Annotated in this window: 56 protein-coding genes (2 of these 56 only partly in view); 20 read left to right on the top strand and 36 right to left on the bottom strand. The window is 65.8% G+C overall.

Annotated elements, in window-relative coordinates; translation table 11 throughout:
* Positions 1-493: the final stretch of a helix-turn-helix domain-containing protein gene (locus AC3WS4_RS11995; protein WP_492738463.1), read on the top strand. It extends 917 nt beyond the left edge of the window; only the last 493 of its 1410 coding nucleotides appear in the window; the start codon falls outside the window, past its left edge; the stop codon is at positions 491-493.
* Here the strand turns inward: AC3WS4_RS11995 and AC3WS4_RS11990 are convergent.
* Complete coding sequence (locus tag AC3WS4_RS11990) at positions 490-1383, bottom strand: LysR family transcriptional regulator (RefSeq protein WP_492738465.1); 894 nt, start codon at positions 1381-1383, stop codon at positions 490-492. The two genes, AC3WS4_RS11995 and AC3WS4_RS11990, sit on opposite strands and share 4 nt — an antisense overlap.
* A 113-nt stretch (positions 1384-1496) precedes the next feature.
* On the opposite strand from AC3WS4_RS11990, the gene AC3WS4_RS11985 reads away from it, so the two are divergent.
* Positions 1497-2282, top strand: coding sequence for an SDR family NAD(P)-dependent oxidoreductase (locus AC3WS4_RS11985; protein ID WP_492738466.1), 786 nt, complete (start codon positions 1497-1499; stop codon positions 2280-2282).
* Between the two features lie 116 nt (positions 2283-2398).
* Here the strand turns inward: AC3WS4_RS11985 and AC3WS4_RS11980 are convergent, their stop codons facing one another.
* The 3 genes from AC3WS4_RS11980 to pgi all read right to left on the bottom strand — a co-directional run bounded on the left by AC3WS4_RS11980 (position 2399) and on the right by pgi (position 6580).
* Entirely contained in the window at positions 2399-3415 is a 1017-nt protein-coding gene (locus AC3WS4_RS11980; RefSeq protein ID WP_492738468.1) for an NAD-dependent epimerase/dehydratase family protein, read from the bottom strand.
* 108 nt (positions 3416-3523) lie between these two features.
* Entirely contained in the window at positions 3524-4870 is a 1347-nt protein-coding gene (gor, locus tag AC3WS4_RS11975) for a glutathione-disulfide reductase (protein ID WP_492738470.1), read from the bottom strand.
* 204 nt (positions 4871-5074) lie between these two features.
* Positions 5075-6580, bottom strand: coding sequence for a glucose-6-phosphate isomerase (pgi, locus tag AC3WS4_RS11970; protein ID WP_492738472.1), 1506 nt, complete (start codon positions 6578-6580; stop codon positions 5075-5077).
* A gap of 279 nt (positions 6581-6859) precedes the next feature.
* On the opposite strand from pgi, the gene lepB reads away from it, so the two are divergent.
* The 3 genes from lepB to era are packed head-to-tail and all read left to right on the top strand — an operon-like array spanning position 6860 to position 9242.
* A complete protein-coding gene (gene lepB, locus AC3WS4_RS11965) occupies positions 6860-7678 on the top strand; it encodes a signal peptidase I (RefSeq protein WP_056348481.1) in 819 nt (272 codons plus the stop codon).
* On the top strand, positions 7675-8352 hold the full coding sequence (gene rnc / locus AC3WS4_RS11960) for a ribonuclease III (protein ID WP_492738474.1): 678 nt from the start codon (positions 7675-7677) through the stop codon (positions 8350-8352). The genes lepB and rnc overlap by 4 nt, the downstream gene beginning before the upstream one ends.
* Positions 8349-9242 (top strand): GTPase Era, encoded by an 894-nt coding sequence (gene era / locus AC3WS4_RS11955; protein ID WP_492738476.1) that lies wholly within the window; start codon positions 8349-8351, stop codon positions 9240-9242. The genes rnc and era overlap by 4 nt, the downstream gene beginning before the upstream one ends.
* 51 nt (positions 9243-9293) lie before the next feature.
* On the opposite strand, the gene AC3WS4_RS11950 is transcribed toward era, so the two are convergent.
* Entirely contained in the window at positions 9294-9683 is a 390-nt protein-coding gene (locus AC3WS4_RS11950; RefSeq protein WP_492738478.1) for a hypothetical protein, read from the bottom strand.
* 11 nt (positions 9684-9694) lie between these two features.
* Here AC3WS4_RS11950 and AC3WS4_RS11945 point away from each other — a divergent pair, with 11 nt between their 5' ends.
* Positions 9695-10135 carry a hypothetical protein gene (locus tag AC3WS4_RS11945; RefSeq protein ID WP_492738480.1) on the top strand — a complete coding sequence of 147 codons (441 nt, stop codon included), beginning with the start codon at positions 9695-9697 and terminating at the stop codon, positions 10133-10135.
* Between the two features lie 4 nt (positions 10136-10139).
* Here AC3WS4_RS11945 and AC3WS4_RS11940 read toward each other — a convergent pair whose 3' ends face one another.
* On the bottom strand, positions 10140-11237 hold the full coding sequence (locus AC3WS4_RS11940; protein WP_492738482.1) for a lipase family protein: 1098 nt from the start codon (positions 11235-11237) through the stop codon (positions 10140-10142).
* 254 nt (positions 11238-11491) lie between these two features.
* On the opposite strand from AC3WS4_RS11940, the gene AC3WS4_RS11935 reads away from it, so the two are divergent.
* A complete protein-coding gene (locus AC3WS4_RS11935) occupies positions 11492-12514 on the top strand; it encodes a lipocalin-like domain-containing protein (protein WP_492738484.1) in 1023 nt (340 codons plus the stop codon).
* 103 nt (positions 12515-12617) lie between these two features.
* Here AC3WS4_RS11935 and topA read toward each other — a convergent pair whose 3' ends face one another.
* From topA to plsY, 5 genes are all read right to left on the bottom strand, one after another.
* Positions 12618-15170 carry a type I DNA topoisomerase gene (topA, locus tag AC3WS4_RS11930; RefSeq protein ID WP_492738486.1) on the bottom strand — a complete coding sequence of 851 codons (2553 nt, stop codon included), beginning with the start codon at positions 15168-15170 and terminating at the stop codon, positions 12618-12620.
* Between the two features lie 113 nt (positions 15171-15283).
* A complete protein-coding gene (locus AC3WS4_RS11925; RefSeq protein WP_492738488.1) occupies positions 15284-16276 on the bottom strand; it encodes a hypothetical protein in 993 nt (330 codons plus the stop codon).
* A 106-nt stretch (positions 16277-16382) separates the two neighbouring features.
* Positions 16383-18023 carry a VWA domain-containing protein gene (locus AC3WS4_RS11920; RefSeq protein ID WP_492742798.1) on the bottom strand — a complete coding sequence of 547 codons (1641 nt, stop codon included), beginning with the start codon at positions 18021-18023 and terminating at the stop codon, positions 16383-16385.
* Positions 18024-18138: 115 nt separating this feature from the next.
* Positions 18139-19224 (bottom strand): DNA-processing protein DprA, encoded by a 1086-nt coding sequence (dprA, locus tag AC3WS4_RS11915; protein WP_492738492.1) that lies wholly within the window; start codon positions 19222-19224, stop codon positions 18139-18141.
* Positions 19221-19823 (bottom strand): glycerol-3-phosphate 1-O-acyltransferase PlsY, encoded by a 603-nt coding sequence (gene plsY, locus AC3WS4_RS11910; protein ID WP_492738494.1) that lies wholly within the window; start codon positions 19821-19823, stop codon positions 19221-19223. Before plsY ends, dprA begins: the two co-directional genes overlap by 4 nt.
* A 136-nt stretch (positions 19824-19959) precedes the next feature.
* Here plsY and murI point away from each other — a divergent pair, with 136 nt between their 5' ends.
* From murI to AC3WS4_RS11895, 3 genes are all read left to right on the top strand, one after another.
* Positions 19960-20766 (top strand): glutamate racemase, encoded by an 807-nt coding sequence (gene murI, locus AC3WS4_RS11905; RefSeq protein ID WP_492738496.1) that lies wholly within the window; start codon positions 19960-19962, stop codon positions 20764-20766.
* A gap of 148 nt (positions 20767-20914) precedes the next feature.
* Positions 20915-22129 carry a 5-aminolevulinate synthase gene (gene hemA, locus AC3WS4_RS11900; RefSeq protein ID WP_056347741.1) on the top strand — a complete coding sequence of 405 codons (1215 nt, stop codon included), beginning with the start codon at positions 20915-20917 and terminating at the stop codon, positions 22127-22129.
* A complete protein-coding gene (locus AC3WS4_RS11895; RefSeq protein WP_187141571.1) occupies positions 22126-22815 on the top strand; it encodes a nitroreductase in 690 nt (229 codons plus the stop codon). Before hemA ends, AC3WS4_RS11895 begins: the two co-directional genes overlap by 4 nt.
* Before the next feature lie 3 nt (positions 22816-22818).
* Here the strand turns inward: AC3WS4_RS11895 and AC3WS4_RS11890 are convergent, their stop codons facing one another.
* The 17 genes from AC3WS4_RS11890 to AC3WS4_RS11810 all read right to left on the bottom strand — a co-directional run bounded on the left by AC3WS4_RS11890 (position 22819) and on the right by AC3WS4_RS11810 (position 38023).
* Positions 22819-23412: a GNAT family N-acetyltransferase gene (locus tag AC3WS4_RS11890; RefSeq protein WP_492738499.1), complete on the bottom strand. Its 594-nt coding sequence runs from the start codon at positions 23410-23412 to the stop codon at positions 22819-22821.
* A gap of 48 nt (positions 23413-23460) precedes the next feature.
* Positions 23461-24090 carry a class I SAM-dependent methyltransferase gene (locus AC3WS4_RS11885; protein WP_492739171.1) on the bottom strand — a complete coding sequence of 210 codons (630 nt, stop codon included), beginning with the start codon at positions 24088-24090 and terminating at the stop codon, positions 23461-23463.
* A gap of 32 nt (positions 24091-24122) precedes the next feature.
* The gene (locus AC3WS4_RS11880; protein WP_492738501.1) at positions 24123-25340 is read right to left on the bottom strand and encodes a BtaA family protein; all 1218 of its coding nucleotides are present in this window, start codon (positions 25338-25340) and stop codon (positions 24123-24125) included.
* Between the two features lie 221 nt (positions 25341-25561).
* Positions 25562-26866: an oxygen-independent coproporphyrinogen III oxidase gene (gene hemN / locus AC3WS4_RS11875; protein ID WP_056347749.1), complete on the bottom strand. Its 1305-nt coding sequence runs from the start codon at positions 26864-26866 to the stop codon at positions 25562-25564.
* A gap of 59 nt (positions 26867-26925) precedes the next feature.
* Positions 26926-27153 carry a hypothetical protein gene (locus AC3WS4_RS11870; protein ID WP_187141567.1) on the bottom strand — a complete coding sequence of 76 codons (228 nt, stop codon included), beginning with the start codon at positions 27151-27153 and terminating at the stop codon, positions 26926-26928.
* Positions 27150-27305 (bottom strand): cbb3-type cytochrome oxidase assembly protein CcoS, encoded by a 156-nt coding sequence (gene ccoS / locus AC3WS4_RS11865; RefSeq protein ID WP_056347754.1) that lies wholly within the window; start codon positions 27303-27305, stop codon positions 27150-27152. Before ccoS ends, AC3WS4_RS11870 begins: the two co-directional genes overlap by 4 nt.
* Positions 27302-29422 (bottom strand): heavy metal translocating P-type ATPase, encoded by a 2121-nt coding sequence (locus tag AC3WS4_RS11860; protein ID WP_492738504.1) that lies wholly within the window; start codon positions 29420-29422, stop codon positions 27302-27304. The genes ccoS and AC3WS4_RS11860 overlap by 4 nt, the downstream gene beginning before the upstream one ends.
* Complete coding sequence (locus tag AC3WS4_RS11855) at positions 29419-29889, bottom strand: FixH family protein (protein WP_056347758.1); 471 nt, start codon at positions 29887-29889, stop codon at positions 29419-29421. Before AC3WS4_RS11855 ends, AC3WS4_RS11860 begins: the two co-directional genes overlap by 4 nt.
* Positions 29886-31343, bottom strand: coding sequence for a cytochrome c oxidase accessory protein CcoG (ccoG, locus tag AC3WS4_RS11850; RefSeq protein ID WP_492738506.1), 1458 nt, complete (start codon positions 31341-31343; stop codon positions 29886-29888). The genes AC3WS4_RS11855 and ccoG overlap by 4 nt, the downstream gene beginning before the upstream one ends.
* Complete coding sequence (gene ccoP, locus AC3WS4_RS11845) at positions 31330-32268, bottom strand: cytochrome-c oxidase, cbb3-type subunit III (protein ID WP_492738508.1); 939 nt, start codon at positions 32266-32268, stop codon at positions 31330-31332. The genes ccoG and ccoP overlap by 14 nt, the downstream gene beginning before the upstream one ends.
* Positions 32255-32419, bottom strand: coding sequence for a cbb3-type cytochrome c oxidase subunit 3 (locus AC3WS4_RS11840; RefSeq protein WP_056347764.1), 165 nt, complete (start codon positions 32417-32419; stop codon positions 32255-32257). The genes ccoP and AC3WS4_RS11840 overlap by 14 nt, the downstream gene beginning before the upstream one ends.
* Positions 32416-33192 (bottom strand): cytochrome-c oxidase, cbb3-type subunit II, encoded by a 777-nt coding sequence (gene ccoO / locus AC3WS4_RS11835; RefSeq protein WP_056347766.1) that lies wholly within the window; start codon positions 33190-33192, stop codon positions 32416-32418. Before ccoO ends, AC3WS4_RS11840 begins: the two co-directional genes overlap by 4 nt.
* Positions 33193-33205: 13 nt before the next feature.
* Positions 33206-34864, bottom strand: coding sequence for a cytochrome-c oxidase, cbb3-type subunit I (gene ccoN, locus AC3WS4_RS11830; protein WP_492739172.1), 1659 nt, complete (start codon positions 34862-34864; stop codon positions 33206-33208).
* 153 nt (positions 34865-35017) lie between these two features.
* Positions 35018-35707 carry a Crp/Fnr family transcriptional regulator gene (locus AC3WS4_RS11825; RefSeq protein WP_492738511.1) on the bottom strand — a complete coding sequence of 230 codons (690 nt, stop codon included), beginning with the start codon at positions 35705-35707 and terminating at the stop codon, positions 35018-35020.
* A 98-nt stretch (positions 35708-35805) separates the two neighbouring features.
* Complete coding sequence (locus AC3WS4_RS11820; protein ID WP_492738513.1) at positions 35806-37002, bottom strand: NnrS family protein; 1197 nt, start codon at positions 37000-37002, stop codon at positions 35806-35808.
* Between the two features lie 14 nt (positions 37003-37016).
* Positions 37017-37148, bottom strand: coding sequence for a hypothetical protein (locus tag AC3WS4_RS11815; RefSeq protein ID WP_492738515.1), 132 nt, complete (start codon positions 37146-37148; stop codon positions 37017-37019).
* A gap of 437 nt (positions 37149-37585) precedes the next feature.
* A complete protein-coding gene (locus AC3WS4_RS11810) occupies positions 37586-38023 on the bottom strand; it encodes an RrF2 family transcriptional regulator (RefSeq protein ID WP_056347773.1) in 438 nt (145 codons plus the stop codon).
* A gap of 133 nt (positions 38024-38156) precedes the next feature.
* Between AC3WS4_RS11810 and hmpA the strand changes: the two genes are divergently transcribed.
* A complete protein-coding gene (gene hmpA / locus AC3WS4_RS11805; protein ID WP_492738517.1) occupies positions 38157-39368 on the top strand; it encodes an NO-inducible flavohemoprotein in 1212 nt (403 codons plus the stop codon).
* Between the two features lie 128 nt (positions 39369-39496).
* Here the strand turns inward: hmpA and AC3WS4_RS11800 are convergent, their stop codons facing one another.
* Positions 39497-39946, bottom strand: coding sequence for a hypothetical protein (locus AC3WS4_RS11800; protein ID WP_492742796.1), 450 nt, complete (start codon positions 39944-39946; stop codon positions 39497-39499).
* Between the two features lie 38 nt (positions 39947-39984).
* On the bottom strand, positions 39985-40977 hold the full coding sequence (locus AC3WS4_RS11795; RefSeq protein WP_492738521.1) for a threonine ammonia-lyase: 993 nt from the start codon (positions 40975-40977) through the stop codon (positions 39985-39987).
* Positions 40978-41039: 62 nt separating this feature from the next.
* On the opposite strand from AC3WS4_RS11795, the gene AC3WS4_RS11790 reads away from it, so the two are divergent.
* The 4 genes from AC3WS4_RS11790 (at position 41040) to AC3WS4_RS11775 (ending at position 44989) form a co-directional block, all read left to right on the top strand.
* On the top strand, positions 41040-42248 hold the full coding sequence (locus AC3WS4_RS11790; protein ID WP_492738523.1) for a saccharopine dehydrogenase family protein: 1209 nt from the start codon (positions 41040-41042) through the stop codon (positions 42246-42248).
* A 107-nt stretch (positions 42249-42355) separates the two neighbouring features.
* Positions 42356-43453, top strand: coding sequence for an alpha/beta fold hydrolase (locus AC3WS4_RS11785; protein WP_492738525.1), 1098 nt, complete (start codon positions 42356-42358; stop codon positions 43451-43453).
* Positions 43450-43800, top strand: coding sequence for a DMT family protein (locus AC3WS4_RS11780; RefSeq protein ID WP_492738528.1), 351 nt, complete (start codon positions 43450-43452; stop codon positions 43798-43800). Before AC3WS4_RS11785 ends, AC3WS4_RS11780 begins: the two co-directional genes overlap by 4 nt.
* Positions 43801-43816: 16 nt before the next feature.
* Positions 43817-44989 carry a carboxynorspermidine decarboxylase gene (locus AC3WS4_RS11775; protein ID WP_492738530.1) on the top strand — a complete coding sequence of 391 codons (1173 nt, stop codon included), beginning with the start codon at positions 43817-43819 and terminating at the stop codon, positions 44987-44989.
* Positions 44990-44995: 6 nt separating this feature from the next.
* On the opposite strand, the gene AC3WS4_RS11770 is transcribed toward AC3WS4_RS11775, so the two are convergent.
* Together AC3WS4_RS11770 and AC3WS4_RS11765 are read right to left on the bottom strand one after the other, a co-directional pair.
* Positions 44996-46807: a calcium-binding protein gene (locus AC3WS4_RS11770; protein ID WP_492738532.1), complete on the bottom strand. Its 1812-nt coding sequence runs from the start codon at positions 46805-46807 to the stop codon at positions 44996-44998.
* Between the two features lie 71 nt (positions 46808-46878).
* Positions 46879-48528 (bottom strand): FAD-dependent oxidoreductase, encoded by a 1650-nt coding sequence (locus AC3WS4_RS11765; RefSeq protein WP_492738534.1) that lies wholly within the window; start codon positions 48526-48528, stop codon positions 46879-46881.
* Between the two features lie 242 nt (positions 48529-48770).
* Here AC3WS4_RS11765 and AC3WS4_RS11760 point away from each other — a divergent pair, with 242 nt between their 5' ends.
* Positions 48771-49964, top strand: a complete 1194-nt coding sequence (locus tag AC3WS4_RS11760; RefSeq protein ID WP_492738536.1) for a type III PLP-dependent enzyme — start codon at positions 48771-48773, stop codon at positions 49962-49964.
* 60 nt (positions 49965-50024) lie between these two features.
* Here the strand turns inward: AC3WS4_RS11760 and AC3WS4_RS11755 are convergent, their stop codons facing one another.
* Entirely contained in the window at positions 50025-50570 is a 546-nt protein-coding gene (locus AC3WS4_RS11755; protein WP_492738538.1) for a pseudouridine synthase, read from the bottom strand.
* Positions 50567-52183, bottom strand: coding sequence for an NAD(P)/FAD-dependent oxidoreductase (locus tag AC3WS4_RS11750; RefSeq protein ID WP_492738541.1), 1617 nt, complete (start codon positions 52181-52183; stop codon positions 50567-50569). Before AC3WS4_RS11750 ends, AC3WS4_RS11755 begins: the two co-directional genes overlap by 4 nt.
* 191 nt (positions 52184-52374) lie before the next feature.
* On the opposite strand from AC3WS4_RS11750, the gene AC3WS4_RS11745 reads away from it, so the two are divergent.
* From AC3WS4_RS11745 to AC3WS4_RS11730, 4 genes are all read left to right on the top strand, one after another.
* Complete coding sequence (locus AC3WS4_RS11745; RefSeq protein ID WP_222943122.1) at positions 52375-52902, top strand: helix-turn-helix transcriptional regulator; 528 nt, start codon at positions 52375-52377, stop codon at positions 52900-52902.
* 108 nt (positions 52903-53010) lie between these two features.
* Positions 53011-54174: a CaiB/BaiF CoA transferase family protein gene (locus AC3WS4_RS11740; RefSeq protein ID WP_492738545.1), complete on the top strand. Its 1164-nt coding sequence runs from the start codon at positions 53011-53013 to the stop codon at positions 54172-54174.
* Between the two features lie 151 nt (positions 54175-54325).
* Complete coding sequence (locus AC3WS4_RS11735; protein ID WP_056347800.1) at positions 54326-54757, top strand: MAPEG family protein; 432 nt, start codon at positions 54326-54328, stop codon at positions 54755-54757.
* 15 nt (positions 54758-54772) lie between these two features.
* Entirely contained in the window at positions 54773-55207 is a 435-nt protein-coding gene (locus AC3WS4_RS11730) for an MAPEG family protein (protein WP_056347802.1), read from the top strand.
* A 36-nt stretch (positions 55208-55243) separates the two neighbouring features.
* Here the strand turns inward: AC3WS4_RS11730 and AC3WS4_RS11725 are convergent, their stop codons facing one another.
* Together AC3WS4_RS11725 and AC3WS4_RS11720 are read right to left on the bottom strand one after the other, a co-directional pair.
* The gene (locus tag AC3WS4_RS11725) at positions 55244-56443 is read right to left on the bottom strand and encodes a class I SAM-dependent RNA methyltransferase (RefSeq protein ID WP_492738552.1); all 1200 of its coding nucleotides are present in this window, start codon (positions 56441-56443) and stop codon (positions 55244-55246) included.
* A gap of 1 nt (position 56444) precedes the next feature.
* Positions 56445-56638: the 3' portion of an NAD(P)H-hydrate epimerase gene (locus AC3WS4_RS11720; RefSeq protein ID WP_492742794.1), read on the bottom strand. 1180 nt of this gene lie beyond the right edge of the window; the window shows 194 of its 1374 coding nt (coding positions 1181-1374); its start codon lies beyond the right edge, outside the window; the stop codon is at positions 56445-56447.

Raw genomic sequence — 56638 nt, 5'->3', positions numbered from 1 at the left:
CCGCCTCTCGACCCTCCAGCGCCCCGGCGCGCGCGGCATCCCGATGTTCTTCTGCCGCGTCGACATGGCGGGCAATATCACCAAGCGGCACAGCGCGACGCGCCTGCAATTCGCGCGCTTCGGCGGCGCCTGTCCGCTGTGGGTCGTGCATGAGGCAGCGGCGATCCCCGACCGCATATTGTTCCAGCTCGCCGAGACCCCCGACGGGCTGCGCTATGTGTCGATGGCGAAGGGGCTGGTCAAACCCTCGGGCAGCTATGCACGATCCCCACGCCGCTACGCCGTCGCGCTGGGATGCGAGGCGCAATATGCGGGCGAGTTCGTCTACGCCGACGGGGTCGATGTCGCCGCGCCGCAGGCGGCGACGCGGATCGGTTCGTCGTGCCGCATCTGCCCGCGCGACGATTGCGACCAGCGCGCCTTCCCGCCAAGCGACCGACCCATTTTGGTCGATCCGGACCGGCGCGACGTGGTGCCGTACCGGATCGGCTAGCCGGCGATCACCAGTTCCTCATCGAGGAAATCGAGGAAGGCCCGAATGCGCGCCGCGGCGCGGTCCTCGGGCGCGTAGAGCGCGTGGATATCCTCGCCGTCGCCGGGGTGATAATCGGGCAGCAATTCGACCAGCCGCCCCGCCGCGAGATCGGCGGCGACATGAAAATGGCCGTGGCGCGCAATGCCGCCGCCAGCGACCGCCATCTGGCGCACGAGGTCGCCCGAATTGCCGAAGAAGCTGCCGGGAACCGGTCGGTGGACGACGCGGCCACCAACAAGGAAGGGCCAGCTGTCGATCGAGCGGCGGAAGCTGAAACGCAGGCAATCATGTCCGTCGAGATCGTCGGGCGTGTGCGGGGTGCCGCGGCGCGCGAGATAGGCCGGGCTGGCGACCAGCACCATGCGACTGTGGCCGAGCTTCTTGGCGCGCAGGCTGGTGTCGCGCAGCGGGCCGATGCGGATCGCGATGTCGGCGCGTTCCTCGACCAGATCGACGATCGTGTCCGAGAGCGCGAGGTCGAGGATAATCTCGGGATAGCGCGCGGTGAAACGCGGCAGGATCGGCAGCAACGGCACCCCGATCGACGGCGATGCGTTAACGCGCAGCAATCCGCGCGGCCCCTGTTTCTCGCGGCCGAGGTCACTCTCAACCGTTTTGATCTCGGCGAGCAGCACGCTCATCCGGTCGCGATAGGCACTGCCTTCGGCGGTCAGCGCCAGCGAGCGCGTCGTGCGGCGGAACAGGATCGTGCCGAGCCGCGCTTCGAGCCGCGCGATGCTGCGGCTGACCGCCGAGGGGGTGAGCCGCAGCGCCTTGGCCGCCGCGGCGAAACTGCCGCCGCTCGCCACCGCCAGGAAGGTCTCGATATCGCCGAACCGATTATCCATCGCCATTCCTGATTTTGAATCACTTCTGAAGTGATAAGCGACATTCTAATCAACAATGAGCGGCGACGCTATCTTCGTCTCCATCAGCAGGCCTTTATACTAGGAGACACGTCATGGACCTCAAACTCAAAGGCAAGACCGCCCTCGTCACCGGATCGACCGCCGGCATCGGCTTCGCGATCGCCAAGCGCCTCGCCGAGGCGGGCGTCGAGGTCGTCATCACCGGCCGCAACCAGGCGAAACTCGACGAGGCTGCGGCCGAACTAGCGGCGGCGGGCAATATCCGCCCCGTGCTGGCCGATCCCGCGACCGCCGAGGGCGCCGCAGACTTGATCGCCGCGGTTCCCGCGGTCGATATCCTCGTCAACAACCTCGGCATCTATGAAGCCAAGCCCTTCGCCGAGATCAGCGACGCCGACTGGCACCATATTTTCGAGGTCAATGTCGTCAGCGGCGCGCGGTTGTCGCGGCATTATTTCCCCAAGATGCTCGAGAAGAACTGGGGCCGGGTGATCTTCATCGCGAGCGAAAGCGGGCTGCTGCCCCCCGCCGAGATGATCCATTACGGCATGACCAAGACCGCGCAGTTGACCATCGCGCGCGGGCTGGCCGAGCAGACCCGGGGTAGCGGCGTGACGGTCAATTCGGTGCTGCCGGGACCGACGCGGTCCGAAGGGATCGTCGATTTCATCCAGTCGGTGGTGTCGAACCCCGACGCGCCCGAAGCCGAGCGCGAAACGGCCTTTTTCGAAGAGCTGCGCCCGCTGTCGCTGATCCGCCGCCTGATCGACGCCGACGAGATCGGCGCGATGACGGCCTTCCTCGCAAGCCCGCTGGCGGCGGCGACCAACGGCGCGGCGATCCGCGCCGAAGGCGGGATCGTTCCGACGATTGCGTGATGGAAACGCCCCTCCCGCTTGCGGGAGGAGTTGGGGGAGGGCGTGTCCAAAGACGCCTACCTTTGGAAGGAAACAGGCCCTCCCCTAACCCCTCCCAATAAATGGGAGGGGGATTTTCAGACCTTCACAATCCCGCGCCCGATCAAATCATGCGCCGTCGCGAGGATCGCTTCCTCGGGCGGGCGCATCGTCCAGCCGAGGCGCTGCATCGCATGCCTGCTGTCGCCACCGCGGACATTGCCGAGTTCGGCGACGACCTGTTTGAGTTCGGGCCGGACGATCGCCAGCGCCTTGAGCAGCCAGTCGGGCATCTTGCGCGTCGGCACCTTGCGTGCCTGTTCGCCGAGATTGGCGGTCAGGATGTTCGCGACATCGACGAATTTCAGGAACGGCCCCGAGCAGACGAAGCGTTCGTCCCGGATCCCCTCGGCCGTCAGCGCGCGATAATGCATGTCGGCGACGTCGCGCACGTCGATGATACCGAAGCCGACGTTGGGGCACATCGGCACCTTGCCTTCGAGCAATTGCTTCACCACCTCGATCGAGGTCGACAGATCGTCCGAGAGCAGCGGCCCAAACACCGCTGCCGGATTGACCGAGACGAATTCCATATCGCCGCCCTCGGCCGCGACCCAGTCGCGCGCTGCGCGCTCGGCGACGGTCTTGGAGCGCGGATAGGGCATGACCTCGGGGTTATCGAGATTGCTCCAGTCGGCCTCGTTATAGAGGTCGCGGCCCTTGCCATGCCCATAGGCGACCGCCGCCATCGACGAGGTCAGGACGAAGCGTGTCACCCCGGCAGCGCGCGCGAAACGCAGCGCCATGAGCGCCCCCTCGCGCGCCGGGATCACCAGATCGTCGGCCTGTTTAGGAACATCGAGCGGAAAGGGCGACGCGACATGTGCGACATGTGTGCAGCCCGCCACCGCCTCGGCCCAGCCCGCATCATGTTCGAGGTCGGCGGCGAAGAAGCTCAGCTTGCTGTTGTCGACATCGAGCCAGCCGCGGACCTCGGCCTCGCGTTTCAAGCTGCGCACTGTCGTGTGGACGTGCCAGCCGTTTTCGATCAGCTGTCGGATCAGGAAGCCCGCGATATACCCGCTGCCCCCGGTGACCAATACCGTGCCCGCCATGCGCCCCTCCCCTCGCTTGTCGCAAAGAGGATAGCACCAGCCGTTCCCCGGCGAAAGCCGGGGTCCATTGCGACTTCCGGGCCCCGGCTTTCGCCGGGGATCACAGCATTATTTCAGCAGCACCAGTTCCTCGGCCATGCTCGGGTGCAGCGCAACGGTGTTGTCGAAATCGGCCTTGGTCAGTCCCGCCTTCACCGCGATCGCCGCCGCCTGCAAAATCTCGGGCGCGTCGGGGCCGATCATGTGCAGCCCGACGACCTGGTCGGTCGCGGCATTGACCACCATCTTGTACAGCGCGCGCTCGTTACGGCCGGCGAGGACATTCTTCATCGCGCGGAAATCGCTGGTATAAACGCGTATGCTGCCCAGCTTGTTGCGCGCCTCGGCTTCGGTCATGCCGACCGCGCCGATCGGCGGGTGGCTGAACACCGCGCTCGGGACATTCTGATAATCGACCACGGTCGGCTTGCCGCCGAACACGCTGTCGGCAAAGGCCTGCCCCTCGCGGATCGCGACGGGCGTCAGCTGGATGCGATTGGTAACGTCGCCAACGGCATAGATGCTCGGCACCGAGGACTGATTGCTTTCGTCGACCTTGATCGCGCCATGGTCGTCGAGGTCGACGCCGACCTCCTCCAGCCCGACCCCCTTGGTGTTCGGCACACGCCCCGCCGCGACGAGCACCGCATCGGCGACGATCGGCTCGCAGCCGCCCAGATGCACGGTCAACGTACCGTCGTCATTCTTGACGATCTTCTCGAAAGGCGCGTTGAACTTGAAGTCGATGCCCTTGGTCATCGAAATCTGCAGCAGCCGGTCGCGGATCTGCTCGTCGTAACCGCGCAGGATCGTGTCGCCGCGATTGACGATCGTCACCTTGCTGCCGAATTCGTTGAAGATGCCGGCGAATTCATTGGCGATATAGCCGCCGCCTGCGATCACCACGCGCTTGGGCAAGTTATCCAAGTGGAACACCTCGTTCGAGGTGATCGCATGCTCGCTGCCCGGAAACTCGGGAACATGCGGCCAGCCGCCGGTCGCGACGAGGATGCGTTCGGCGGTCAGTTCGGTGCCGTCGGCAAGCCGCACCTTCTGCGGCCCCGCGATCGTCGCGCGCGTCTTGAAGACGGTGACCTTATGGTTTTCGAGCGTCTGGCCATAGAGGCCTTCGAGCCGCGTGACCTCCGCCTGGACATTGTCGCGCAGCCGGTCCCAGTCGAATTTGCAGTCGGGGACGTCCCAGCCGAAATGGCGCGCATCCTTCAGGTCCTCGGCGAAATGGGCGCCATAGACGAGCAGTTTCTTGGGCACGCAGCCGCGGATGACGCAGGTGCCGCCGACGCGATAATCCTCGGCCACCGCGACGCGCGCACCGTGCGACGCGGCGATGCGCGAGGCGCGTACCCCGCCCGACCCAGCGCCGATGACGAAGAGATCATAGTCGAAATTGCTCATGGACGGCCCCTGAAGGATGGTGGCTGCACTTCGCAGCGAGCGCCTATGTGGTTACGCGGCGGCAGCTTGCCAATCGAATTTTACGCTCAGACTGTCCAAACTCGTCATTGCGAGCGAAGCGAAGCAATCTCCAGCTATCGACCACGCGCAAGGCCGATGGCTGGAGATTGCTTCGTCGCCTTCGGCTTCTCGCAATGACGAAGGCTATTCCCCCAGCGCCGCCGCCATCAGCGCCTGTGTCGCGGCGTCGAACTCGACGGTGCCTTCGGACAGGCCCTTGGCCATTTCCTTGCCCAGTTCGACCCCGAACTGGTCGAAGGGATTGATGCCGAGCAGCACCGCATTGGCAAAGACGCGATGCTCGTAAAAGGCGATCAGCGCGCCGAGGCTGCGCGGGGTGACCTGGTCGAGCAGGATCGTCGTCGACGGCCGGTCGCCGGGGTAGTTGCGCGCGCCGTCGCTGCTCGCGCGCCCGGTCATCAGCGCCGCGCCCTGCGCGATGCAGTTGGCGACGAGCGTTTCGTGATGCGCCTCGTCGAGCAGATGATCGGGCTCGCGCGCGACGACGAATTCGACGGGGATCAGGTGGGTGCCCTGATGCAGAAGCTGGAACACCGCATGCTGCGCATCGGTGCCGACTCCGCCCCAGGTGATCAGCGCGCTCGCGCGGTCGAGCGGCTTGCCGTCCAGCATCACGCCCTTGCCGTTCGATTCCATTTCGAGCTGCTGGAGATAGGAGGGCAGCAGGCGCAGCCGTTCGTCATAGGCGAAGACCGCGCGCGTCTGGCAGGCGAGGCGGTTGGCGTAGATCTGATCCGCAAAGGCGGCGAGCAGGCCGACATTGTCGGCGCCGTCGCACAGGCGAAAATGGCGGTCCATCTCGGCTGCGCCCTCGAGCATGTCGGCGAAGGCGTCCCAGCCGAGCGCCAGCGCGGCCGGAAAACCGATCGACGACCAGAGCGAATAGCGTCCGCCGACCGATTCCGCGAAGGGCAGGATGCGCGTCTCGTCGACACCCCACTCCATCGCGCGTTCGGGCATCGCGGTGAGCGCGATGACGCGCCCGAACGGATCGGGCACCCCGGCCTCCTCCAGCCATTGCAGCGCCGAGGCGGCGTTGAGCAGGGTTTCGGTCGTGGTGAAAGTCTTCGACGCGACCGCGATCAATGTGCAGGCCGGATCGAATTTGGCGAAGGCCTCGTCGAGCGCGGCGCCGTCGACGTTCGAGACGACCGCGACATCGTAGCGCGACCCGCCGCGCCCCAAGGCATCGACGAGCAGGTCGGGGCCGAGCGCCGACCCGCCGATGCCGATATGCAGCAGATGGCGGATCTCGCCGAACGCACCGGCCTCGATCGCGTCGATCAGCATCCGCATCCGCTGGTGGAGCGCCTGCGCGCGGTGGACGGATTCGGGCGCGCCGTCGCCGCGTTCGGCACTATGTTCGGCGGCGCGGTCCTCGCTCGGGTTGGCGACGCCGCCCGCGAACAGGGTCTTGCGGCGTCCGCCGAAATCCTGCGCAGCCGCGAGGTCCGACAATATGGCGATCGCGGCGTCGTCGAGATGGGTCTTGGCGAAGTCGAAGCGGATGTCGGCGACATTGCGGACCAGCTTGCCCAGTCGCGCCGCGGGGTCGGCGGCGACGAGGTCGGTCAGCCGCTGCGGCTGCCAGTCGGCGAGCGCCTGCCAGGCTTGATCGGATCGGGTCATATATCGAACTTCCCTCTCTCCGTTCGTGTCGAGCGAAGTCGAGACACCCCGAAGCACGGCGCCAGGCCGACGGGCATCTCTACTTCGTTCGATGCGAACGGGATGAATAATGGCTCAATCCATAGGTCCGCGCTGCCGCGCACGCCAGTGCCATCCGCCGATATTTGCTTGCGCGAAGACCTATTCATCGCCAAATGCCGCGCCATGACCGACGCCAGCCTGACCGCCAATACGCCGCCCCCCGCCGGCCCCGCGAACCCCACGCCCGCCCCCGCTCCGATGAGCGCGAAGGAAGAGGCGATCGACACGGTGCGCTTCCTCGCCTGGTTGGCGATCGCGGTGCTGATTTTCCGCAGCTTTTTCCTGTCGCCGTTCAATATTCCGTCGGAATCGATGCAGCCACGGCTGCTGATCGGGGACTATCTGCTCGTCAACAAGATGGCCTATGGCTATTCGAAATACAGCCTGCCGTTCAGCGTGCCGCTGATCCCCGGGCGCATCTTCGCCAAGACCCCCGAGCGCGGCGACGTCGTCGTGTTCAAGGCGCCGCCGGTCAACGACAATGATTATATCAAGCGCGTGATCGGCCTGCCTGGCGACACGGTGCAGGTCCGCGACGGCATCGTCTGGCTCAACGGCAAGCCGCTGCCGCGCGAAAAGATGGCCGATTTCGTGATCCCGGTGACCGCGAACATGATCGACGCCGCGCGCAACGAAGGCACCCTGCCCTGCTTCGCGATGCAGTTCGAGGAAATCGCCGCCGACGGCCAGCGCCAGTGCCGCTATCCGCAGTTCAAGGAAACGCTGCCGAACGGCAAAAGCTATGCCGTGCTCGACATCATGAGCATCGCGCAGGACAATACGACGCTCGTCACCGTGCCCGAGGGGCATTTGTTCCTGATGGGCGACAACCGCGATCGCAGCGCCGACAGCCGCTTCCCCGCCCAGGAAGGCGGCGGCATCGGCCTGGTCCCCGAGGAAAATCTGGTCGGCCACGCGCTGGTCGGCATGTTCTCGACCGATGGTTCGGCAAGCTGGATCAACCCGATCAGCTGGTTCACCGCGGCGCGCTGGGAGCGCATCGGGGAAGGCTTTTGAGCGGCGCCTCCGCCGACACGATCGCAGCCATCACCGGGGCCGAACCACGCGACCTCGGCCTCTATCATGAGGCGCTGACCCACGGCAGCAGCGGCGCTGCCGATTATCAGCGGCTCGAATATCTCGGCGACCGCGTGCTCGGCCTCGTCATCGCGTCCGAACTCTTCCGCCGCTTTCCCAGGGCGACCGAGGGCGAGCTGTCATCGCGTCTCCATGTGCTCGCCTCGGGCGAAACCTGCGCGCGGATCGCGCAGGGGCTCGACCTCAACGCGCATGTCCGCTTCGGCACGCAGGCGATCGGCGACGGCGGGCGGTACAGCGACAATATCGCCGCCGACGTGCTCGAGGCGCTGATCGGCGCGCTGTGGCTCGACCATGGCGACGAGCCCGCGCGCGCCTTCATCGTCAAGCACTGGGGCGAGATGATCGACGGCCAGGTGTCGGCGCCCAAACACCCCAAGGCGGCGCTGCAGGAATGGGCCGCCGCCAAGGGCCGCAAGCCCCCCGAATATCGCCTGATCCGCCGCGAAGGCCCCGACCATGCCCCGCGTTTTCGCGTCGGAGTGATCGTCGGCAAGCTCGCCGAGGCCGAAGGCGAAGGCGCATCGAAACAGGCGGCTGAAAAGGCCGCGGCGATCGCGATGCTCGCGATCCTGGAAGGATTGAAAGAATGACCCATCGTTGCGGTTTCGTCGCGGTCGTCGGCGCGCCGAATGCGGGCAAATCGACCATCGTCAACGCGCTCGTCGGCCAGAAGGTCGCGATCGTCAGCCCCAAGGCGCAGACGACACGCACCCGCCTGATGGGCGTCGCCATGGACGGCGAGACGCAGATCGTGCTGATCGACACCCCCGGCATTTTTGCCCCGACCCGCCGGCTCGACCGCGCGATGGTCGCCGCGGCGTGGAACAGCCTCGACCAGGCCGAGGCGATCCTGGTGATGATCGATGCCGCGGCAAAGCTCGGCGAGCGCGCCGAACGCGTTCTGCAAGGGATCGAGGGGCGGCCCGAGAAGAAATTCCTGGTCCTCAACAAGGTCGACCTGACCAAGAAGGACAAGCTGCTGACCATCGCGACCCAGCTCAACGAACGGGTCGCGTTCGACGAAACCTTCTTCATCTCGGCGAGCACCGGCGACGGGGTTCCCGAACTCAAGGCGACGCTGGCGGCCTTGATGCCCGAGGGACCCTGGCATTTCCCGGAGGATGAGGTCAGCGACGCCCCCGAACGGATGCTCGCCGCCGAAATCACCCGCGAGCAGCTCTATCGCCAGCTCCACGAGGAACTGCCCTACCAGTCGACCGTCGAGACCGAGAAATTCACGACGCGCAAGGACGGCAGCGCCGAAATCCACCAGCAGATTCTGGTCGCACGCGACAATCAGCGCGCGATCATCCTCGGCCACAAGGGTGAGCGGATCAAGGAAATCGGCAGCAAGGCGCGCGCCGAGCTCGCCGAATTGCTCGGACGCAAGGTGCATCTGTTCCTGCATGTGAAGGTGAAGGCAAACTGGGACGAGGACCGCAGCGTCTATCGCGACATGGGGCTTGATTGGGTGGATTGAGGCGGGGCCATGCCCAGCGACCCGTTGAACACACCCGGCACCCGTCCTCGATCAATATTCCTCAATGGGATAGCCTTGGGCGTCGTAGCGATCACGCTGACACTGATCCTGGCCTGGGGCTATATTTCGGCAACTGGCGTAGAAACGGTTGTTCGCGGTACGGTCGTTCGTATCGAGCAAATCGGGACGAGGCAATTGCAGACCCGTACTGTCGTGCGGCTGGCTAATGGGTAAGAAGCCGTCGTGCTGCTGCCTAGCCGAACAAATTGCAGCACTGGATCGGCGATCAGGATCATTCAGCGCGACAACTCCCTCGGCCGGACTTTTCACGCCGCACTGGTGGCCTGCGCCAACTGATAAAATGCTGATCCGAGCATCACCCGAGATTGAATGGCGCGGATCAATATTTGTCGCTAATCGATCTGCAGCCGCTTCGATCAAGGGGAAAAATCTTGCAACGACCGCCGTCGATCATCCTTTTTGAGCGCTTCTTCTGGTCGTCGACCTTGGTCAGCATCGTAACCACCTTCATCACCTGGAACGAGATGGCGACGGCGTTCGACCGCGAGGCCGGCGTCGGCCGATCAAGCGGGTCGTTCGGCGTGGTCTTTGTCATCCTCGTGATCAGCTTGGCGATCGTTTTCGCGCTCTGGTACGCCATTGCGCGGCGCGGCAGCAACGTCGCGAAATGGATTTACGTCGTGCTGACCGCGATCGGTGCGCTGCAGACAATTGCCGGGCTGTTCAATCCCGACGGGTTGGGGACATTGTCGCTCGCAGGCTCGCTGCTTTCGACCGCGCTTTCGGTCGCGTCGGCAGCCGTGCTGTTCCGCGCCGACGCCGTCGCATGGCTGTCCGGCAAGCCACCCGTCGACCCCGGGATTTTCAGCTGACGCGCTAAATCCGCCGACAATCATTCGGCGGCGGTTGCCCATCGAACCGTTCACCGATCCAGCCGATCGTTTCTTGGGCGCTGTCGCGCGCCGCGTCGACATGGCCTCCGGTCATGTCGATCCAACGCAGCGCCGTGCCGCGCCGGCAGACGGACTTGGCGAATTTGCGCGTCACCGCGGGCGCGATGATCGTGTCCTTGCTGCTTTGCGCGATGAGCAGCGGGCCGGGAACGCGCGCGGCGTCGACGCTGTTGGCGCGGGCGAAGCTTCCCCACGGCTCGATTTTGGCGACATCCTTGTTCTTCGTCGCGCGCACGATGGTCAGCACGCCCAGGATCGTGCCGAGCTTCGGCTTCTTTTCCAGGCTGATGCAGTTGTTTTCCGCCAGCCGATGGATGATGCCCTGGTTCGTACGGTTGGCGACGCCGTCCATCGAATAGCCATAAAGCGTCGACCAGCTGTGCAGCGTGAAGGACAGCAGCAAGGCGCGCGCATTCTTGTCGCTGCCGTCGCGCAAATTGGCTGCGAGATCGGTCGGCGGCGCGGCTGCGGCGGTCGCGACGAGGTTCAGGTCGGGGGCGTAGGAGCGCGCCGTGATCGCGGTCCACAGCGCGGCGTGCGCACCCTGCGATTCGCCCCACACGGCAAAGCTGTTGCCCGCCGCCGCGCCGGGGATCGCCCGCGCCGCGCGCACCGCGTCGAGCACCGAATTCGCGGTATCGGGGCCGACGAGGAACGGATGCATCGTCGGGCTCGCGAGGCCGATATAATCGGGCGCGACAACGACATAGCCCTGCCGCACCGCATCGATTCCAGCCGTCACGGCAAAGAAATTGCTGCTTAGCGACGGCGCGCATTTCTCGGCCACGCCCCAGGCGCCGTGGGTCCAGGCGATGACGCGGCGCGGCCGCGGCGGCACCGCCTCGCGCGGCGCGGCGACGAGTCCGGTGACGCGCAGCCGTTCACCCTTCTGGTTGGAGGTCCAATATTGCACGCGCCACGCCTGCACCCCCGGCGGCGTATCGACCATCGGCTCGGCGGATATCAGGCTGCCCGCCTGCTGCGCGGCGGCGGGGACGGCGAACGAGGCTGCGAGGAGCAACAGTAAAACCCATAAACGACGCATCGGACACCTCCCGGTTGGGCGCATCCTATCATGACTTCCGGCGGGCGGGAACCGCACGGAGGAGCGAATAATATCTGCGCTTTTCTCCCGCAAAAACGTCATGCAGCGGTAATATAACAATATTGGTGACGATATTTTCGCGATGTCACCAAATAAAAGTCCGCGCCAGACATGCTGCATGATAATCATCACCATCCGCATCTTGCGGCACAACAGGGGGAGTATCGATCATGTCGCCCAATAGTCCCGTTCCCGTTCCACCGTCCGAAGTCGCGATCAAGCTGCCGCAGGACCAATATTGCCACGCCGAAGCGCCCACCGAATGGTGGTGGCACACCGGCACACTCGTCGCCGGCGACCGCGTTTTCGGCTTCGAGATCAACGCCGCGAGCTTCGCGCCGCTCGCCTTTACCGAAATCATGCTGTCCGACGTCGCGAACCAGATCCATTATCAGAGCACCGCGACCCACACCCCCGGCGAATGGGCCGAAACCGACCCGAGCAAGGACTGGTACGTCAAACTCGGCAATCCGGGGATCGATCATGACTGGGCGTGGATGACCGCGCCGCAAGCCGACCCGTCGAACATGACGGTCAAGGCGCAGTTTCAGGACGAGGGGACGGGATCGACGATCCTCTTCGACCTGGTGATGGCGCAGCAGGGTCCGCCGCTGATCGTGTGGGGCACAGGGTGCAATCCGACCCCGGCGAACCCCGGCGGGGTGAAGACCAACAATTATTATTACTCGTTCACGCGGCTCCAGGTCAGCGGGTCGGTGGCGATCGGCGATACGGTGTTCGCGGTCACCGGCCAGACGTGGATGGACCATGAATATGGCCTGTTCGGTTCTTCAGCGAACCCCATCCTGTGGTATCTGCAAGACATGCAGCTCGACAATGGCATCCATATCTCGAGCTATATGACGGTCAGCGCCGAGACCCCGCCGCAGGGCGGCCAGCCGCACCAGTCGAACGCGACGATCCAGTTTCCCGACGGCACGACCTATTTCCTCGAGGATTGCATCACGACTCCCGGCGAAGCGACGTGGGCCGCGCCGAACGGACAAGTCTTCTTTCTCGAATTCCTCGTGCAGATCCCCGATTTCGACGCGGCGATCACGATCACCTCGTCGATCCCCGATCAGGTCTTCGACGCCTTCAACGCCAATGTCTATGAAGGCGTCGCGACCGCGGCGGGGACGTTCGCAGGGCAGTCTGTGACGGGAACGGCGTGGAACGAGCAGCGGCCTTAGGGGTCCACCAACCCGTCATTGCGAGGAGCGTAGCGACGCGGCAATCCAGAGCGGTGCAAGGCCGCTCTGGATTGCTTCGCTTCGCTCGCAATGACGAGGTTTACTATTCCGCCGCGGCCTTCTTTGCGGGCGCCTTTTTCTTGGCCGCCGGCTTCTTCGCCGCCGCCTTCTTGGGCGCCGCCTTTTTCTTGCCCTTTGCAGGCCCCTTCGCGGCGCGCGCGTCGATCAGCGCGATCGCTTCCTCGAGCGTCAGCGCGGCGGGTTCCATCGACTTCGGCAAGGTCGCGTTGGTCGTGCCGTCGGTGACATAGGGACCGAAGCGTCCTTCCATCAGCTTCATCTCGCCGCCGCTCGTCGGGTGCGGGCCAAAGGTATTGAGCGGTTCGGCCTTGGTGCGCCCGCGCCCGCCGCCCGCCGCCGCTTCGGCGATGCGGACGACCGCGGCGTTCATGCCGATGTCGAAGATTTCGGCAGTGCCGGTCAGCTTCGCATATTTGCCGTCATGGAGCAGGTACGGGCCGTAGCGCCCCAGCCCGGCCATGATGACCTTGCCGCTTTCCGGATGGACGCCGACCTCGCGCGGCAGGCTCAAGAGCCGCAGCGCATAGTCGAGGTCGAAATCCTCGCCCGGGATGTCCTTGGGGATCGACGAACGCTTCGCCTCCTTGCCGTCGCCGAGCTGGATATAGGGACCAAAGCGTCCGCTGCGCTTGGTCACTTCCAGCCCGGATTCGGGATCATTACCCATCGTCTCGGGCCCCGTATCGGCGCCGTCGCTGCCGCCCGGCTGCGCGAATTTGCGCGTGAACTTGCAGTCGGGATAGTTGCTGCATGCGATGAACGGCCCGAACTTGCCGCCGCGCAGCGCCAGCTTGCCGGTGCCGCAATTGGGGCACAGCCGCGGATCGCTGCCGTCGCCCTTGTCGGGGAAAAGATAAGGGCCGAGGAATTCGTCGAGCGCCGCGGTGATCTCCGACGGCTTGAGTTCCATCACCTCGCCGGTGCGCGGCTTGAAGTCGCGCCAGAAGGCATCGAGCACCGCCTGCCACTGCGCGCGGCCGCCCGACACATCGTCGAGCTCTTCCTCGAGCCCCGCGGTATAGTCATATTCGACGTAGCGGGTGAAATAGCGTTCGAGAAAGGCGGTGAGCAGCCGCCCGCTCTCTTCGGGCATGAAGCGGTTCTTCTCGACCGTCACATAGGCGCGGTCCTTCAGCACTTGGAGGATCGAGGCATAGGTCGACGGGCGCCCGATGCCGAGTTCCTCCATCTTCTTGACCAGGCTCGCTTCCGAATAGCGCGGCGGCGGCTGGGTTTCGTGGCTTTCGACCTCGACCCCGGTCTTGGCCGGCGCATCGCCCTTCGCCATCGCGGGCAGCAGGCGCGCATCGTCATCGTCGCCCGCGTCGTCGCGGCTTTCGTCATAGAGTGCGAGGAAACCGGGGAATTTCACGACCTGCCCGGTCGCGCGCAGCATCGTCTTGCCGGTGCCGTCGCTGAGGTCGATGCTCGTGCGTTCGAGGCGTGCCGACGCCATCTGGCTCGCCATCGCGCGTTTCCAGATCAACTCATAGAGTCGGCCATGGTCGCCGCTGCCGGCCTTGTCCTTCGAAAAATCGGTCGGACGGATTGCTTCATGCGCTTCCTGCGCATTCTTCGCCTTGGTCTGATACTGGCGTGGCTGGTCGGGGACATAGCCGCCGTCGTAGCGCGTCGCGATCGCCTTGCGCGCGGCGCTGATCGCGCTGCCGTCCATCTGGACGCCGTCGGTACGCATATAGGTGATCGCGCCGTCCTCGTAGAGGCCCTGTGCGATGCGCATCGTGTGGCTCGCCGAGAAGCCGAGCTTGCGCGCGGCTTCCTGCTGCAGCGTCGACGTCGTGAAGGGCGGCGGCGGGTTGCGCGTCAGCGGCTTGGTCTCGACATTCTCGACGGTGAAATGCCCCGCCTTCACATCGGCCTCGGCGGCGCGCGCATCGGCTTCGCTGGTGATCGTCAGCCGCTCGATCTTGTCGCCGCGCCAGCGTGCGAGGCGCGCCTTGAACGGCGTGCCCGACATTTCGAACAGGCCGGTGATCGACCAGTATTGCAGTGCAACGAATGCTTCAATCTCGCGCTCGCGCTCGACGATCAGCCGCAGCGACACCGACTGGACACGCCCCGCCGACTTGGCGCCGGGCAGCTTGCGCCACAGCACCGGCGACAGGGTGAAACCGACCAGATAATCGAGCGCGCGGCGGGCGCGATAGGCGTCGATCAGATCGTCGTCGAGCGCGCGCGGCGCCGCCATCGCGGTGAGCACCGCGTCCTTGGTGATCGCGTTGAAGGTGACGCGGTCGACCTTCGCCGGCAGCGCCTTCTTGCTCCGCAGCAGTTCCTGCACATGCCAGCTGATCGCCTCGCCCTCGCGATCAGGGTCGGTCGCGAGGATCAGGCGCTCGGCACCCTTCGCCGCGTCCTGGATTTCCTTCATCCGCTTCGTTTTATCGGGATACAGCTGCCACTGCATCGCGAAACCGTCGTCGGGATTTACCGACCCGTCCTTGGGCGGCAGGTCGCGAACATGGCCATAGCTGGCCAGCACCTTGAAATCGCGCCCGAGATATTTCTCGATCGTCTTCGCCTTGGCGGGCGATTCCACAATAACCAATTGCATGTAAAAGCGTTGTCCTGCTGTGCCTCACGTATGTACGCGCGAGGGTGGCGGGCGTCCGGTCCTGTCGTCAAGAGGATTTCGGCGCGCCCGCCCCAGCAAAGTGGTTGTGAAAATCAGCGCAGCGGCGCGAGCCGTCCGATCAGCATCGCGCTCGCCAGACTCGCCGCCTTGGCCGCGCCTTCTTCGTAATTCCCCGGCTTGGCGGTGAAGGCGAACTTGCGGGTCTTGCCGAAGCGCAAGCCCCCGAACCCCGCGACCGCGGCAAGGCCGCCCACGACATTGCCGGCCGATTGCATCGCCTTGTCTGCGCCGCTGGTCGCGTCGCTCTCTTCGACGAACTCGCCCTCGACCGCGACCGGCGCCTTGACGGTGATCACCGACTGCTTGCCGCTCGGCGCGATCAGCGTGATGCGCGAATAGTCGGCGCTGACCGACAGCGCGCTGTTGACCTCCAACCCGCCGAAGCTGAAGGCGCCGGGGCGCTTCTGCTGCGAAAAGTCGATCAGATAGACGACGTCGATCACGCCGACTCCCGCCTGTTTTGCGTAGGCGTTCAGCGACCCGACCGCTTGCCCCGCCGCCATGTTCATCCCGATGCTGCTCATCCCCGACCCGACGAAATCACCCGGAATCATCAACAGCGAGGGCAGCGCCGTCGGCTTGTAATAGGTCGCCTTGCCCTTGCTGCCCTTTTCGAGCGCGATGTTGATGTCGAGCGGCATGTCCTGCGACTTGGTCTTGGCGAGCGCGGCATGGCCGAACATGTCGGTCGGTGCCTGAACCGTATAGCCGCTGGCGGTCAGCTGCGACACGAAGTCGGCATAGGCGGCGTCGGTGACCGCCTGCATCATTTCGGGGGTTACCCCGACGAGTTCGCTCTTCGCCTTGGTCGTGCCGCCGAACGCCCCCATCAGCCCGCCCGACGCCGCGGTCTGGTCGGTCGATTCAAAGATGAAGCCGACATTGAAGGCGCCGACGGTGACGGTGGTGACGCCCTTCGCATTGGCGGGACCAGCGATCTTCACCGGTTCCTTGTCCTTGGCGATCACGGCGACAGGCTGGAGCAGCATCGCCACGATGGCGACGGCCGACAGCAGTTTTTTCATGGATTGGTCCTCCGACCCTCACGGACCGGATATATCCGGTCGGCGGGGGTTCCCCGAAGCGACCCATGGCCCCCGCATCGGTCAGATGCGGGGGCAAGTCAACGGCTTACTGGTCCTGCCATTTGAAGTCGGCGGGCAGGATGCATTTGCCCGCATCATATTGGCCGACGCTGCGGATGACCTCGCTGTCCTCGGGCTCGATGCGGCGACCGCTGATCTGGCTGTCGATCACGCGGCGGACGAGCGCGTCGAGCCGCGTCACCAGATAACAGTCGATCGCCGGCGCCGCATGGGCATTGCCGACGCCGCTGTCGTCGGTCAGGAACAGATAGCGCGACTGGGTCGCCGCGGCCATCGCGCGCATCGCATATTCGGCCTCGTCGGCGACGCCCGAGGCGGCGACCGGGGTGATGTGGATACGCCTGGCGCGCGCCGCCTCGGCGGCGGCCCAGGTGCGGCCGAACTGTTCGTTGTGCGGCGGCGCGTCGGCGACGAGCAGCAGCGATTTCACCGCATCGGGGCGCCACTCCTGCCCGACCGCGCGGATCAGCGCCTGGTCCATCGCCTCGGGATAATCGCCGCCGCCGGTCGCATATTGCGCCGCCAGCGTGCCCTGTGCACGGCCGATGTCGCGGTCGAACACCACCGTGCGCGTGATATATTCGTCGCCGATATCGCGATAGAAGACAAAACCGACGCGAATATCGAGGTCGCGGTGCTTGGCGGTGATCGACGCGATGATCGCGCGCATTTCCGACTGCAGGTATCGGATCTCGTCGCCCATGCTGCCCGTCGTGTCGATGACGAGCATCAGGTCGAGCTTGGTCGCCTTGCTCGCCGCTTGGTTCGCGGTCAGCCCGACGACTTGGCCGCCCGGCGCATCGGACACCAGAACCGGCCGCGCATCGGCGATGCTGCGCCCGGCCTTTCGTGCCGACACGGTGATCCGTTCGCTGAGCCGGTCGAGCCCGGGGAAGAAGACCGCGCTGCCGTCGGCCTGTGTCGCCATGGTGATGCTGTTGCCGTCGCTGCAGGTGACGACGACGTCGGCGAAGGGGATCGGCTGGCCGTTGCGGTCGTTCACCTTCACCGTGACGACGCGCATCGTGTCGACGCGCGGCAGGGCGCGGATGTCCTGGCCCAAGTCGGTGCGGTTGACATAGGCCGCATAGAGTTCCGGATTGAGTAGGTCGTCATGCTCGCCCGCAGTCAGGATGCCCGATTGTGGCTGGGGCGGAATATAGCGCGGCGGCACCGGCACGGGTCGCCCCGTATAGTCCGACGACGAGCCGGGAACGGGCGACGTCGACGCCGGCGGCGGGGCGGTCGGTGCCACCCGTACCGACTCGCCGCTGCTGATCGCGCTGACCGCAGCCGACGATCCGGATCGCGCCGAGCCGGTGACGACGACGTCGGCGGCAGCGCTGTCATAGCTGGGTGGTGGCGGCGCCATCGGCGGCGGAGGGGGTGGCGGAGGCGGCGGAGGTGGCGGCGGCGCCATCGGCGCATAGTCGGCGCTCGACTTGTCATCGCGCTCGCGCTTGCCGCCCTTGGTCATGGACACGCCTGTCTGTTGCGGCCGGGGCGGCTGCACCTCGGCATCGAGGCGCGGAAGCGGGTCGGCGTTGCGGCAAAAGCCCTGCTGCGGCGCGCCTGGCTTGGCATAAGCGATGGTCAGGGGCGCGGGGGCGAGGCCGCCCGCGAGAACGGCGATCATCGTCACGCCCGTCAGAAATCGGCTTCGCATCATCGAACTCCCCGCCATGTGATACAATATCATGAACCTGTGGTCCGGCCGCTGAACCGTGGCTGAACCGCGATGAATGGTTAGATTGCCGCAGGTTAGGCCGCTGTGCGGGTCATCACAGCCGTGAAATCCTGGCGCCCGCGTGGCGCTCGATACGACCCGCGAGTTCGAGTTCGAGCAGGATCAGTTGCACCGTCGCGGCTGCGCAGCCCGACTGGCGGACGAGCTCGTCGACCGCGACGGGGGTCGGCCCGAGCAGTTCGACGACGGTCCGCCGGTCCCCTTCGCCGGCGTCGTGCACGGCGGGCGTCGCCGCATAGCTGCGCACCGGTTCGCGCACCATGCGCGCATCGATCGGCCCCAGCGCCTCGAGCACATCGTCGACCGTCTGGATCAGCGTCGCGCCTTCGCGGATCAGCAGGTTGCAGCCCTGCGCGCGCGGGTCGAGCGGCGATCCGGGCACCGCCATCACCTCGCGTCCATAATCGCCGGCGCGGCGCGCGGTGATCAGCGACCCCGACTTGGGTGCCGCCTCGATCACCAGCGTCCCGTGCGCCAGTCCGGCGATGATACGGTTGCGCGACGGGAAATGGCGCGCCAGCGGTTCGGTGCCCGGCGGCTGCTCGGCGATCAGCAACTGGTCGGCGCCGAGCTTTTCCTGCAGCCCGGCATTCTCGGGCGGAAAGGCGATATCGATGCCGCTCGCGATCACCGCCGTCGTGCGCCCGCCAAGCGCGCCGACATGCGCCGCGGTGTCGACCCCGCGCGCCAGTCCGCTGACCACCGTGATGCCCTGCCCCGCCAGCTCGGCCGCCATCTGCCGCGCGAAGCGGCACGCGACCGCGGAGGCGTTGCGCGCGCCGACGATCGCGACGCAGGGGTGCCGGAGCATCGCGGTATCGCCGCGGACAATCATCACCGGCGGGGCGCCCTCGACCTCGCGCATCAGCGGCGAATAATCCGCCTCGTCACTGAAGACATGACGCGCGCCGAGCGAGGCCACGCGCTCGATCTCACGCTCGGCGATTTCGGAAGGCGCGATACGCGCGCGGCCCGCGCCACCGCGCAGCACAAGATCGGGCAGCGCGGCGAGCGCCGCCTCGCCCGATCCGAAGCGCGCCATCAGCTGGTGCCAACTGACCGGGCCGACGTGCGGCATGCGGATGAGCCGCAACCGCGCCAGCCTTTCGGCGTCGGTCATTCGGCGCTTTTCATCACGCCGACGCGCGGTTCGGTTCCCGCGCGCAGCCGCGCGATATTCTCGCGGTGGCGCCAGAGCACGATGGCCGCGAGTCCCGCCAGACCGATCGCATAGATGGGATAGCCGAGCGCCAGCGCGGCAAGCGGCGCAGCGACGGCCCCCAGCATCCCGCCGAGCGACGAGATGCGCAACAGCAGGACGGCGCCGAGCCAGACGCCCGCAAACACCAGCCCGATCGGCCAGGCGAGCGCCAGCGAGAGGCCGAGCAGCGTCGCAACCCCCTTCCCGCCCTTGAATTTCAGCCAGACGGGGTAGCAATGGCCGATCATCGCCGCCGCGCCCGCGACCATCGCGCCATGATCGCCGGTTTCGGGGAAAAAATGCCGGGCGAGCAGCACCGCGACCGCGCCCTTCGCACCGTCGAGGATCAAGGTTGCCGCCGCCAGCCCCTTGCGCCCGGTGCGCAGCACATTGGTCGCACCGATATTGCCTGACCCGATCTGGCGCAAATCACCCGCACCGAAGGCTCGCGTCAGGAGGACACCAAACGGGATCGATCCGAGCAGATAGCCCGCGGCGATCAGCAAATATGTCGTCATGGCAACCCCTCCTCCCTTTGCGCCTTTGTGGCGATTTTACGCGTAGCAATCAACGCATTCGCGCATGGTGACCGCCAAATCGGACAAACTCGTGGCGGCCATTGAGCGGCCCCGTCGCCGCTGCTAGGGCGCGTGGATGCCCACCCCCCGCGCCGACGCCCCGATCCTGTTCTTCGACTCCGGCCTCGGTGGCCTCACCGTGCTCGGCCCGACGCGCGCGCTGCTGCCGACCGCGCCGATCGTCTATGCCGCCGATTATGCCGGCCTGCCCTATGGCCAGAAGAGCGAGACTGAACTCGCGGCGCGCGTTCCCGCACTGCTCGGCCGCCTCGTCGAACGCTACCAGCCACGCCTCGCGGTAATCGCGTGCAACACCGCCTCGACGATCGCACTCGCCCATGTCCGCGCCGCGCTCGACCTGCCGATCGTCGGGACCGTGCCCGCGATCAAGCCCGCCGCCGAGATGACGAAAACCGGCGTCATCGGGGTGCTCGGCACCGAAGCGACGGTGCGCCAGCCCTATGTCGACGATCTCAGCGCGCGCTTTGCCGCGGGCAAGACGGTGCTGCGCCACGGCAGCCCCGGCCTCGTCACCGCCGCCGAAGCGAAGCTGCGCGGCGACCCCGTGGATAAGGACGTCATGGCGCGCGCCATCGCCGGCCTGACAAGCCAGCCCGGCGGCGACAAGCTCGACGTCATCGTCCTCGCCTGCACCCACTTCCCGCTGCTCGCCGACGAATTGCAGGCCGAGGCGGGATCGCACGTCCGCTTGATCGACGGGGCGCAGGGCATTGCCCGCCGCATCGCCCACCTGACCGACGGCCAGCCCTGGCCCGCGGCGGTCGCCCCCGGCCTCGCGGTCTTCACGCGTAGCGACGAGCGTCCGCCGCCGCCGCTGGCCGCGCTGGCGCCCTACGGCCTCGATCGCATCGAACTGATCTAGCGGCTCGATCACACTGATTTGGCGCAGAAGTTGCGAATCGTTCGCACTGGATTTCGGGTTGTTTCGGCGTTATTGGCCCCCGTGTTAATAGCCGCCCGGAGGGAGCGGCCCAATGGCTTGGACTGGCACCTGACTGCGGGGCTGATACGTGAACTATAACGATATTTTCGCACGCGCCATCGACCGGCTGCACGAAGAAGGGCGCTATCGCGTCTTCATCGACATCCTCCGGAATCGCGGGTCCTTTCCCAACGCACGCTGCTTCGCCGGTCATAACGGCCCGAAGCCGATCACCGTATGGTGTTCGAACGACTATCTCGCCATGGGCCAGCATCCCAAGGTCGTCGCCGCGATGGAAGAAGCGCTGCATGACGTCGGCGCCGGTTCGGGCGGCACCCGCAATATCGGCGGCAACACCCACTATCATATCGACCTCGAAGCCGAACTCGCCGACCTTCACGGCAAGGACGGCGCGCTGCTGTTCACGTCGGGCTATATCTCGAACGAGGCGACGCTCGGCACGCTCGGCAAGCTGCTGCCCAACTGCATCATCTATTCGGACGAACTCAACCACGCCTCGATGATCGCGGGCATCCGCAACTCGGGCTGCGAAAAGCGCGTTTGGCGTCACAACGACCTCGCACATCTCGAAGAGTTGATGGCCGCCGACGATCCCGAAGCCGCCAAGCTGATCGCCTTCGAAAGCGTCTATTCGATGGACGGCGACGTCGCCCCGATCCACGCGATCTGCGACCTTGCCGACAAATATAATGCCCTGACCTATTGCGACGAAGTCCATGCCGTCGGCATGTACGGCCCGCGCGGCGGCGGCATCAGCGATCGCGACGAAGCCGCCGATCGCATCACGATCATCGAGGGAACCCTCGGCAAGGCGTTCGGCGTGATGGGCGGCTATATCGCCGCCGACAAGAATATCATCGACGTGATCCGCAGCTATGCGCCCGGCTTCATCTTCACGACCAGCCTGTCGCCGGTGCTCGTCGCGGGTGTGCTCGCGAGCGTGCGCCACCTCAAGGCGTCGAGCGTCGAGCGCGACGCGCAGCAGGAAGCCGCCGCTTATCTCAAGCAGAGCTTCCGCGACGCCGGCCTGCCGGTGATGGATTCGACCACGCACATCGTCCCGCTGATGGTCGGCGATCCGGTTCGCGCCAAGAAGATCAGCGACATATTGCTCGCCGAATATGGCGTCTATGTGCAGCCGATCAATTTCCCGACCGTGCCGCGCGGCACCGAACGGCTGCGCTTCACCCCCGGCCCGGCGCATGACGAGGCGATGATGCGCGACCTGACCCAGGCGCTCACCGAAATCTGGGACCGTCTGGAACTGCGCAAGGCCGCGTGAGCGCCGCACCGGGTTTTGACGAGGTTGTCCGGGGACGCCGCAGCATTCGCGGCTTCCTCGACAAGCCCGTTCCCAAGGCGCTGGTCGCCGAGGTGATCGAAGTCGCGATGCGCGCGCCCTCGTCGTTCAACAACCAGTGCTGGAATTTCTCGGTCGTCACCGGCGATCCGCTTGACGCGATCCGCCGGGGTAACACCGACGGCATTCTCGCCGGCAAGCCCGACAGCCGCGAATTCCGCCGCTTCGACGGCATCGCCGACGACCATCGCGCACGCCAGATCGAGATCGCCAAGCAGCTCTTCGGTGCGATGGGCATCGCGCGCGACGACAAGGACGCGCGCCAGGACTGGGTGCTCCGCGGCTTCCGCCAGTTCGACGCGCCGGTCAGCATCGTCGTCACCTATGACCGCATATTGCTCGGCAGCGACATCGCGCCGTTCGATTGTGGTGCGGTGACCAACGCGCTGGTCAACGCCGCCTGGTCGCGCGGGCTCGGCTGCGTCATCAACAGCCAGGGCATCATGCAAAGCCCAGTGGTGCGCGAACATGCCGCGATCCCCGACGACCAAGTAATCATGATCTGCGTCGCGATGGGCTGGCCCGAAGCGGATTTCCCCGCCAACGCCGTGGTGTCGAACCGCAAGAGCGTCGAAGAAGCCGTGCGTTTCGTCGGGTTCGACGACTGACGCTCAGCACACCGGGCGCATCATGCCCCAGAAATGCGGGCCGCCGCCCGGCACATCCCATTCTACCTGCGTGACGAACCCCAGCCGTTCGTAAAGCGGCACATTTTCCGGCGTCGCGGTTTCCAGCCAGCACGGCAGTCCCTCGGTGTCGGCGACCGCGGCCTGCGCGCGGATGATCCGGCCGCCATGGCCCTTGCCCTGATGCGCGGTCCGCACGCCGACATAATGAAGATACCAGAAGCGCGCCTTTGGGCGGTGCGCGTCGATGCCGGCCTGCACCTTCAGTCCGCGCGGCAGGGCGGTACCGAACGTCGCGACGAGCGGGATGACGGTGCGCAGGAACTCCAGTGTCCCGCTATGCGCCTGCCCCGGCGCACGCCAGAGCGCCGCCGCCGCGTCGCTTTCGGATCGCAGCGCGACCCCCGCGCGCATGTCGGCGGGTACCAGTACGCGAAACAGGCCGCGCAGCGCCCGCGCACGATGATCGGGGTCGGGCAATATCCACGACAGCGCCGGGTCGGTCTGGAATGCCTGTGCCAATGTCTCGATCACGGCCGGCTGGTCGGCCGGACCCGCCGGTCCTATTGCCTCGCTCATCATTCCCTCCGTCGCCGATGGGAGCAGGTCGCGCGCGCTTTGGCAATATCAGCGTCGGCCCCTGTCGAACCGCAGCGACCAGGCATAACCGCGATAGAGGCGTGTCACGACCAGCCGGCCGCCGGTGTCGGCCGACAATTCGCGCATCGCGTCGATCATCATCGCGCGCGGCGCGACATGGAAACGCGCCAGCCAGCCGAACAGCGCAGCGCGGAACCAGCCGGGCAGTTGCTCCTGCTGGCCGAAATCGACGATATGCAGCACTCCGCTCGGCGACAGATGGCGCACCGCCTCGCGGATCGCGCCCTGCCAGTCGGGGATCATCGACAGCGTATAGCTCTGAAAGACCCGGTCGAAGTGCGGGACGCCGAACAGCGCCTTGGGGTCGAACCCGGTGGCGTCGCCCTGCGCTACCGTCACCCGCCGCTCCAGCCCCGCCCGGGCGATCGCCGCGCGCGCGCTTTTCAGCATCTCGGCCGAAATGTCGATGCCGTGAATATGCGCGCCGGGCCAGCAGCGCGCCGCCGCGATCAGGTTGCGCCCGGTGCCGCAGCCGACCTCGAGCACATGACCGCCCACCGGCGGCTGCAGTTCGTCGATCAGCCGGTCGCGCCCGAGCAGATAGTATTTGCGGGTCAGGTCATAGATATGGCGCTGGCCGCGATAGACATTGTCCATCAGCGCGGGATGCCCCTGTGCCGCCGCCACGATCAGGCTTTCAGCACATAGAGATGGACGCCGCCATAGATCGCCGAGCGGTCGCGCCGCGTATAATCGCGCGATTCCTCGGCGCGATAGTCCCAGCGATCGAGCAGCGCGTCGGGCAGGCGTCCGGGCAGCAGGCTCGGCTCGGCGGCAGTACGGAACAGCACCCGCGCGCCCGGTCGCGCGGTGCGCAGGACCTCGCTCCACAGCGCGAGCAGTTGCGGGTCGCTCATCCAGTCCTGCGCGTCGAGGAAGATATAGCGATCGAAGCTGGCGTCATCCGCCGCCGCCAGCATGTCGGTCATGTTGGCGTGGAGCATCGTCACCCGTTCCGCGCGCGCCTTGACCGCGGCATAATTGTCCGCCTGCAGATAGGGCGGCAGCGGCGCCTGCGCGTCACGGCCATAACCGCGCCCGAACGCCTGCCAGGCGAAATAATTGTCCTTGAGGTCGAAATCGCAGCTCAGTTTCTCGAGCCGCGCGCGCAGCACATCGGCCATCGGCTTGCCACCCGCCAGCGCGTCATATTGCGCGGGCGGAATGCCGAGTCCGAACAAGGACGAGCGCTGGTCGGTGACCCAGCGCACGAACTTCCTGTCGAAGAAGGGCGCGAATTTCGTTTCGAAGATGTGGCGCTGTTCGTCGATGTCGCGCGCCTCGAGCAGCGCGCGCGGATCGGCCTTCATCAGCCGCGCCAGCAAATGCGCGACGCCGATGAAATTGCCGAGCAGTCCACGCTTGTAGAGCCCGGTCGCAAAGCCGTTGATGCGGCGGCGTCCGACAAGGTCGCGGCCTTCCCAGTAACGGCGGCTGACCTCGTCGAGATGCGGCCGCACATACGCCTTGTACGCCTCGACATTGTCGCGGCTGTCGGCGTCGGCGAAAAAGCGGCGAAAGCTTGCATAATCGGGCAGCCGGGCCGCCGCGATGCGCTTGAGATGGCCCAGCGCCACATGCGCGGTGTTGAGATCGACCGCGACGATCTCGGCGGGATCGGCGGTCAGATAGGAGAAGACATTGCACCCGCCGCTCGCGATCGTCGCGATGCGGTTGCCGGGCCGGATCGCCAGTGCCTCCATGTCGACCACGGGGTCTTCCCAGATCTGGGCGTAGACGAGCCCGCGAAAGGCGAACGCGAAGGCGCGGTCGAGCAGGCGTTGCTTCTGCTCGGCGTCCTCGCGAACGACGGCGGCGGCGATCTTGCGATTGGGCTGGCTGGCCATGGCAGGTCTCCCGGAGAAAGGTGGATCCGGCCCCGCCCATGGCAGCGATTCTTGCGATTCCCGCGTCGGTTCGATGACAAATCGGGGACGGCGGAAAAAACTCGCATCGTCATCCCGGCGAATCCATGGCGTCGCGCTGCTGACCGTAAACCCTTCACGTTTGCGGTCAGCAAGCTTTTGGGCGTGAATTGCCAATTGTCGCCGGAAGCCGCGCCCCGCTGCTAGATCGGCCGAATGTCGCCCCGGATGCGATCGAACCGTGCGGCGACGTGCCGCGCGTAAGGCAGGCCGTGATCGCGAATCACCAGCGCATCGCCATCCCACTCGACAATCCCTCGTCGTTCGAAATCCGTCAGGGCGCTTCGAGCCGGCGCGAGCTCATCGAAACTCAAATGCGCGCGCCCGTTGCACAACAGGTCGCGAATATGCCGCGCGCGCCGCTGCTCTCCCGCCTCGACCCGGACGCCTCTCACCGCGGTGAGGCGCCCCCCGCCGACAAGATCGCGATAGGAGCCGGACCGCTTCTCGTTCTGGACGATCAGATCGGGAAACTTGCTGATCGCGCTGGCGCCGAAACCAAGCAAAATGGGGGCAGCGTCCTCGGTAAAGCCCTGAAAATTGCGATTCACCCGGCCTTCGCGAGCTGCGAGGGCGAGCGAATCGTCGGGCCGGGCGAAATGATCGAAGCCGACCGGGACATAGCCAGCCGCGGTCAGCCGTCGATAGCCAAGCTCGGCCTGCTCGAAGCGAAGGCGCTGGTCGGGCAGCCGGCTCGCGTCGATCCGCCGCTGACGCGCAATCATCTGCGGAAGATGGGCGTAACCGAAAAAGGCGATGCGGCTCGGCGCCAGCGCCAGCGCCTCGTCAATCGTCGATTCGACATCGGCCAGTTCCTGTCCGGGCAGGCCGTACATCAGATCGAAATTGATCGCGTTGATATCGCGCAGGCGCAGCGCGGCGACGACGCGCTCGATGTGCGAAAGCGGCTGGATGCGCCCGATCGCCTGCTGGACGTGCGGTGCGAAGGTCTGGATGCCGAGGCTGACCCGCGTGACATGCGCCGCCGCGAGCACCAGCGCCCACTCGGGTGAAAAGCCGCGCGGATCCAGCTCGATCGAGACGTCGGGCCGGTGCGCATCGAAAACGGTGAGCAGCAGGTCGAGCAAGCGCACCAGTTCGACCGGCGCGATCGCATTGGGACTGCCGCCGCCGAAAGCGATGCGGCTCACGCGCCCGCGTCCGCCCAGCCGCTTCGCGACGAGCGCGATCTCCGACCTGAGCGCCGTCAGATAATCGTCGAGCCGCTGCTTACGACCCGCCGCGCCGGTGTTGCAGCCGCAATACCAGCAGATGCTCTCGCAAAAGGGGATATGGACATAGAGCGAGACCGGCGTCGCCGGTTCGACTGCATCAAGGGCACGCGCATAATCGTTCGCGCCAACATCTTCGGCGAATTCCATCGCCGTCGGATAGCTGGTGTAGCGCGGAACCGGCTTTGCGAGCAGATCGGGATGATAGGACCACATGCACGCACCCTATGCCCGAACCGGCGCCACGACATTGATCGGGATCAACGGCGCCGGAATCAGCAGCAGCCCAACGACCCCGCCCGCTTGCCGCGACGTTCGCCGATCATGTGGCAGGCCTTGGCACAGTCGCGCCGCTGTTTCGGGTCGGCGGGATCGCCCGGTACGATCATCCGGTGCGCCGCGCCGCCGCACGAGGGAACGGTCAGGACGCGCGCTTCGGCTGCACCGGGCGGCTGCATCAGCACCGCCGCGGCCAACGCCAGAACGAAATACCGCGCGATCATGGGACGTCCTTCTCCTCATCCTCGACGAAGATGCGCAGCGCCGCGCCGTCAAGATCGTCGAACTGCCCGCCGCGCAGCGACCAGAAAAAAGCGGCGAGGCCTATGAGCCCGAGGCCGAGTGCGACCGGGATCAGGACGAGCAGCCCGTTCATCGCGCCGAGCCCTTCAACCGCAGCGCATTGCCGACGACGATCAGCGACGATCCCGACATTGCGATGGCGGCGACCAACGGTGTTACATAGCCGAGAAAAGCGAGCGGGACCGCGACGACATTATAGCCGATCGCGAGCGCGAAATTCTGTCGCACGATCGCCTGCGTCCGCCGCGCCACCCGGATCGCCTGCATTACCGGCATCAGCCGGTCGCCAAGGAAGATGCAATCGGCGGCATTCTTGCCCGCATCGCTCGCCGAGGCCGGCGCGATCGAGGCATGACCGGCGGCCAGCGCCGGACCATCGTTCAGCCCGTCGCCGATCATCAACACCTTATGTCCCATTGCGGCCTGCCGCGCGATGGCGGCGAGCTTGTCCTGCGGGCTCATGCTGGTCTGGGCGGTCAGCCCGAGCGCGCGCGCCACCGGCGCGACAGCTGCGGCACGATCGCCCGACAAGATCGTTGGCACGACGTCGGCGCGCCGCAGCGCCGCGATGGTGTCGGGGGCGTCGGGACGAAGCGTGTCGGAGAAGCGGACGATGATCGCCGGCACGCCGTCGATCGCCAGCTCGGTCGCGAGCGCGCTGTCGGCGAGGGTCTGCGCGGGCCGACCCAGCGTCACCCGGCGCGTCCCCCACCGCGCCTCGATCCCGGCGCCGGGGGTTTCGCGGATCGCCTCGACCGCAAGCGGCGTCACGCCCGCCGCCGTCAGGTCGCGGGTCAGCGCCTCGCTGAGCGGATGACGGCTGGCGCGCCCCAGCGCGAGCAGCAGCGCGCGGGCGGTGGCGTCGGCGGCATCGAGATTGGCCGCGACCGGTCGCCCGAGAGTCAGCGTTCCCGTCTTGTCGATCATCGCCCGATCGACCTCGGCCAGCCGTTCGAGCGCCGATCCGTCCTTCACCAGCACCCCGACCCGCATCAGCGCGCCCGCCGCGACGATCTGCGCCGCAGGCACCGCGAGGCCGAGCGCACAGGGACATGTGATGATCAGCACCGCGACTGCAATCAGCAAGCTGTGGTGCCAGCCGGCCCCGGCGATCATCCAGCCGGCGAAAGCGAGCAAAGCCAGGGTGTGGACCGCAGGCGCATAATAGCGCGCCGCGCGATCGGCGATGCGGACATAACGCGACTTGCCCTGCGCCGCCTCGCCCATCAGACGCGCAATGTCGGCGATCGCGGTGTCGGCGCCCGCCGCGGTGACCAGGACACGGATCGGCGCTTCGATATTCAGCGTCCCGGCGTGAACGGGATCGCCGCTCAGCACCTCCCGCGGCGCGCTTTCGCCGGTCAGCAGCGACAGGTCGATCTGGCTGGCACCGCCGACGATCACGCCGTCGGCCGCCAGCCGCTCGCCCGCGGCGACCAGCATGACCAAGCCGGGTTCGATCGCAGTGGCGTCGACCCAGCGGCTTGCTTCGTCCGGGTCGACGACCATCGCGCCGGTGCCCATGTTGCGGAGCAGCGCCGTCACCCCGCCCCGCGCGCGGTCGCGCATCACGCTGTCGAGCCAGCGGCCGCAGAGCAAGAAGAACAGCAGCATCACGACGCCGTCGAAATAGGCGTGCGGGCCGTGCGTCGCAGTTTCGTACAGGCTGAGCGCGGTCGCGATCAGCACCCCGATGCTGATCGGCACGTCCATATTGGTCCGGCCGTGGCGAACCGCGCGCCACGCCGAACGGAAGAAAGACCGCCCGGCATAAGCGACCGTCGGCAGCGCGATCGCCGCCGACAGCCAGTGGAACAGGTCACGAGTCGCGCCGCTTGCGCCTGACCAGACCGACACCGACAGCAGCATGATGTTCATCATCGCGAAGCCCGACACCGCGACCGCGCGCAGCAGCGCGCGGCTGTCGGAGGCGCCGCGATCGGCCTCCGGCGGACCGTCGCCGATCGGATGCGCCTCGAACCCGAGCCGCGAGAAGGCGCCGATCAACTCGGGCGTTTCGGCGTCGGGGGTGCAGGACAGATGCACGCGCTTTTCGGTGAAATTGACCCGCGCGGCGGCGATCCGCCGGTCGCGCACCAACCCCTGCTCCAGCTTGGCGATGCAGCCCGCGCAGCGGATGTCGGGCACCGCGAAATCGCGTTCGATCAACGAGTTCGCGACCGCGGTCATTGGAGATCGATCCGATAGCGCGCCTCGTCGGCACCGTGATGCACCGACAGGTCGATCTGCCAGCGCCCGGCTGGCAAGGCCTCGGCCGAACGCAAAGCGCCGCCTGCAGCTGGTACGAAGCGCATCGCGCGCGCAGGCGCTTGACCGAGCGGATGACGGAGCGTCGCAACGATGCGCAGCCCGTCCAGCGGCGCGCCGTCCTTGCGGACGATCAGCCGGACATGCCGGTCAGAGTCGACAGTGACGCTCTTGTCCCAGCCGAGCCGCTCTTGCGCCGCGGCCCGCGCGAGCCATTCATTGTAATGTTGGCTCGCAACATAGCTGTTGTCGACCACGGTGCCGCCAAAGGTCGACAGCGCAAAGCTCGCCATCACGATATTGACGCTGATGACGACGCCGAAGAAGGCGATCAGGATGATCGCCGCATGGCGCCCGGTGAAGGGCTTTCGTTCGCGCTTGTCGGTCATGGTTCGGTCCCCGGCCGGTCGAACTGGATGGTCTCGCTGTCGCCGCGCGGATCGTCGTCGAGCGCGCGCACCGTGATCGTGAATTCCTGCCGCGCCGGGCCCGCGCCGGGAGCGACGATAAACAGCCGCGCGCTCGTCACGCGGTCAGGCGCGAGCGACATGCGCAGGCTCTGCCGCGCGGTCTCGCGCGCGCCGCCTTCGATCCACAGCCGCGCACTGGGCAGGCCGCTCAGCGTGACCTCGATCGTGCGCGGGCGGAGTTCCATGTTGCGCAGCTTGAGCGTGTAATTGTTGCGGATCGCGCCGTCGGAAAGCTGAACATAGAGCGGGCTGCGCTCGTGCTGGACGGCAAGATCGAGACGGGTGCGCTGGCCGAGGGTGAAGAGCATCGCGAGGCCAATCGCGCCCCACAGGCCGAAATACAGTAGCGTCCGCGGACGGAAGAGCGTCTTGCGGATCGGCGGCGCGACCCCGCCCGCCTTTTCGGTCGCGGCGTCGTCGAGCGTGCAATAGTCGATCAGGCCGCGCGGTCGGCCGACCTGCGCCATCACGCTGTCGCAGGCGTCGATGCACAGCGCGCAGGTGATGCAGCCGATCTGCGGCCCCTCGCGAATGTCGATGCCGGTCGGGCAGACCGCGACGCACTGGTTGCAATCGACACAGTCGCCAAAGGCGCCGGGGTCCTTCTCGGCCTTCTTGACGCTGGCGCGCGGCTCGCCGCGCCAGTCCTTATAGGTCACCAGCAGCGATTTTTCGTCCATCATCGCGGTCTGGATGCGCGGCCAGGGGCACATATAAATGCACACCTGTTCGCGCAGGAAGCCGCCGAGGACAAAGGTCGTCGCGGTCAGCACCGCCACCGTGACATAGGCGACCGGCGCGGCTTGCCCGGTCCAGAAATCATGCGTCAGCGTCGGCGCGTCGGCGAAATACATGATCCACGCACCGCCGGTCCAGAATGCGACGGTCAGATAGACCGCATATTTCAGCGCCCGCTTGAAGATCTTCTCGGCCGTCCATGGAGCGTTTGCGAGGCGGATCTGCGCGTTGCGGTCGCCGTCGATCAGCCGGTCGACATGCTGGAACAGGTCGGTCCACACCGTCTGTGGACAGGCATAACCGCACCACGCGCGCCCGACCGCACTGGTGACGAGGAACAGCCCGATCCCCGCCATGATGAGCAGGCCCGCGACATAATAGAATTCATGCGGCCAGATCTCGATCTGGAACATGTAGAAGCGCCGGTTCGCCAGATCGACGAGCACAGCCTGGTCGGGCGCATGGGGGCCGCGATCCCAGCGGATCCATGGCGTTCCGTAATAGATCGCCAGCGTGACCGCCATGATCCCCCATTTGAAACGCCGGAAAGGGCCGTCCACCTTCTTGGGGTAGACGCCCTTGCGCGCCGCATAGAGCGATCCATGCTCGCCGGTCAGGTCGTCAGGGCTGGCCATCAGCTCCCAGTCCTTCCGCCGCGGCGGCGGCCAAGGCCGGCGCCGGCGCCTTTTCGCCGCCGCCGAGCGAATAGACATAAGCGGCGAGCATCTTGATCGTCCCCGGGTCGAGCCGGCTGTTCCAGCGCGGCATCACGCCGTTGCGCGGCTGAGTCACCGTCGCAGTGATGCTGGCGCGGTCGCCGCCATAGAGCCAAATCGCATCGTTCAGCTTCGGCGCGCCGACCTCGCGCCCGCCGTTGCCGGTCGGGCCATGGCATACCGCGCAATTCGCCTCGAACAGCACCGCGCCGCGCGCTGACGATGCGCTCCGCTTTTCCTGATGGCTGATCGTGCGGACAAAGCTCACCACATCGGCGATCTGCGTTGGCTCGAGGATGCCGTCGCGTCCGAAGGCGGGCATCTGGCTGGTCCGCGTCGCCTTGTGATCGGGATTCCTGATGCCATGGGTGATCGTATATTCGATCGTCGCAAGATCGCCGCCCCACAGCCAGTCGTCGTCGGTCAGGCTGGGATAGAGCTTCTTCACCCCCGCGCCGCCCGCGCCGTGGCATTGGACGCAATGGACACGAAAGGCGGCCGCCCCGCCCTGCACCGCCGCCTGCATCAGTTCGGGTTTTGCGGGCAGGTCGGCGATCGAGGTCGCGGCGATCGCGTTCATCACCGGGGCGCGGCGCGCCGCGTCGGCCTGCATCTCCTGTTCGAGCTGGCCGCGACTGCTCCAGCCGAGCACACCCTCGGTCGCGCCATGGATCATCGGCCAGGCGGGATAGAGGATGACATAGACGATGCCCCAGACGATCGTCGCATAGAGCGACCACAGCCACCAGCGCGGCATCGGCGTGTCGAGTTCCTCGATGCCGTCCCATTCGTGACCCGACGTGTGCGTGCCGGTCACTTCGTCGATACGCTTATGATCGGCCATGCTCGTCGTCCTTGAAGATCATATTTGCCGCTTCGTCATGGTGACGGCGGGCGCCCTTGCGAAACGGCCAGGCGATGAAGAGGAGGAACATCGCCACCATGACGATCAGGCCCCAGCTGTCGGCGAAATGCCGCACCTCGTCATAACTCATCGCGCCGCTCCCGAAGCCGCGGCAGGCGCGTGCGCCTGTTCCTGCGGCGCCGCCTTTTCGACATCGACCAACGTGCCGAGCATCTGGAGATAGGCGATCAGCGCATCCATTTCGGTCACCTGGGCGGGGTCGCCGTCGAAATCGCGCACCTGCGCCTTCGGATAGCGTTTGACGAGGTCACCGGCCCCCGCGTCGGGATCGGCCTGCGCGCGGATGTCGTCGTTCGCCTTGGCAATGTCCTGCTTCGTATACGGAACGCCGACGCGGGTGAGCGCGGTCAGGTCGCGCTTCATGTCGCCCGGGGCAAGATCGCGCTCGGCGAGGAAGGCATAACCGGGCATGATCGATTCGGGGACGACGCTGCGCGGGTCGATCAGATGCGCCTTGTGCCATTCGTCCGAATAACGACCGCCGACGCGGGCAAGGTCCGGCCCGGTCCGCTTCGACCCCCACTGGAACGGATGGTCGTACATGCTCTCGGCCGCCAGACTGTAATGGCCATAGCGTTCGACCTCGTCGCGGAACGGGCGGATCATCTGGCTGTGACAGGTGTAACAGCCTTCACGCATATAGATGTTGCGCCCGGCAAGCTCGAGCGGGGTGTAAGGACGCATCCCGTCGACCTTCTCGATCGTGTTGTCGATCCAGAACAGGGGCGCGATCTCGACGATGCCGCCGATCGCAACGGCGATCAGCGAAAAGAAGCCGAGCAGGCTGACGTTGCGTTCGAGCTTCTTGTGACTGAAGCGTTTTTCGGCGGGTTGGATCGCCATTTGCCTTGGCTCCTTATTCGGCGGGAACGGGCGCCAGCGGACGGTCCGCGGCGGCGTTGTACGGCGTTTCGGTCATCGGTTTTTCCTCGCGGACCCTGCCCGCAAGCGTCGCCCAGACGTTGAAGACCATCAGCAGGAAGCCGGCGAGATACATCGCTCCGCCCGCGGCCCGGATCAGATACATCGGGTGCATCGCCGCAACGGTCTCGGCAAAGCTGTAGACGAGGTAGCCGTCGGCCCCATATTCGCGCCACATCAGCCCCTGCATGATCCCCGCCACCCACATCGAGGCGGCGTAAAAGACGATCCCCAGCGTCGCGAGCCAGAAGTGCCAGTTGACCATGCGCAGCGAATAGAGGCGCGGGCGTCCCCACAGGCGCGGCACCAGATAATAGACCGCGGCAAAGGTGATCATGCCGTTCCAGCCGAGCGCCCCGGCGTGAACGTGCGCGATCGTCCATTCGGTATAGTGGCTCAAACTGTTGAACGCCTTCACCGACAGCATCGGCCCCTCGAACGTCGCCATGCCATAGAAGGCAAGCGCGACGACCATCATGCGGATGATCGGGTCGGTACGGATCTTGTCCCACGCGCCATTCAGCGTCATCAGCCCGTTGATCATGCCGCCCCAACTCGGCATCCACAGGACGACCGAAAACACCATGCCCAACGTCTGCGCCCAGTCGGGCAGCGCCGTGTAATGGAGGTGGTGCGGCCCGGCCCAGATATAGAGGAAGATCAGCGACCAGAAATGCAGGATCGACAGGCGATAGCTGTAGATCGGCCGTTCCGCCTGCTTGGGAACGAAATAATACATCATCGCGAGGAAAGGCACGGTCAGGAAAAAGGCGACCGCATTATGCCCGTACCACCACTGCGTCAGCGCATCCTGCACCCCCGCAAAAGCCGAATAGCTTTTTGACCCGAAAATCGTCACCGGAATCGAAAGATTGTTGACGATGTGCAACATCGCGATGGTGACGATGAAGCTCAAATAGAACCAGTTGGCGACATAGATATGCGGCTCGCGGCGTCTGACGATCGTGCCGACGAAGACGATGAAATAGACGATCCAGACGATCGTCAGCCACAGGTCGACATACCACTCGGGCTCGGCATATTCGCGCGCCTCGGTGACGCCCATGACATAGCCGGTGGCGGCAAGAACCAGAAAGAGCTGGTAACCCCAGAAGACGAAGCGCGCGGCGCCGGGAAAGGCGAGCCGCGCGCGGCAGGTGCGCTGCACGACATAAAAGCTCGTCGCGATCAAGGCATTGCCGCCAAAGGCGAAGACGACCGCCGACGTGTGGAGCGGGCGCAGCCGCCCGAAGCTGGTATATTCGATCCCAAGATTGAGCGCCGGAAAGGCGAGCTGCAACGCGATATAGAGGCCGACCGCCAGCCCCGCGACGCCCCAGAAGATGGTAGCGATGACGCCCCAGCGCACCGGATCGTCGTCATAGACGCCTTCGTCCGCGGGCATCTTCAGCAGCCCGCGCGCCATCCCCGCATAATCGGCGCGAGAAATGCGAAACCACAGCGCGATCATGCAGGTGATCGCGATGATGATCATATGAACCGCAAAGGGCGCGTCGACAGCCAGCGCCGCGAAGACCAGCGCCAGCAGCGCGAGCGCCAGCCAGCCGCCAGCCTTGAAAACCAGATCGTCCATCATCGCGAATCCCTGTTCGGCGCGGCTCCATCGCGCGCGTTCACGATCGTCCATGGCGGTGCGAGCGCCACCGAACATTGACCTGGATCAACGAAAAATGTTGCGGCGCATCAACGGGGCGATTTGCCCCAGAAAAAGACCATGCGCGGGCGGTCAGCCCGCGAGGGTCTCAATCGCCGCACGGTCGATAATGACGATCTCGCGGCGCGACGGCAGGTCGAGCAGGCCCGCGGCGCGCATCCGGGTGAGCTGACGGCTCGTCGTCTCGATCGTCAGCCCCAATATGTCGGCGATCTGCTGGCGGCCGAACGGAAGCTCAAAACTGCTCCGCGCGCCGCCGCCGCACCCTTGCCCCGACAAGCGCTCGGACATTTCGAGCAGGAAGGACGCGACCTTCTCTTCGGCTGATTTGCGGCCGAGCAGCATCATCCAATGCCGCGCGCGGTCCAGTTCGTCGAGCGTGCGGCGCAGCAGCTTGTGTTGCAAATCGGGGTGCGCACAGGCGAAATCGTCGAAACTCTTGCGATTGAAGATGCAAACCTCGGCATCGGTCATCGCGGTGGCGCTGTACGGGCTTTCCTTGCCGAACGGGCGGCCGATGAAATCCGACGGAAAAACGACGCCGACGATCTGTTCGCGGCCGTCAGCGGACGCGACGACCAGTTTCAGCACGCCGTCGAGGACATTGGCCACGACGGGTGCATCATCGCCCTCCCACAACAAGGTATGGCCCGCCTTCACGCGCTGGCGCCGACCCAGCTTGCTGAGCAGCGCCAGTTCGTCGGCGTCGAGGCTTGCGCAAATTGCCCGGTTGCGGACGACGCAGGTGGTACAGTCGATCACCCCTCCCCCGTAGTCGACTACGGTAGTCGTGGGAAGGGACGATGGGTTTACCGCCATCGCCATGCGCGTCCGGCGCCCACCCGTGACGGGTGCGTCGATCATGCCAGATGGGCGCCGGAAACCGGCCGCACCGCCATCGGGAAATAGGCGATCAGGAACAGCAGGAACGCCGCCGCCCACAGCGCGCCCGCGAGCGCGATGACCCGCAAATATTCGAACGGCAGCAACGGCGCGATCACGCGCAGCAGCGTGCCCGAATGGATCAGAACATAGATGAGGACGGTCGCGCGGTCGGCCACGAGCGGGCGACCGGTGTGCCCCCGCGTCGCGCGCGTCATCACCGCCAGCGTCATCGTCCCCATCGCCCCGGCGCCGAGCGCGTGGACGGCGCTCGACACGGGCAGGAGCGGATATAGCATCGCGCTCCCCAGCAAGATCAGCCCAACCGGCAACCAAGCATAGGAAAGATGAAGGACAAAGACGATCGGGTCGCGCAACGCCTTCAACCCGGCCCAGCGCGTGAGGCGGACTGCCTGAAGCCCGCCCGCGACGATCAGCAATCCTGCCGCGACGGGGCTTGCCGGGCCGGCGACCCACGCCGCGAGCGCGAGCGCGGTCGTTCCCATCGCGATCATGTCGAAACGGTTCGGCATGGTCGGCAGGCTTTCAGTGGCGCCCTGCCGTACCAGCCAGTTGCGTGTGAAGGCGGGGATGATGCGCCCCCCGATCAGCGCGATCAACAGCAGGACCAGCGCAAAGCCCATATGCATCCCAAGCATCGGATCGGCGAGCGCACCCATCATCGCGGCGTGATCGAGCGCCGAGGCGGCGGCGAACAGAAAGAGGATGATCAGGATCGGCTTGTTGCGATTGCCCGAGGCGAAAATCTCGCGCGCCGCATAGGCGAGGAGGATAAGGAGATAGAGGCTGTCGAGCGCTGCGCCGATCAGCGGCGGCACCGTCGCCGAAAAGAGGATTGCCAGCCGCGCCGCCAGCCACAGGCCGACCACTGCGGCGATGCGCCACCCGGTCACCGTCGGGCGCCCCGTCCAGTTGGGTATGGCGGCGCTGACGAAGCCGCCGATGATCGCGCCCAGATAGCCGAACAGCATCTCGTGCTGATGCCAGGCGAGCGGCGCCATCGCGGTCGGGAGCGTCCAGCGACCACCGAAGGCGCCAACCCACAGAATCACGACGAGCGCCGCCCACAACGCACCGCAGGCGAAGAGCAGGCGATAGCCGCCCTGAAGCCAGAGCGGCGCCCTGGCTCCCGATCCGCCGGCCGCCTCCGTCACGTTGGCGCCTATGGTCATTCCGGCGCGATCGACTGACCGGCGCGCGCCACCACATGGTTCGCCTCGAAAGCGGAGGTGCAGGCAAGCGCCGCGGTGGCCATCGCCGGATCGCCACCCGCGCCGGGCCGGCAATGGTGCGGCGCCATGCTCAGCCGTCTCGACGGAGAGAGCGCAGGAGAATGCGAAACCATTGGCCGACGGCTTTCGCGACGCCGACGCCGTCGCGGCCAGAGTGGCGCGCACGCCGCACGTCGAGCGGCCCCGATCCGATCACTTCGCCGCATTCCGGGCAGAACATCGTCTATCCTCCATGGGTTTGCCTCGCCTTCCCGCTCTCCGAGATAGCAGAGTAGCCGCCAATGAATTTGCGCTGGATCAAACTTCTCCGCATCCGGTTCGGTGACGCCCAGGGTCAGGACCCATTGATTTACGTTGATGGCGGTGATTCAGGCTCGCTGCGAGGAGCCTGAATAGAGCCTATTTCTCCGCCATCGCTCTCGTCGCAACCGTCATCGTCTGGCGCTGTCTGATGTGTCCTGACCCTTGGCCAGCCATCTGCCTGACCCCACAGGATTGGGCCGGCTCAATCCGGGATTGCGCTCTTTGTCTCCAGAATCGTCCATAGGCCAGCCCGGTTGGCTCGGAGATCGGCGAGTGTGTAGCGGTCGAGGACTTGCATGAACGCCGCCAGCGCTTCGTGCAGCACCCCCGTCAGCCCGCACGCCGGAGCAATGATACAGTTCGCGCAATCGACCAGGTCAAAGCCATCCTCGGTATGGCGTACGACGTCCCCGATGTTGATCGCCTCGGGTGCGCGGGCGAGACGGATGCCCCCGAAACGCCCACGCACGCTTTCCAGATAACCGGCGTTCACCAGATCGTTGACGACCTTCATCAGATGATTCTGCGAAATGCCATAGCTTCGCGCGATATCGCCGATCGAAGACAGCCGGTCGTCGGGCTGACTACCCAGATAGAGCAGCACCCGGATCGCATAGTCGGAGTAGCGCGTCAGGCGCATCGCACATTCCTTTCACCGGCTCGTCGCCAATAATATGCATTTCTATTGCATGCTTCAATCGATCGCCATACATGCGTGATTAATACATGTTTAATCGAGTCGGGCCGCTTTTCCCATATCCACAGGAGATCCCATGTCACAGCCGCTCAGCGATCGCACCATCGCGCTTGTCAAAGCCACCGTCCCGGCGCTCGAAGCGCATGGTCTCGACATCGTCCACGAAATGTATGCGCGCATGTTCGAAAACCCCGAGATCCGCGACCTGTTCAACCAGTCGCATCATGGGGATACGGGATCGCAGCCGCGCGCCCTGACCGGGGCCATCCTCGCCTATGCCGGCAACATCGACAATCTGGCGGCGCTCGCGCCCGCCGTCGAGCGCATCGCCCAGAAGCATGTCGGGCTTCAGATCCTGCCTGAACATTATCCGCATGTCGGCGACGCGCTGCTCGGCGCGATCAAGGCCGTACTCGGCGACGCGGCAACCGACGAAATCCTGGCCGCCTGGGGGGAAGCCTATTGGTTCCTCGCCAACATCCTGATCGCGCGCGAGGCCCGGGTCTATGGCGAGCAGAAGGCGACGACCGGAGGCTGGAACGGCTGGCGCGATTTCCGTGTCGAGACGGTGACGCGAGAGAGCAGCGTGATCAAATCCTTCACCTTGCGCCCCGCCGATGGCGGCGCGGCCATGGCCTTCAAGCCGGGTCAGTATCTGACCTTCTGGTTCGAGATTCCCGGACATCCGCCGGTCAAACGCAACTATTCGATCTCGGCCGCACCCAATGGGGAAACCTATCGCATCTCGGTGAAGCGCGAGCCGCAGGGTCTTGCATCGGGCTGGCTTCACGACAGCGTCGATGTCGGCACGATCCTGAAAGTCGCGGCGCCCGCTGGCGAGTTTTTCCTGGGCCAGTCGCCGCAGCGCCCCGTCGTCCTGCTGTCGGGCGGCGTCGGCCTGACGCCGATGGTGTCGATGCTGGAGGCGCTCATCGAGGGCGGCGGCGATGTCCCCGTCCAGTATATTCATGGCACGCACGATCGCGACACCCACGCGATGCGCGATCATGTCCGCGCGCTGGCGGCGAAGGGGCGTGCGGTTCGCGTCATCGACTTCCACCAGACGCCGCTGGCCGATGAGGTGGCGGGCCGCGACTATGACCATGCCGGTCTGATCACCGAAGAATGGCTGGTCGCAAACACCCCAGTGGGCGAGGCGGACTATTATATCTGCGGCCCGCGCCCCTTCCTGCGCGCCGCGGTGGCCGCCCTGTCGCTCGCCGGTGTGCCGTCCGACCGTATTCACTACGAGTTTTTCGGTCCGGCCGACGAACTGCTCGCCGCCTGAGGAGGAACTGGCGAAAGATCTGAGGGCCGGCAAAGTCGCCAATTCTTCTAATGGCACGCGGCCTCAAATCGCTAATCGCGTGGAGCAGTAGCGTGGGTGCCCCAGCGAAGGCCGGGATGACGGCTAGGTCAATCCCGGCAATAGCCTTCGCCGTCCTTGACGATCAGGCATTCCTTCTTGCCCGCCAGCCATTTCAGTCCGGTTTCGTCACCATTGCCGCGGCGCAGGCTCAATTCCTCGTTGCCGCGCTTGAACTTGATGCCATGCTCGCTGTCGTTGCCGTCATAGGTCCCCTTGGTGTCGAGGTCCGACTGCATCTCCAGCTCGTATTTGCCGGGTTCGCCGGGGGTGATCGTCACGAACATGCCCTCGACCCCCGTCCATTTTCCGGCCCAACTCGCGAAGCGGTGCGGCGCGGTCGCGGGGTCGGCTTCGGGATCGGTCGCGTCTTCGGCGGGAACGGTTTCGTCCGGTACCACCGTGGTTTCGGTCGGCGCGGGCGCTGGGGCCTCGGCCTTTTCGCAGCCGGCCAGCAACACCATCGCGGTGGCTCCGAACAGGATCATGCTCTTCTGCATCATATATCTCCTTTGCCCTTACAACGCACCGGGGCCGATTAATATCCGGCCAAAATTTCCGCATATTTCTGCGGGTCGACATTGCCCCCCGACAGGGTGACCAGCGTCGCCTTGCCCGGCGACACCTTGCCCGCGAGTACCGCCGCAAGCGCCGCCGCGCCACCGGGCTCGACGACGAGATGCAATTTCTCGAATGCCATACGTATCGCATGGCGCACTTCCTCGCGCGTCACCACGACGCCGCGTACCCCGCGCGCCTGCAACACCGCGAAGTTGATCGGCCAGGTCTCGGGCGTCTGCAGCGCGTCGCATTCGGTGGGATAGGCCAGGTCCTCGACCGACAATATCTTGCCCGCCGCCAGGCTGCGCGTCACATCGTCCCAACCCTCGGGCTCGACCGCGATCACCTCGGCCTCGGGACAGGCGAGCGCCAGCCCCGCCGACAGGCCGCCGCCACCGCAACAGGCGATCACCTTGTCCGGGCCATCGATCCCACGCTCCGCCATCTGCGCGCGCGCCTCGATCCCCGCGGTCCCCTGCCCTTCGATGATCCAAGGATCGCCATAGGCATGCACCAGCGTCCCGCCGCGTTCGTCGAGCAGCTTCGTCGCCACCGCGTCGCGCGATTCCGTTACGCGGTCATAGAGCACCACCTCTGCCCCCAGCGCGCGCGTCGCCGCCAGCTTCATCGCGGGCGCGTTGCTCGGCATCACGATCGTCGCCTTGATGCCCAGCCGTTTGGCCGCCCAGGCGACGCCCTGCGCATGATTGCCGCTCGACACGCCGACGACGCCCGCGCCGGCCTGCTCAGGGGTCAGGTCGGACAGCCGGTGCCAGGCGCCGCGAATCTTGAAGGCGCCGACGGGCTGCAGGCATTCGGCCTTGCACCAGATCGTGACGCCGTCGACCTCGAGCGGCAGCAACGGCGTTCGCGGCAGCAATGCAGCGACTTTCGCCGCGGCGCGTTCGACCCCAGCGAGGCTTGGCGCGCGCGCCGGATCGAGCAGGGGTTCGGGGCTTTGCTGTGTCATCGCTTCGTCCTATAGGGCCGGTCATACAAGACAAGCCGCATAGACAGGCGCAGGAGATTTTCATGAGCAAGGTTTTGGTGATCGGCGCAGGCGGCGTCGGTTCGGTCGCGGTGCACAAGATGGCGATGAACCCCGACATCTTTCCGCACATCACGCTGGCGAGCCGCCGCAAGTTCAAATGCGACGCGATCGCCGAATCGGTGAAGGCGCGTACCGGCGTCACCATCGACACCGCCGAGGTCGACGCCGACCATATCGACGCGACCGCGGCGCTGATCCGCCAGGTCGGCGCGACGCATGTCGTCAATCTCGCGCTTCCCTACCAGGACCTCACCATCATGGAGGCGTGCCTGTCGACCGGCGCCCATTATATGGACACCGCGAACTACGAACCGCGCGACGAGGCTAAGTTCGAATATCACTGGCAATGGGCGTATCAGGACCGCTTCAAGGACGCCGGGCTGATGGCGCTGCTCGGCTCGGGCTTCGACCCCGGCGTGACGAGCGTCTTCACGACCTGGCTCAAGAAGCATCATTTCGACCGCATCGACACGCTCGACATCCTCGACTGCAATGGCGGCGACCATGGCCAGCATTTCGCGACCAACTTCAATCCCGAGATCAATATCCGCGAAGTGACCGCGGTCGCGCGCCACTGGGAAAATGGCGACTGGGTCGAAACCCCGCCGATGTCGGTAAAACAGACGTTCGACTTCGAGGCGGTGGGCGAAAAGACGATGTACCTCATGTATCATGAGGAGATCGAAAGCCTGAAAACGCACATCCCCGAGATCAAGCGCATCCGTTTCTGGATGACCTTCGGCGAGGCCTATATCACCCACCTCACCGTGCTGCAGAATGTCGGCATGACGCGGATTGATCCGGTGATCTACGAGGGCCGCGAGATCGTCCCGCTGCAATTTCTGAAAGCGGTGCTCCCCGAACCGTCGAGCCTCGGCGAGACCACCAAGGGCAAGACCAACATCGGCGTGATCGCCACCGGTCTGGGCAAGGACGGTAAGGAAAAAACGCTCTATCTCTACAATATCTGCGACCATGAGGACGCTTATGCCGAGACCGGCAATCAGGCGGTGAGCTATACCACCGGCGTGCCCGCGATGATCGGCGCCGCGATGATGGTGACGGGCGCCTGGGAAGGCACCGGGGTGTTCAACATGGAGCAGTTCGATCCCGATCCCTTCATGGACATGCTGAACAATCATGGCCTGCCCTGGCAGGTGAAGGAACTGGACGGGCCGCTGGATTTCTGATCGCTGCGATTCCAACCCACTTTTGTCATTCCCGCGAAAGCGGGAACCCAGTAGCGACGGCAGAACTGGGTCCCCGCTTTCGCGGGGATGACGAAGGGCTGTTTTCGATGAAAATTCTTACTGCAGCGTTTGCCCTGCTCGCCGCCCTCGCGACCCCCGCCGCCGCGCAACCCGACGACGCCTACGCACCCGTCCGCGCGATCGTCGCCGATATCGGCAAGATCGTCACCCCGAACGGCGTGCAGGATACCTTCGAGGTCACCCTCGGCGGCGCGCGGCAGGTCGTCAATGTGCGCGGCGCCGACCGCGACAACCCGATCCTGATCTTCGTTCATGGCGGCCCCGGCGCGGTCGAAATGCCTTTTGCCTGGGCGTTCCAGCGTCCGTGGGAGGATGTCTTCACCGTCGTCCAGTACGACCAGCGCGGCGCCGGGCGCTCCTATCCGCTCAACGACCCCGCGACGCTCGCGCCGACGATGACGGTCGAGCGCTACCGCGACGACGCCATCGAACTCATCGAACTGCTCCAGAAACGCTACGCCAAGCGCAAGGTCGTCCTGCTCGGCCACAGCTGGGGCTCGATCGTTGGCCTGTCGGTCGCGGTGAAGCGTCCCGACCTGCTCTACGCTTATGTCGGGGTTGGTCAGGGCATCGATTTCCGCGAGGGCGAAAAGGTCGGCATGGCATGGACCCGCGCCAAGGCGGCCGCGGCCGGAAACGCCGAGGCTGTGGCCGCGATCGACGCGCTCGCGCCCTATCCGGCGGGCGACTTCACCATCGCCAAGGCCGACGGGTGGCGCAAATATGCGATCCCCTATGGCTCGCTGATCTATAACAAGCCCGACCTGACCTGGTATTTCCAGACGCCGCGCCTCTCGCCCGAATATAGCGAGGCCGACCGGCAAGCCTGGGGCAAGGGCAGCGAATTTTCGGTGACGACACTCTGGCCGCGCCTCGCCGACGTCAGCTTCCGGCCGGTGAGGAAGATGGACGTGCCGATCGTCTTCCTGCTCGGCCGCCACGACTATACCGTCCCCTCGCCGGTCGCCGCCGACTGGTTCGCCAAGGTCAAGGCGCCGTCGAAGACGCTCGTCTGGCTCGAACATTCGGCGCATATGCCGATGGTCGAGGAGCCGGGGCATTTCTTCGCCGCGCTGCTCCGCGACGTGCTGCCCCTCACCAAAGAGCCGAAAGACAAGAAATGACCGCTTATCTTGCGCCGATCGGTCTGCTCGTTATCTCGAACATCTTCATGACGGTTGCCTGGTACGGGCATCTCGGCGACGTCTCGCGCCCGCTATGGCTCGCGATCCTGCTCGCGTGGGGCATCGCCTTTTTCGAATATTGCCTCGCCGTCCCCGCCAACCGCATCGGCCACAGCGTCTATTCGACCGCCGAGTTGAAGACGATGCAGGAGGTGATTACCTTGATCGTCTTCGCGGGCTTCGCCGTTTTCTGGCTCGGCGAGAAGCTGACGATCAACCATCTCGTCGGCTTCCTGCTCATCGCCGGCGGCGCCTTCTTCATCTTCAAGGGGCCGATCGCGGCCTGACAGGAACATTCGACCCATGGAAACCAGAGCCGGCGATCCCGGAGCCTTTGCGCAGTTCGACCTTACCCGCGTTCCCTCGCCCGCTTTCGTCGTCGATGCGGCCAAGGTTCGCGCCAACCTAGCGGTCCTGCGCCATATCGGCGACGCGTCGGGCGCCCGCGTACTCGCGGCGCTCAAGGCGTTTTCGATGTGGTCGCTCGGATCGACCGTCGCGGGCGCGCTCGACGGCGTCTGCGCCTCGGGGCTCTACGAGGCGCGGCTGGGGCGCGAGGAATATGGCGGTGAAGTCGCGACCTATTGCGCCGCCTACAAGGCCGAGGATCTGCCCGAAATCTGCCGCCTGTCGGACCATCTGATCTTCAACTCGCCCGGCCAGCACGCCCGTTTCCGCCCCTTGCTCGAAGCCGCGCGCATGGCGGGCGAGCGTTTTGACGTCGGCCTGCGCATCAACCCGCTGCACAGCGAGGGCGAGGTCGCGAAATATGACCCCGCCGCGCCGTGCAGCCGGCTCGGCTTCCCGATCGACCAGCTCCACCCCGAGCATATGGACGGCATCGACGGCATCCATATGCACGTGTTGTGCGAACAGGATTTCCCGCCGCTCGCGCGCACCTGGGCCGCAGTCGAGCCCGCGCTCGCGCCCTTTTTCGGCCAGCTCAAATGGATCAACTTCGGCGGCGGCCATCATGTCACCCGCGCCGACTATCAGGTCGACGACCTGATCGCCTTCCTTAAGGGCGTGCACGAGGCCACCGGCTGCGACGTGATGATCGAGCCCGGCGAGGCGGTCGCGCTCGACGCCGGGATCCTGATCGGCGAGGTGCTCGACCTGTTCGACAATGGCATGAACATCGGGATCACCGACATCAGCGCGACCTGCCACATGCCCGACGTCATCGAGGCGCCGTACCGCCCCGCGATGTTGGGCGAGGGAACAGACGGCGCGCCGACCCGGCTCGGCGGCCCTTCGTGCCTAGCGGGCGACGTGATCGGCGACTATCGCCTGCCCGGCGGCGCGGCGGTCGGCCAGCGCTTCGCCTTTCTCGACCAGGCGCATTATTCGATGGTCAAGACGAACACGTTCAACGGCGTCCCGCTGCCGTCGATCTGGCTGTGGGACAGCGAGAGCGACGAGCTGACGCTGATCCGCGAATTCGATTATGCGGATTTCAAGACGCGGCTGAGCTGACGCCTCTTAGAGGATGAAGTCGCTGGCGCCGAGCGGTGCCGTTCCCAACATGGAGACATCGATCATGAAATCGGCGACGCCATCGCCATTGATGTCGCCGCTTACGTGATAGGTCGTTCCCGACCGCGCGCCCTCGTCCCAGGTCCCCATAAATTCGTAGCGGAGCTCGCCCGCGACGCCGCTGAACGCGTTCGTGCCGATGAAGCTGAACGCACTGTCGCCGCCGCCGGTGACCGCGTCGATCAGGCTGAGGTCGATGACGTCGCCATCGGGCGTAGAGAAATAGACACGGTCGATCTGCGTCGTGCTCACTCCCGACGGAATGAAGACATAGCGGTCGGCGCCCGCGCCGCCATCGAGCAGGTCAAGCCCGGGGCCGCCATTGAGCACATCGTTTCCTTCGTTTCCGAGCAGCGCATCGTTGCCGCCGCCGCCATTCAGCGTGTCGTTGCCCTCGCCACCGGCGAGCAGGTCGTTGCCCGCGCCGCCGATCAGCGAATTGTTCCGGCCGTTGCCCTGGATGTTGTTGTCGGCATTGTTTCCGATGCCGGTCACCGCCAGCCCCGCCCCGCCCCTGAGGTCGAGATCCTCGAGATTGGCGCCGAGCGTGTAGTCAATCGATGAGACGACCCGATCGATGCCGCCGCCCGTCCCTTCGACGATGACGTCGAGCGGGTTATCGACGATATAGACATCGCCACCGATGCCGCCGGTCATCGTGTCGGCCCCCGCGCCGCCGTCGAGCAGGTCGTTGCCCTCATTGCCGTACAGCACATCGTCATCAGCGAAGCCGTAGAGCTCGTCATCGCCGCCCGCACCCGTCAGATCGTCGTCGAACGCGCTGCCGTTCAGGATGTCGTCGCCGGGACCGCCGACGCGCGTCACCCCGCCCAGCGGGATGTTGATGAAATTGGCCTCGCCGAAGTCCGAAACGCGCAGATGGTCGGAGGCGAACAGGCTTAGCGGCTTGAACTGGATCAGCGTCGTATAGCCCCCGGGACCCGCCCCATCGAAATCGGCCTGCAGCAGGACGGTCCCTTGCGTCGATTCGACGAGCCGGAAATGCCCGGTCAGGAAGGGGTTGGCCCCGTCCCAGTTGGTGAGCGACGACAGCAGCGGCGACAGGTCGACGACGTCCAGCCCGGTCAGCGACGATTGCCGCGCCACCGTGCCGAAGTCCGAAACGACCAGCCCCGCCTGACCCGCCACGCCCGGCGTCGTATCCATGAAGATGATCTTATCCTGTTCGGGCCCCGCGCCGAGGTCGAGATCGACCCGCCCGCCGCCACTGTCGCGCAGGATGAAGGTGTCCGCGCCGCCCTCGAGCCTGATCGTCGCGATGTCGTTATGCGCGTTGCGATAATCGACGAGGTCGTTGCCGATCTCCGTCGGACTGGGGTCGGCGAAGATGGTAATGCGTTCCGAAAGCGTCGACGGGGTCGCGCGATCGATGAAGAAACTGTCGTTGCCCGCGCCGCCGTCGAACCGGTCGACGCCGCCGCCGCTGCCGGGCGACGCCGGGGAGTCGATATCATAGATGCTGTCGTCGCCGTCGCCGCCCTGAACCGTGTCGGCGCCGCCGCCGGCATAGATGATGTCGTTGCCGTCGCGGCCGATGAGCGTATCGCTGCCGCCATTGCCATAGAGCGTGTCGTTGCCGCCCCCGCCGTCGATCACGTCATTGCCGCGGCCGCCCTTGACGACATCATCGCCCTCGCCGGCGTTGATCCGGTCGTTGCCGTCACAACCCTCGATCACGTCCGCATCGGGGGTGCCCGGAAGGATATCGTCTCCCGGACCGCCAGGAATGAACGCCATGATGCTCTCCTCACCGACTCTTATGGATAACAGAAGGTTATCGAACGATACCCGCGCTTTCCATCACAAAATCAGGATGCGACCTCCGCCAGCGCCTGGTGGATATCGCTGACCACCACCGATCCCTCGCCGACCGACGAAGCGACGCGCTTGACCGATCCCTTGCGAACGTCGCCGATCGCATAGATGCGCGGCCAGCTCGTCTCGTAACGGCTCGGCATGCGGTCGAGCGCCCAGCCGGCCCTGACCAGTTCGATCGGCGCGATGTCGGTGCCGGTCTTCACGAAGCCGCGATCGTCGCACACCATTTCCTTGGGCAGCCAGCCCGTGTTCGGGGTCGCGCCGAGGAACAGGAACAGGAAGCCGCAATCGCAATGATCCTCGGCGCCCGTCTCGCGGCAGCGATAGGTCAGGCCGCCCAGGCGATCCTCGCCGTGCAACGCCACGACATCGGTCGACCCGATGATTTCGATGTTCGGATGTTCCTCGAGCCGTTTGACCAGATATTCGGACATCGTCTCGCGCAGGCTCTTGCGGCGGAAAATGACGTAAACCTTCTTCGCGACGCTCGCGAGATAGATCGCCCCCTGCCCCGCCGAATTGCCCGACCCGACGACGGTGACCTCGGCATTGCCGCACAGCTGCGCCTCCATCGGGGTCGCGCCATAATAGATGCCGCGGCCTTCATAGGCCTCGATGCCCTCGATCGGTAGGCGCTGATACTGCGCCCCGCTCGCGACCACCACCGCGCGGCTGCGCAGCTTGCGGCCGTCGACGAGGTGCAGGCAATAGGCGTCGCCGTCGCGCCCGATCGACGCCGCGCGCACTGGCGACACCAGCCGCGCGCCGAATTTCTGCGCCTGCACCGTCGCCCGCCGCGCCAATTCGTTGCCCGAAATGCCGGTCGGAAAGCCGAGATAATTCTCGATCTTCGACGAGGTGCCGGCCTGTCCGCCGGGCGCGAGCGAATCGAGCGCGATCACCGTCAGCCCTTCGGACGCGGCATAGACCGCGGCCGCCAGCCCGCCCGGCCCGCTGCCCACGACCAGCACGTCAGCGGTCGCGCCGTCGGGCAGCAGGTCGAGCCCGAGCGCCACCGCGAGGCTCTCGGGGGTCGGCTGCACAAGCGGCTCGGTCGCCCCCAGGATCACCAGCGGCAATTGTTCGTCGGTCAGTCCGCGCTCGGCCATCAGATGGCCCGCGACCGGCCCGTCGGCAGGGTCGAACCAGCGATGCGCGACGCCATGTTTCATCAACAGGTCACGCAGCGCATAGACGCCGCGGTCCATCGCCGCGCCGATCACGATGATCGCCGCGAAACCGCGGCTGTTGCCGAACTCCCGCCGCGCCGCAAAGACGCGCACGAAGACGTCGGAGAAATGGCTGTTGCCCGCGATCAGCCGCTGGAAATCGGCGTGCGCGATCCGCAGAATATCGCCGTCGGCGCCCATTTCGATCCGCGACGAATGGCGTTGTCCGGTCAGCACCGACAGGTCGCCCGCAAACTGCCCGCGCTCCATCCAGCCGACGCGCTTGGGCCCCTCGTCGGTCGTCGCGAAGATGTCGGTGTGTCCCGACAGGGTGAGGATACAGTCGGGCGCCATCGTCCCTTCGGCGAGGATCAGATCGCCCGCTTTGTGCGATTCGACCGTGCCGAACGCGAGCAGTTCGTCGATCTCGGCATCGGGAAAGGTGTGATTGACGTCGGCGGGTGCGGTCATGCGGCGCGGTCCTTCGGCGGGAGAAGATGCCCGCAATAGCCGGAAACCGCCGCGTTGTCCCCCGGTTACCGTGCGTCAGGCCCGCTTGGGCGCGACTGTTACCGCTGCGTTACAAAATTGCGCGATAGGGTCTTTACAGGGGGGACCCCCCTGCATATATCGCCCTCCGCTGCCCCAGGGGGACTTCCAATAACCGCAAGGCAGCCTCGGATGTTTAACGTATTTTTTGGGGGTCCCTTGAGTTGCACCAGCATCATAGCGCCCACGGGCTGATTCAGGCACTTTCGCCGGTCGAACCTGTCACGCTTGTCCGCCCGCACGCTGCGGCGCGCGCAGCGCGTTTCTTCATCGAGCGATTTCCCGGCACGACCATGTATGCGGTCAAGGCGAATCCGTCGCCCGACCTGCTGCGCGTGCTGTGGGATTCGGGTGTCACGCATTATGACGTCGCTTCGATCGCCGAGGTCCGCCTCGTCGCGCGCACCCTGCCCAAGGCGACGCTCTGCTTCATGCATCCGGTGAAGGCCGAGGAAGCGATTTCCGAAGCCTATTGGAAGCATGGCGTGCGTACCTTCTCGCTCGACACGATGGACGAACTCGAAAAGATCGTCCGCGCGACCGAGGGTGCTCAGGATCTCAACCTGCTGGTCCGTCTCCGGGTTTCGTCCGACCATTCGAAGCTCAGCCTCGCCGCCAAGTTCGGTGCCGAGCCCGAGGATGTCGCCGAACTGCTGATGGCGACCCGCCAGGCCAGCGACGCGCTCGGCATCTGCTTCCACGTCGGCAGCCAGGCGATGACCCCGCATGCCTATGCGCAGGCGATGGAGCGCGTTCGCGCCGCGATCGTGTCGGCGTCGGTGACGGTCGACATCATCGATGTCGGCGGCGGCTTCCCCTCGTCCTACCCGGGCATGGAGCCTCCGCCGCTCGGCGCCTATTTCGAAACGATCCACCGGACCTTCGAAAGCCTGCCGATCAGCTATTCGGCCGAACTTTGGTGCGAACCCGGCCGCGCGCTCGCCGCCGAGTATAGCTCGCTGATCGTACGCGTCGAAAAGCGCCGCGGCGACGAGCTGTACATCAACGACGGCGCCTATGGTGCGCTGTTCGATGCGGCGCATGTCGGCTGGCGTTTCCCGGTGACCTTGCTGCGCGAGCCCGAGAGCGACGCCGAGATGACGGCGTTCAGCTTTTACGGCCCGACCTGCGACGATCTCGACCATATGACGGGGCCCTTCTTCCTGCCCGACGATGTCAAAGCGGGCGATTTCATCGAGATCGGCATGCTCGGTGCCTATGGCTGCGCGATGCGGACGAAGTTCAACGGCTTCGGCGCCGATGAGACCCATGTCGTTAGCGACGAGCCGATGGCCAGCCTCTACACCGGCGAAGCCGAACCCGAGCGCCGCACGGCGACGGTGACCAAGCTGTTCTGAGCCGAAAGGCCAGCGAAAACGAAAAAGGGCCGGCGCTGCGAAGCGACCGGCCCTTTTCTTTCAATCGCTGCGCCGCCATTCGCCGGGCTTCATGTCGCCCAGCGTCCAGTCGCCGATCCGCCAGCGCACCAGCCGCAGGGTCGGGTGCCCGACAGCGGCGGTCATGCGTCGCACCTGCCGGTTGCGCCCTTCGGATATCGTCAGGCTGATCCAAGTGTCGGGAATGCTCTTGCGCACCCGGATCGGCGGGTCGCGCGGCCATAGTCCGGGGTCGGCGATTGCTTCGGCCTCGGCGGGACGAGTCAGCCCGTCCTTGAGCTTTACCCCCTGCCGCAACGCCGCCAGCGCCTCGTCGCTCACCTCACCCTCGACCTGCGCCCAATAGGTCTTGGGCATCTTGTATTTCGGGTCGGCGATCCGCGCCTGCAGCCGCCCGTCGTCGGTGAGCAGCATCAGCCCCTCGCTGTCGAGGTCGAGTCGCCCCGCCGGATAGACCCCGGGCAGGTCGATGAAGTCCGACAGCGTTTGCCGCGCCGATCCCACGGTGCCGCGATCGGTGAACTGGCTGAGCACATCATAGGGCTTGTTGAACAGGATCAAGGTCACGGCAGCAAACTCCGCGCCACCGCCTCGGCGACCTTGATGCCGTCGACCGCCGCCGAGAGAATGCCACCGGCGTAGCCCGCGCCTTCACCAGCCGGGAACAACCCGGCGGTATTGAGGCTCTGGAAATCCTCGCCGCGCGTGAAGCGCACCGGCGACGAGGTGCGCGTCTCGACCCCGGTCATCACGACATCGGGATGGTCATAGCCCGCGATCTGCCGCCCGAAGACCGGGATCGCCTCGCGCATGGCCTCGACCGCGAAATCGGGCAGGCATTGCGCAAGATCGGTCGGGGTCACCCCGGGGCGATAAGAGGGGATAACGCTGCCCAGCTCGGTCGACGCGCGCCCCTTCAGGAAATCGCCGACGCGCTGCGCCGGCGCCCGATAGTTCGACCCGCCGGCAACAAAGGCGAGCGATTCCCAATGCCGCTGGAAGGCGATGCCCGCGAGCGGGTCGCCGGGATAGTCGCGCGCCGGGTCGATCGCGACGACGAAGCCCGAATTGGCGTTGCGTTCGTTGCGCGAATATTGGCTCATGCCGTTGGTGGCGACACGCCCCTCCTCCGACGTCGCGGCGACCACGGTTCCGCCGGGGCACATGCAAAAGCTGTAGACGGTGCGGCCGTTCTTGCAGTGGTGCGAGATATGATATTCGGCGGCGCCCAATATCGGGTTGCCCGCATCGGCGCCGAAGCGCGACTTGTCGATCCACGATTGCGGATGCTCGATGCGGACGCCGATCGAAAAGGGCTTGGCCTCGACATACACGCCCGCCGCCAGCAGCATCGCGAACGTATCGCGCGCGCTGTGCCCCACCGCCATGACGACGCGGTCGGCCTCGATATAATCGCCGCCGTTCAGATGCACGCCCTGCACCCGGCGCGTGCCGGCACCGTCGGTCGCAATGTCGATCCCGTCGACCTTGTGCTGCCAGCGATATTCGCCGCCCAGCCCCTCGATCGTCTCGCGCAGGCTTTCGACCATCGTCACCAGCCGGAAGGTGCCGATATGCGGATGCGCCTCGGTCAATATCTCGGGCGGTGCGCCCGCCTTGACGAATTCGGTCAGCACCTTGCGGTCGAGGTGGCGCGGGTCCTTGATCCGGCTATAGAGCTTGCCGTCGGAAAAGGTCCCCGCCCCGCCCTCGCCGAACTGGACGTTCGATTCGGGGTGGAGCACCGAACGCCGCCACAGGTCCCAAGTGTCCTTGGTCCGCTCGCGCACCACCTTGCCGCGGTCGAGGATGATCGGCCGGAAACCCATCTGCGCAAGGATCAGCCCGACGAACAGCCCGCACGGCCCCGCCCCAACGACGACCGGGCGCTTGGTGCCCGCAGGCGGCGCGTTGGTGACGAATTTATAGGCGGTGTTCGGCGTCGGCTGGACATTGCGGTCCTTTCGGAAGCGCGCGAGCACCGTGCGCTCGTCCTTCACATTGACGTCGATCGAATAAATCAGTTTGATGGCAGCCTTGTCGCGCGCATCGTTCGCCCGCCGCGCGACGACATATTTCACCAGTTCGCGCGGCCCGATCCGCAGCCGCTTGCAGATCGCGGCGGGCAGGTCCTCAGGCGCATGGTGCAGCGGCAGCGTCAATTCGGTCAGGCGAAGCATCGCCGCCCTCTAGCCCGCATCGGCGGGCGCGCCAATCGCCCTGTCCTAAAAGTCCAGCCCGAGTGCGACAAAGGCATGAAAGCCCGCGGCGCCGCCGCCATCGACAGTCGGCCATTTCCCGATGGCTAGGCCCGACCGCCGATCGCGCCTATAAGCAGGCGCTCAAATTCCACGACATAAGTGGGAGCCATATGCCGCAGCCCGAACCGAACCCGCCTGCCCAACTGCTGACCGACCGGCGCGTCGCGCTCCCGGTCGCCACTCTCGCGCTTCAAGCGGTTGCCGCCATCTACTTCGTCGTCGACGGCATCGACGACCTGTTCACCGAGGTGCGCCAAGGCATCACCGCCGAGATCGTCATGGAATGCATCGTCGCCTTCGCCTTGCTCGGCGGGGTCGTGATGGGGTCGCGCTACATCCGCCGGATCACCGCCGAACTGCGTCGACAGGACCGGGCACTCGCCGATGCCCGCGGCGCGCTCGCCGACCATATCGCGCTGCGCTTCGACGAATGGGGACTGACCCCGGGCGAAGGCGAAGTCGCGCTGTTCGCGCTCAAGGGCTGCGACGTCGCCGCGATCGCCCGGCTGCGCGGCGCGGCGACGGGCACGGTGCGCTCGCAGCTCAGCCAGATTTACGCCAAGGCCGGGGTCAGCAGCCAGGCCATGCTGGTGTCGCTGTTCATCGAGGATTTGCTCGACGCACCGCGCCCCGCATAAACTTGGCCCGCGTGCCAATCGCCTCTTCCGTTTCACTTCGCAATCATTCTATCGTCGCCCAAAGAAACGGGCGGAGGAGAGACGCGGCGTGATTACCGGAACTGTTGCATGACCATGCTCGAAGGCATCCGCATCATCGACCTGACGACGGTCATCTTCGGCCCCTATGCGACCCAGATGCTCGCCGACCTGGGCGCCGAGGTAATCAAGGTCGAGGCGCCGGGGCTGGGCGATATCTCGCGCTACCTCGGCAACGGCATTCCCGACCCGACGATGGGGTCGGTCCACCTGACGGTCAATCGCGGCAAAAGGTCGATCGCGCTCGACCTCAAGAAGGCCGAGGACGCCGCGGTGCTGCGCGACCTGATCGCGACCGCCGACGTGTTCTTCCACAATGTCCGCGGCAAGGCGATCGCGCGGCTCGGCTTCGATTATGACGGCTGCAAGGCGATCAAGCCCGACATCATCTATGTCCATGGCACCGGCTTCGGACAGGACGGTCCTTACGCGGATTTGCAGGCCTATGACGACGTCATCCAGGCTGCGACGGGCACCACCAGCCTGTTGCCACGCGTCGACGGCGACCCGCGCCCGCGCTATCTGCCGTCGCTGATCGCGGATAAAGTGGCGGGCCAATATGGCGCGCAGGCAATCCTCGCGGCGCTGATCCACAAATTGCGCACCGGCGAGGGGCAGGCGGTCGAGGTTGCGATGTTCGAATGTTTCACCAGCTTCATGATGGTCGAGCATCTGCGCGACGACACGCTCGATCCGCCGATCGGCCCGGCGGGGTACCCGCGCCAGCTCGACCCGACGCGCCAGCCCTTCCCGACCAAGGACGGTTATGTGGCGATCGTCCCCTACACCCCCGATTCGACCGCGCGCCTGCTCGCGCTGTTCGGCAGTGCGCCGTTGCTCGGCACCCCGGCGTTCGAGGCGGCGAAGGCGAAGGGAGAGCATATGCAGCTCGTCTACACCGAGATCGCGCACCAGACCCCGGCGAAAACGACCGACGAATGGCTCGCGCTGTTCGCCGAGAATGATATTCCCGCGATGGCGGTGCGCGACCTGCAGGACATTCGAGAGGACCCCCACCTCGCCGCGACGGGCTTTTTTCGCCACCGGACCCATCCCGATGTCGGCGGCTTCTACGAGATGCAGCCGCCGGTGAAATATGGTGCCGCGCCGTCGCGCGATATCGGCTTCGCTCCCCGGATCGACGGCGATGGCACCGCGATCCGGGCCGAGGTGGCGGCGCCGCAAAACCAATAAGCATCGTCATTGCGAGGAGCCGGAGGCGACGCGGCAATCCAGAGCACGCGTAAACCGCTCTGGATTGCTTCGCTTCGCTCGCAATGACGAGGAAGTCTTGCATTGTGGCGGACCAGCCCTAGCATCGTCGCCAAACAAAAGGGGGAAGCAGATGACGCCGAATATTCTCGCGCCGGGCGCGGTGCTGATCCTGTGGACGCTGATCATGCTGGTGTGGGTCGCGGTATCGCGATTCCGCGCGCTGGCGAAGTCGGGGATCGACCTGAAGGCGGCCCCTCCCGGCGGCCGCGGCGGCGACCTCGAAGGCATATTGCCGCCGCTCGCCAACTGGAAATCGCATAATTATACGCACCTGCTCGAACAGCCGACGCTTTTCTATGCGGTCATCCTGATCCTGCACGCGGTCGGCGGTTATCCCGCCTATGTTGTGTGGATCGCCTGGACCTATGTCGCGCTACGCGTCATCCACAGTTTCTGGCAGGCGACGGTGAACCGCATTCCGGTGCGCTTTGCCATTTTTGCCGCGTCGACGTTGTGCCTGCTGGCGCTCGCCTTGCTGGCGGTGATCGCAACTTTGGGTTGAGGGGGAGAGAAGAATATGGAAACCAACGCGATATTGGGGCCGGTCGCGACGCTCGCACTATGGTCGATGGTGATGTGGGTGTGGATGTACGCGACGCGCATCCCCGCGATGAGCCGCGCCAAGATCGACGCCGCGAAGCTGGTCGGCGGCACCGGCAAGAGCCTCGACGAGGTGTTGCCGCCCGAAGTCCAGTGGAAGGCGCACAACTATAACCATCTGATGGAACAGCCGACGGTGTTCTACGCGGTCGCGCTGGCGCTCGCGATCGGCGGTCTGGGCGGCGGCCTCAACACCCAGATCGCCTGGGCCTATGTCGGTCTGCGCATCCTGCACAGCATCATCCAGGCGACGGTCAACCGCGTGATGTGGCGCTTCGGCATCTTCGCGCTGGCGAGCCTCGCGCTGCTCGCGCTGTGCGTGCATGCGTTCATGGGCTTCGTGCTGCATTGATCTGGGACGTCGCCCTCGCGAAGGCGGGGGCGACGGCTATTTCGAAAACCGTCCCGCCAGTTCGACATGCGTCGACCAGCGGAACTGCCCGACCGGCTGTACCCAGTCGAGGCGATAGCCGCCCGCGACCAATATCCTCGCATCGCGCGCAAAGCTCGCGGGGTTGCAGCTGACATAGGCGATCGCCGGCACGGTCGATGCCGCCAGTTCTTTCGCCTGCTCCTCGGCGCCGGCGCGCGGCGGATCGAGGATCACCGCGCCGAAGCGGTTGAGTTCGGCCGGCACCAGTGGCCGCCGGAACAGGTCGCGATGCTCGCTCGCGACCAGCGCCCGCGCCCGGTTCGCCGCCCCCGTCAGCGCCGCGACCGCATCGCGCGCCCCCTCGGCGGCATAGACTTTCCGCCCCGCCTGCACCGACAGCGCGAAGGTCCCGACCCCCGCAAACAGGTCGGCGACCGCCGGTGCATCGCCGATCGCCCTCGTCACGGCCTCGATCAGCGCCTCCTGCCCGACCGTAGTTGGCTGCAGGAAGGCAAAGGGCGGCACCTCGACCGCGATACCGCCGAAACGCACCGTCGGCGGATCGGGCTGCCACAGCGTCTCATACCCGTCGCCCTGGTCGATCACGAAGCGCGCGAGCCGGTTGGCCCCGGCGAAATCCTGCAGCGCCATCGCCGCTTCGAGGCCTTCGGCCTTCACGCCTTCGAGCACCAGTTCGACCCCCTGGTCGAGCATCTGCATCTTGACCTTCACCGGGCGCCGCGGCGGCGCGATCAGCACCAGCAATTCGCGCACCGGCGCGACGAGCGCGAACAGTTCGGGCAGCAACAGCGGGCACATCCGCATGTCGACGATCTGGTTGCTCTGCGCCGCGTTGAAACCGATCGCGACCTGCTTACCGGTGCGCAGCGCGGTCAGCGCCGCGCGACGACGGCTGTGCGCGGGCGACAGCAGCGCGGGCAGCACTACGTCCGCCGACACCTCCTGCCCCGCAAGCCCGCCGATCACCCGGTCGCGCACATAGTCGGCGAGCGCGGGTTCGGCGACGTGCTGCATCTGGCACCCGCCGCATTTGCCAAAATGACGGCACGGCGGTTCGGCACGGTTGGGGCCGGGGACGATGATGCCGTCGTCGCGGACATGGTCGCCCGGCACCGCGCCCATCACATGGCGGCCATCGGCGGTCACGCCATCGCCGCGCGCGGCGATACGGGTAATCAGGGCTGTTTCGGTCACGTCAGTCTTTCGCCAGGTCGTCGGCCGCCAGATCGTCGGCCACGAGGCCGGGGCCGATAGCCTGCGCGCGCGCAATATGCCAGCCCACTGCGGAAACCGCCGCATCAAAAGCATCGCCGCCGCGCGCCAGCATCGCCCCGCATGCCCCCGCGAGGACGTCGCCCGTCCCCGCCGTGGCGAGCCAGGGGCTGCCCG

This window comes from Sphingopyxis sp. EU05-FHT14B03, from assembly GCF_058790875.1.
This window is presented reverse-complemented; position numbering and strand designations above follow the sequence as displayed.

Excerpts from the sequence above, each read along its gene's own strand:
- hemN (WP_056347749.1), bottom strand. The coding sequence starts at position 26,866 with ATGTGGTCCTATCATCCCGATCTGCTCGCAAAGCCGGTTCCGCGCTAC.
- ccoP (WP_492738508.1), bottom strand. The coding sequence starts at position 32,268 with ATGGCCGATCATAAGCGTATCGACGAAGTGACCGGCACGCACACGTCG.
- AC3WS4_RS11735 (WP_056347800.1), top strand. The coding sequence starts at position 54,326 with ATGACGCCGAATATTCTCGCGCCGGGCGCGGTGCTGATCCTGTGGACG.
- AC3WS4_RS11750 (WP_492738541.1), bottom strand. The coding sequence starts at position 52,183 with ATGCTTCGCCTGACCGAATTGACGCTGCCGCTGCACCATGCGCCTGAG.
- AC3WS4_RS11855 (WP_056347758.1), bottom strand. The coding sequence starts at position 29,889 with ATGACCGACAAGCGCGAACGAAAGCCCTTCACCGGGCGCCATGCGGCG.
- AC3WS4_RS11730 (WP_056347802.1), top strand. The coding sequence starts at position 54,773 with ATGGAAACCAACGCGATATTGGGGCCGGTCGCGACGCTCGCACTATGG.
- ccoN (WP_492739172.1), bottom strand. The coding sequence starts at position 34,864 with ATGGACGATCTGGTTTTCAAGGCTGGCGGCTGGCTGGCGCTCGCGCTG.
- AC3WS4_RS11765 (WP_492738534.1), bottom strand. The coding sequence starts at position 48,528 with ATGACCGCACCCGCCGACGTCAATCACACCTTTCCCGATGCCGAGATC.
- murI (WP_492738496.1), top strand. The coding sequence starts at position 19,960 with ATGCCCACCCCCCGCGCCGACGCCCCGATCCTGTTCTTCGACTCCGGC.
- AC3WS4_RS11745 (WP_222943122.1), top strand. The coding sequence starts at position 52,375 with ATGCCGCAGCCCGAACCGAACCCGCCTGCCCAACTGCTGACCGACCGG.
- era (WP_492738476.1), top strand. The coding sequence starts at position 8,349 with ATGACCCATCGTTGCGGTTTCGTCGCGGTCGTCGGCGCGCCGAATGCG.
- AC3WS4_RS11985 (WP_492738466.1), top strand. The coding sequence starts at position 1,497 with ATGGACCTCAAACTCAAAGGCAAGACCGCCCTCGTCACCGGATCGACC.
- AC3WS4_RS11925 (WP_492738488.1), bottom strand. The coding sequence starts at position 16,276 with ATGAAAAAACTGCTGTCGGCCGTCGCCATCGTGGCGATGCTGCTCCAG.
- AC3WS4_RS11990 (WP_492738465.1), bottom strand. The coding sequence starts at position 1,383 with ATGGATAATCGGTTCGGCGATATCGAGACCTTCCTGGCGGTGGCGAGC.
- AC3WS4_RS11795 (WP_492738521.1), bottom strand. The coding sequence starts at position 40,977 with ATGACACAGCAAAGCCCCGAACCCCTGCTCGATCCGGCGCGCGCGCCA.
- AC3WS4_RS11800 (WP_492742796.1), bottom strand. The coding sequence starts at position 39,946 with ATGCAGAAGAGCATGATCCTGTTCGGAGCCACCGCGATGGTGTTGCTG.
- hmpA (WP_492738517.1), top strand. The coding sequence starts at position 38,157 with ATGTCACAGCCGCTCAGCGATCGCACCATCGCGCTTGTCAAAGCCACC.
- pgi (WP_492738472.1), bottom strand. The coding sequence starts at position 6,580 with ATGACCCGATCCGATCAAGCCTGGCAGGCGCTCGCCGACTGGCAGCCG.
- ccoS (WP_056347754.1), bottom strand. The coding sequence starts at position 27,305 with ATGAACGGGCTGCTCGTCCTGATCCCGGTCGCACTCGGCCTCGGGCTC.
- AC3WS4_RS11840 (WP_056347764.1), bottom strand. The coding sequence starts at position 32,419 with ATGAGTTATGACGAGGTGCGGCATTTCGCCGACAGCTGGGGCCTGATC.
- AC3WS4_RS11870 (WP_187141567.1), bottom strand. The coding sequence starts at position 27,153 with ATGATCGCGCGGTATTTCGTTCTGGCGTTGGCCGCGGCGGTGCTGATG.
- AC3WS4_RS11780 (WP_492738528.1), top strand. The coding sequence starts at position 43,450 with ATGACCGCTTATCTTGCGCCGATCGGTCTGCTCGTTATCTCGAACATC.
- AC3WS4_RS11920 (WP_492742798.1), bottom strand. The coding sequence starts at position 18,023 with ATGCGAAGCCGATTTCTGACGGGCGTGACGATGATCGCCGTTCTCGCG.
- AC3WS4_RS11775 (WP_492738530.1), top strand. The coding sequence starts at position 43,817 with ATGGAAACCAGAGCCGGCGATCCCGGAGCCTTTGCGCAGTTCGACCTT.
- AC3WS4_RS11885 (WP_492739171.1), bottom strand. The coding sequence starts at position 24,090 with ATGGACAATGTCTATCGCGGCCAGCGCCATATCTATGACCTGACCCGC.
- AC3WS4_RS11740 (WP_492738545.1), top strand. The coding sequence starts at position 53,011 with ATGACCATGCTCGAAGGCATCCGCATCATCGACCTGACGACGGTCATC.
- ccoO (WP_056347766.1), bottom strand. The coding sequence starts at position 33,192 with ATGGCGATCCAACCCGCCGAAAAACGCTTCAGTCACAAGAAGCTCGAA.
- AC3WS4_RS11810 (WP_056347773.1), bottom strand. The coding sequence starts at position 38,023 with ATGCGCCTGACGCGCTACTCCGACTATGCGATCCGGGTGCTGCTCTAT.
- AC3WS4_RS11935 (WP_492738484.1), top strand. The coding sequence starts at position 11,492 with ATGTCGCCCAATAGTCCCGTTCCCGTTCCACCGTCCGAAGTCGCGATC.
- AC3WS4_RS11790 (WP_492738523.1), top strand. The coding sequence starts at position 41,040 with ATGAGCAAGGTTTTGGTGATCGGCGCAGGCGGCGTCGGTTCGGTCGCG.
- plsY (WP_492738494.1), bottom strand. The coding sequence starts at position 19,823 with ATGACGACATATTTGCTGATCGCCGCGGGCTATCTGCTCGGATCGATC.
- AC3WS4_RS11880 (WP_492738501.1), bottom strand. The coding sequence starts at position 25,340 with ATGGCCAGCCAGCCCAATCGCAAGATCGCCGCCGCCGTCGTTCGCGAG.
- lepB (WP_056348481.1), top strand. The coding sequence starts at position 6,860 with ATGAGCGCGAAGGAAGAGGCGATCGACACGGTGCGCTTCCTCGCCTGG.
- gor (WP_492738470.1), bottom strand. The coding sequence starts at position 4,870 with ATGAGCAATTTCGACTATGATCTCTTCGTCATCGGCGCTGGGTCGGGC.
- AC3WS4_RS11815 (WP_492738515.1), bottom strand. The coding sequence starts at position 37,148 with ATGGCGCCGCACCATTGCCGGCCCGGCGCGGGTGGCGATCCGGCGATG.
- AC3WS4_RS11770 (WP_492738532.1), bottom strand. The coding sequence starts at position 46,807 with ATGGCGTTCATTCCTGGCGGTCCGGGAGACGATATCCTTCCGGGCACC.
- topA (WP_492738486.1), bottom strand. The coding sequence starts at position 15,170 with ATGCAATTGGTTATTGTGGAATCGCCCGCCAAGGCGAAGACGATCGAG.
- AC3WS4_RS11860 (WP_492738504.1), bottom strand. The coding sequence starts at position 29,422 with ATGACCGCGGTCGCGAACTCGTTGATCGAACGCGATTTCGCGGTGCCC.
- AC3WS4_RS11890 (WP_492738499.1), bottom strand. The coding sequence starts at position 23,412 with ATGAGCGAGGCAATAGGACCGGCGGGTCCGGCCGACCAGCCGGCCGTG.
- dprA (WP_492738492.1), bottom strand. The coding sequence starts at position 19,224 with ATGACCGACGCCGAAAGGCTGGCGCGGTTGCGGCTCATCCGCATGCCG.
- ccoG (WP_492738506.1), bottom strand. The coding sequence starts at position 31,343 with ATGGCCAGCCCTGACGACCTGACCGGCGAGCATGGATCGCTCTATGCG.
- AC3WS4_RS11980 (WP_492738468.1), bottom strand. The coding sequence starts at position 3,415 with ATGGCGGGCACGGTATTGGTCACCGGGGGCAGCGGGTATATCGCGGGC.
- AC3WS4_RS11785 (WP_492738525.1), top strand. The coding sequence starts at position 42,356 with ATGAAAATTCTTACTGCAGCGTTTGCCCTGCTCGCCGCCCTCGCGACC.